The sequence below is a fragment of the Enterobacter cloacae complex sp. I1M genome, from assembly GCF_014982425.1.
Lineage (GTDB): Bacteria > Pseudomonadota > Gammaproteobacteria > Enterobacterales > Enterobacteriaceae > Enterobacter > Enterobacter intestinihominis.
In genome coordinates, this window is record NZ_JADCLG010000009.1 from 1 (window position 1) to 57,671 (window position 57,671).

The 57,671-nt window shown below is 55.1% G+C and carries 52 protein-coding genes and 1 pseudogene (1 of these 53 running past the window's edge); 28 read left to right on the forward strand and 25 right to left on the reverse strand.

Annotation, left to right across the window (positions count from 1 at the left end):
• Positions 1-161 precede the first annotated feature (161 nt).
• From malZ to INF86_RS04230, 3 genes are all read left to right on the forward strand, one after another.
• Complete coding sequence (gene malZ / locus INF86_RS04220; protein ID WP_193543258.1) at positions 162-1,979, forward strand: maltodextrin glucosidase; 1,818 nt, start codon at positions 162-164, stop codon at positions 1,977-1,979.
• 90 nt (positions 1,980-2,069) lie between these two features.
• Entirely contained in the window at positions 2,070-4,679 is a 2,610-nt protein-coding gene (locus INF86_RS04225; protein ID WP_193543259.1) for a DUF2339 domain-containing protein, read from the forward strand.
• Positions 4,676-6,055, forward strand: coding sequence for a DUF3999 domain-containing protein (locus tag INF86_RS04230; protein WP_193543260.1), 1,380 nt, complete (start codon positions 4,676-4,678; stop codon positions 6,053-6,055). The genes INF86_RS04225 and INF86_RS04230 overlap by 4 nt, the downstream gene beginning before the upstream one ends.
• Positions 6,056-6,105: 50 nt before the next feature.
• Here the strand turns inward: INF86_RS04230 and INF86_RS04235 are convergent, their stop codons facing one another.
• The gene (locus INF86_RS04235; RefSeq protein WP_003859113.1) at positions 6,106-6,708 is read right to left on the reverse strand and encodes a peroxiredoxin C; all 603 of its coding nucleotides are present in this window, start codon (positions 6,706-6,708) and stop codon (positions 6,106-6,108) included.
• Between the two features lie 127 nt (positions 6,709-6,835).
• A complete protein-coding gene (gene acpH, locus INF86_RS04240; protein WP_022647220.1) occupies positions 6,836-7,417 on the reverse strand; it encodes an ACP phosphodiesterase in 582 nt (193 codons plus the stop codon).
• Positions 7,418-7,509: 92 nt separating this feature from the next.
• On the opposite strand from acpH, the gene queA reads away from it, so the two are divergent.
• The 6 genes and pseudogenes from queA to INF86_RS04270 all read left to right on the forward strand — a co-directional run.
• A complete protein-coding gene (gene queA, locus INF86_RS04245; protein WP_022647221.1) occupies positions 7,510-8,580 on the forward strand; it encodes a tRNA preQ1(34) S-adenosylmethionine ribosyltransferase-isomerase QueA in 1,071 nt (356 codons plus the stop codon).
• A gap of 53 nt (positions 8,581-8,633) precedes the next feature.
• The gene (gene tgt, locus INF86_RS04250; RefSeq protein ID WP_015571303.1) at positions 8,634-9,761 is read left to right on the forward strand and encodes a tRNA guanosine(34) transglycosylase Tgt; all 1,128 of its coding nucleotides are present in this window, start codon (positions 8,634-8,636) and stop codon (positions 9,759-9,761) included.
• A gap of 22 nt (positions 9,762-9,783) precedes the next feature.
• Complete coding sequence (gene yajC / locus INF86_RS04255) at positions 9,784-10,116, forward strand: preprotein translocase subunit YajC (RefSeq protein WP_003859109.1); 333 nt, start codon at positions 9,784-9,786, stop codon at positions 10,114-10,116.
• 27 nt (positions 10,117-10,143) lie between these two features.
• Entirely contained in the window at positions 10,144-11,991 is a 1,848-nt protein-coding gene (secD, locus tag INF86_RS04260; RefSeq protein ID WP_032621613.1) for a protein translocase subunit SecD, read from the forward strand.
• Between the two features lie 10 nt (positions 11,992-12,001).
• Entirely contained in the window at positions 12,002-12,973 is a 972-nt protein-coding gene (secF, locus tag INF86_RS04265; RefSeq protein WP_003859105.1) for a protein translocase subunit SecF, read from the forward strand.
• A gap of 70 nt (positions 12,974-13,043) precedes the next feature.
• Positions 13,044-13,154 (forward strand): annotated as a pseudogene (locus INF86_RS04270) (DNA-binding transcriptional regulator); the annotation flags it as partial.
• Positions 13,155-13,242: 88 nt separating this feature from the next.
• On the opposite strand, the gene INF86_RS04275 reads toward INF86_RS04270, so the two are convergent.
• Both INF86_RS04275 and INF86_RS04280 read right to left on the reverse strand, forming a co-directional pair.
• Positions 13,243-14,127 carry a nucleoside-specific channel-forming protein Tsx gene (locus INF86_RS04275; RefSeq protein WP_032621817.1) on the reverse strand — a complete coding sequence of 295 codons (885 nt, stop codon included), beginning with the start codon at positions 14,125-14,127 and terminating at the stop codon, positions 13,243-13,245.
• A 268-nt stretch (positions 14,128-14,395) separates the two neighbouring features.
• The gene (locus tag INF86_RS04280) at positions 14,396-14,935 is read right to left on the reverse strand and encodes a DUF3251 domain-containing protein (protein ID WP_022647224.1); all 540 of its coding nucleotides are present in this window, start codon (positions 14,933-14,935) and stop codon (positions 14,396-14,398) included.
• Positions 14,936-15,087: 152 nt separating this feature from the next.
• On the opposite strand from INF86_RS04280, the gene nrdR reads away from it, so the two are divergent.
• The 5 genes from nrdR (at position 15,088) to thiL (ending at position 18,692) form a co-directional block, all read left to right on the forward strand.
• On the forward strand, positions 15,088-15,537 hold the full coding sequence (gene nrdR / locus INF86_RS04285) for a transcriptional regulator NrdR (protein WP_003859099.1): 450 nt from the start codon (positions 15,088-15,090) through the stop codon (positions 15,535-15,537).
• A gap of 4 nt (positions 15,538-15,541) precedes the next feature.
• Positions 15,542-16,645 (forward strand): bifunctional diaminohydroxyphosphoribosylaminopyrimidine deaminase/5-amino-6-(5-phosphoribosylamino)uracil reductase RibD, encoded by a 1,104-nt coding sequence (gene ribD / locus INF86_RS04290; RefSeq protein ID WP_063152347.1) that lies wholly within the window; start codon positions 15,542-15,544, stop codon positions 16,643-16,645.
• Between the two features lie 87 nt (positions 16,646-16,732).
• The gene (gene ribE, locus INF86_RS04295) at positions 16,733-17,203 is read left to right on the forward strand and encodes a 6,7-dimethyl-8-ribityllumazine synthase (protein ID WP_003859098.1); all 471 of its coding nucleotides are present in this window, start codon (positions 16,733-16,735) and stop codon (positions 17,201-17,203) included.
• Positions 17,204-17,224: 21 nt separating this feature from the next.
• Positions 17,225-17,644 carry a transcription antitermination factor NusB gene (gene nusB / locus INF86_RS04300; RefSeq protein ID WP_006809908.1) on the forward strand — a complete coding sequence of 140 codons (420 nt, stop codon included), beginning with the start codon at positions 17,225-17,227 and terminating at the stop codon, positions 17,642-17,644.
• A 76-nt stretch (positions 17,645-17,720) separates the two neighbouring features.
• The gene (gene thiL / locus INF86_RS04305; RefSeq protein WP_048966732.1) at positions 17,721-18,692 is read left to right on the forward strand and encodes a thiamine-phosphate kinase; all 972 of its coding nucleotides are present in this window, start codon (positions 17,721-17,723) and stop codon (positions 18,690-18,692) included.
• Positions 18,693-18,761: 69 nt separating this feature from the next.
• On the opposite strand, the gene INF86_RS04310 is transcribed toward thiL, so the two are convergent.
• The 4 genes from INF86_RS04310 to xseB form a co-directional block, all read right to left on the reverse strand.
• Positions 18,762-19,736: an aldo/keto reductase gene (locus INF86_RS04310; protein ID WP_193543261.1), complete on the reverse strand. Its 975-nt coding sequence runs from the start codon at positions 19,734-19,736 to the stop codon at positions 18,762-18,764.
• Between the two features lie 62 nt (positions 19,737-19,798).
• A complete protein-coding gene (gene dxs / locus INF86_RS04315) occupies positions 19,799-21,661 on the reverse strand; it encodes a 1-deoxy-D-xylulose-5-phosphate synthase (protein ID WP_022647228.1) in 1,863 nt (620 codons plus the stop codon).
• 24 nt (positions 21,662-21,685) lie between these two features.
• Positions 21,686-22,585 (reverse strand): (2E,6E)-farnesyl diphosphate synthase, encoded by a 900-nt coding sequence (ispA, locus tag INF86_RS04320; protein WP_022647229.1) that lies wholly within the window; start codon positions 22,583-22,585, stop codon positions 21,686-21,688.
• Entirely contained in the window at positions 22,586-22,828 is a 243-nt protein-coding gene (xseB, locus tag INF86_RS04325; protein ID WP_003859094.1) for an exodeoxyribonuclease VII small subunit, read from the reverse strand.
• A 178-nt stretch (positions 22,829-23,006) separates the two neighbouring features.
• Between xseB and thiI the strand changes: the two genes are divergently transcribed.
• The gene (gene thiI / locus INF86_RS04330) at positions 23,007-24,455 is read left to right on the forward strand and encodes a tRNA uracil 4-sulfurtransferase ThiI (protein ID WP_022647230.1); all 1,449 of its coding nucleotides are present in this window, start codon (positions 23,007-23,009) and stop codon (positions 24,453-24,455) included.
• Positions 24,456-24,542: 87 nt separating this feature from the next.
• Here the strand turns inward: thiI and yajL are convergent, their stop codons facing one another.
• Complete coding sequence (yajL, locus tag INF86_RS04335) at positions 24,543-25,133, reverse strand: protein deglycase YajL (RefSeq protein WP_023305575.1); 591 nt, start codon at positions 25,131-25,133, stop codon at positions 24,543-24,545.
• Positions 25,096-26,007: a 2-dehydropantoate 2-reductase gene (gene panE, locus INF86_RS04340; protein ID WP_022647232.1), complete on the reverse strand. Its 912-nt coding sequence runs from the start codon at positions 26,005-26,007 to the stop codon at positions 25,096-25,098. The genes yajL and panE overlap by 38 nt, the downstream gene beginning before the upstream one ends.
• Before the next feature lie 125 nt (positions 26,008-26,132).
• Between panE and INF86_RS04345 the strand changes: the two genes are divergently transcribed.
• Positions 26,133-26,624: a YajQ family cyclic di-GMP-binding protein gene (locus tag INF86_RS04345; RefSeq protein ID WP_022647233.1), complete on the forward strand. Its 492-nt coding sequence runs from the start codon at positions 26,133-26,135 to the stop codon at positions 26,622-26,624.
• A gap of 32 nt (positions 26,625-26,656) precedes the next feature.
• Here the strand turns inward: INF86_RS04345 and INF86_RS04350 are convergent, their stop codons facing one another.
• The 7 genes from INF86_RS04350 to INF86_RS04380 all read right to left on the reverse strand — a co-directional run bounded on the left by INF86_RS04350 (position 26,657) and on the right by INF86_RS04380 (position 34,948).
• Positions 26,657-28,018, reverse strand: a complete 1,362-nt coding sequence (locus tag INF86_RS04350) for an MFS transporter (protein WP_032624756.1) — start codon at positions 28,016-28,018, stop codon at positions 26,657-26,659.
• A gap of 114 nt (positions 28,019-28,132) precedes the next feature.
• Positions 28,133-28,780 carry an L-fuculose-phosphate aldolase gene (gene fucA / locus INF86_RS04355; protein ID WP_017383181.1) on the reverse strand — a complete coding sequence of 216 codons (648 nt, stop codon included), beginning with the start codon at positions 28,778-28,780 and terminating at the stop codon, positions 28,133-28,135.
• Positions 28,781-28,808: 28 nt separating this feature from the next.
• A complete protein-coding gene (locus INF86_RS04360; RefSeq protein ID WP_023299444.1) occupies positions 28,809-29,804 on the reverse strand; it encodes a LacI family DNA-binding transcriptional regulator in 996 nt (331 codons plus the stop codon).
• A gap of 60 nt (positions 29,805-29,864) precedes the next feature.
• Positions 29,865-31,454 (reverse strand): FGGY-family carbohydrate kinase, encoded by a 1,590-nt coding sequence (locus tag INF86_RS04365; RefSeq protein WP_045622320.1) that lies wholly within the window; start codon positions 31,452-31,454, stop codon positions 29,865-29,867.
• 11 nt (positions 31,455-31,465) lie between these two features.
• Positions 31,466-32,416 (reverse strand): ABC transporter substrate-binding protein, encoded by a 951-nt coding sequence (locus tag INF86_RS04370; RefSeq protein ID WP_000858088.1) that lies wholly within the window; start codon positions 32,414-32,416, stop codon positions 31,466-31,468.
• A gap of 46 nt (positions 32,417-32,462) precedes the next feature.
• Positions 32,463-33,446, reverse strand: a complete 984-nt coding sequence (locus tag INF86_RS04375; protein ID WP_022647237.1) for an ABC transporter permease — start codon at positions 33,444-33,446, stop codon at positions 32,463-32,465.
• A gap of 2 nt (positions 33,447-33,448) precedes the next feature.
• A complete protein-coding gene (locus tag INF86_RS04380; RefSeq protein WP_022647238.1) occupies positions 33,449-34,948 on the reverse strand; it encodes a sugar ABC transporter ATP-binding protein in 1,500 nt (499 codons plus the stop codon).
• Between the two features lie 407 nt (positions 34,949-35,355).
• Here INF86_RS04380 and fucI point away from each other — a divergent pair, with 407 nt between their 5' ends.
• Genes fucI through fucU form a run of 3 tightly spaced genes read left to right on the forward strand, consistent with a single transcriptional unit; the run spans position 35,356 to position 39,008 of the window.
• A complete protein-coding gene (gene fucI / locus INF86_RS04385; protein WP_069596293.1) occupies positions 35,356-37,134 on the forward strand; it encodes an L-fucose isomerase in 1,779 nt (592 codons plus the stop codon).
• 49 nt (positions 37,135-37,183) lie between these two features.
• Complete coding sequence (gene fucK, locus INF86_RS04390) at positions 37,184-38,587, forward strand: L-fuculokinase (protein WP_038415503.1); 1,404 nt, start codon at positions 37,184-37,186, stop codon at positions 38,585-38,587.
• Entirely contained in the window at positions 38,580-39,008 is a 429-nt protein-coding gene (gene fucU, locus INF86_RS04395; RefSeq protein ID WP_023299449.1) for an L-fucose mutarotase, read from the forward strand. The genes fucK and fucU overlap by 8 nt, the downstream gene beginning before the upstream one ends.
• A 40-nt stretch (positions 39,009-39,048) precedes the next feature.
• Here the strand turns inward: fucU and cyoE are convergent, their stop codons facing one another.
• The 7 genes from cyoE to INF86_RS04430 form a co-directional block, all read right to left on the reverse strand.
• Positions 39,049-39,936 carry a heme o synthase gene (gene cyoE / locus INF86_RS04400; RefSeq protein ID WP_022647242.1) on the reverse strand — a complete coding sequence of 296 codons (888 nt, stop codon included), beginning with the start codon at positions 39,934-39,936 and terminating at the stop codon, positions 39,049-39,051.
• 11 nt (positions 39,937-39,947) lie between these two features.
• Positions 39,948-40,274, reverse strand: a complete 327-nt coding sequence (locus INF86_RS04405; RefSeq protein ID WP_006809888.1) for a cytochrome o ubiquinol oxidase subunit IV — start codon at positions 40,272-40,274, stop codon at positions 39,948-39,950.
• A complete protein-coding gene (locus INF86_RS04410; protein WP_022647243.1) occupies positions 40,274-40,888 on the reverse strand; it encodes a cytochrome o ubiquinol oxidase subunit III in 615 nt (204 codons plus the stop codon). The genes INF86_RS04405 and INF86_RS04410 overlap by 1 nt, the downstream gene beginning before the upstream one ends.
• Positions 40,878-42,869, reverse strand: coding sequence for a cytochrome o ubiquinol oxidase subunit I (gene cyoB / locus INF86_RS04415; protein ID WP_006809887.1), 1,992 nt, complete (start codon positions 42,867-42,869; stop codon positions 40,878-40,880). The genes INF86_RS04410 and cyoB overlap by 11 nt, the downstream gene beginning before the upstream one ends.
• A 16-nt stretch (positions 42,870-42,885) precedes the next feature.
• A complete protein-coding gene (cyoA, locus tag INF86_RS04420; protein WP_006809886.1) occupies positions 42,886-43,833 on the reverse strand; it encodes a cytochrome o ubiquinol oxidase subunit II in 948 nt (315 codons plus the stop codon).
• A gap of 478 nt (positions 43,834-44,311) precedes the next feature.
• On the reverse strand, positions 44,312-45,787 hold the full coding sequence (gene ampG, locus INF86_RS04425; protein ID WP_058676956.1) for a muropeptide MFS transporter AmpG: 1,476 nt from the start codon (positions 45,785-45,787) through the stop codon (positions 44,312-44,314).
• Positions 45,788-45,832: 45 nt separating this feature from the next.
• Positions 45,833-46,411: a lipoprotein gene (locus INF86_RS04430; RefSeq protein ID WP_022647246.1), complete on the reverse strand. Its 579-nt coding sequence runs from the start codon at positions 46,409-46,411 to the stop codon at positions 45,833-45,835.
• Positions 46,412-46,714: 303 nt separating this feature from the next.
• Here INF86_RS04430 and bolA point away from each other — a divergent pair, with 303 nt between their 5' ends.
• From bolA to INF86_RS04475, 9 genes are all read left to right on the forward strand, one after another.
• Positions 46,715-47,032, forward strand: a complete 318-nt coding sequence (gene bolA, locus INF86_RS04435; RefSeq protein WP_003859051.1) for a transcriptional regulator BolA — start codon at positions 46,715-46,717, stop codon at positions 47,030-47,032.
• A gap of 331 nt (positions 47,033-47,363) precedes the next feature.
• On the forward strand, positions 47,364-48,662 hold the full coding sequence (gene tig / locus INF86_RS04440) for a trigger factor (protein WP_006809881.1): 1,299 nt from the start codon (positions 47,364-47,366) through the stop codon (positions 48,660-48,662).
• A gap of 260 nt (positions 48,663-48,922) precedes the next feature.
• A complete protein-coding gene (clpP, locus tag INF86_RS04445) occupies positions 48,923-49,546 on the forward strand; it encodes an ATP-dependent Clp endopeptidase proteolytic subunit ClpP (RefSeq protein WP_006809880.1) in 624 nt (207 codons plus the stop codon).
• Positions 49,547-49,673: 127 nt separating this feature from the next.
• A complete protein-coding gene (gene clpX, locus INF86_RS04450; protein ID WP_006809879.1) occupies positions 49,674-50,948 on the forward strand; it encodes an ATP-dependent protease ATP-binding subunit ClpX in 1,275 nt (424 codons plus the stop codon).
• 184 nt (positions 50,949-51,132) lie between these two features.
• On the forward strand, positions 51,133-53,487 hold the full coding sequence (gene lon / locus INF86_RS04455; protein ID WP_006809878.1) for an endopeptidase La: 2,355 nt from the start codon (positions 51,133-51,135) through the stop codon (positions 53,485-53,487).
• 210 nt (positions 53,488-53,697) lie between these two features.
• Entirely contained in the window at positions 53,698-53,970 is a 273-nt protein-coding gene (gene hupB, locus INF86_RS04460) for a nucleoid-associated protein HU-beta (protein WP_002444653.1), read from the forward strand.
• A gap of 212 nt (positions 53,971-54,182) precedes the next feature.
• Positions 54,183-56,054, forward strand: a complete 1,872-nt coding sequence (gene ppiD, locus INF86_RS04465) for a peptidylprolyl isomerase (protein ID WP_023299452.1) — start codon at positions 54,183-54,185, stop codon at positions 56,052-56,054.
• A 148-nt stretch (positions 56,055-56,202) separates the two neighbouring features.
• Positions 56,203-56,583 (forward strand): helix-hairpin-helix domain-containing protein, encoded by a 381-nt coding sequence (locus tag INF86_RS04470; RefSeq protein ID WP_063152352.1) that lies wholly within the window; start codon positions 56,203-56,205, stop codon positions 56,581-56,583.
• Between the two features lie 97 nt (positions 56,584-56,680).
• Positions 56,681-57,079, forward strand: coding sequence for a YbgC/FadM family acyl-CoA thioesterase (locus tag INF86_RS04475; RefSeq protein ID WP_017694410.1), 399 nt, complete (start codon positions 56,681-56,683; stop codon positions 57,077-57,079).
• A gap of 62 nt (positions 57,080-57,141) precedes the next feature.
• Here the strand turns inward: INF86_RS04475 and queC are convergent, their stop codons facing one another.
• Positions 57,142-57,671: the 3' portion of a 7-cyano-7-deazaguanine synthase QueC gene (queC, locus tag INF86_RS04480; protein WP_045142053.1), read on the reverse strand. It continues 166 nt past the right edge of the window; only the last 530 of its 696 coding nucleotides appear in the window; its start codon lies off the right edge, out of view; its stop codon occupies positions 57,142-57,144.

Below are 57,671 nucleotides of genomic sequence, written 5' to 3' on the forward strand. Positions count from 1 at the left end.
CTGGGGATCCCTCAGCCCCGTGGGAGAGGGTTAGGGTGAGGGCATCAGGCCGCACTGATGCCTCCTCCCCCGTCCTCCTCCCCCAATAAATCCCATCATGGTGAGCTATCCTTAATCACCCTGTGGCAAGGTGACGTCAATTTCATCAAAGGGGATTCGTGATGTTAAACGCCTGGCACCTTCCGGTTGCCCCATTTGTTAAGCAAAACAAAGACAACCTTGTGATTACGCTCTGGCTGGCAGGGGAAAATCAGCCTGAACGTGTGACCCTGCGCGCCGAAGTGGATAACGAAGAGACATCGCTGAAAATGCACAAGGTGCGCAGCCAGCCTCAGCCGGGTATTACGGCGTGGCGGGCGAATATCGATTTGCGCAGCGGACAGCCGCGTCGCCGCTACGGCTTCAAGCTGCTGTGGAACAACCGCCAGTTGTGGTTTACCCCGCAGGGCTTCAGCCGTTTCCCTCCGGCCAGGCTGGAGCAGTTTGCCGTGGATCACCCGGATAACGGCCCGCAGTGGGTTAACGATCAGGTCTTTTACCAGATTTTCCCGGACCGCTTTGCGCGCAGTGAAAAGCGCACCGCCGATCAGGACAAGGTTTATTACCATCATGCGGTCGGTCACGACATCATTCTGAAAAAATGGGACGAGCCGCTGACCGCCCAGGCGGGGGGATCGACCTTTTACGGCGGCGATCTCGACGGTATCAGCGAAAAACTGCCATACCTGAAAAAGCTCGGCGTGACGGCGCTGTACCTGAACCCGGTGTTTAAAGCGCCAAGCGTTCACAAATACGATACGCAGGACTACCGCCACGTTGACGAGCAGTTTGGCGGTGACGAGGCGCTGCTGCGGCTGCGCCACAACACGCAAAAAGAGGGTATGCGCCTGATCCTTGATGGCGTGTTCAATCACAGCGGTGATTCTCACGCGTGGTTTGACCGGCATAATCAGTCGATGGGCGGCGCATGCCATAATCCGGACTCACCGCAGCGTGACTGGTACAGTTTTGACGAGAATGGCCGCGCACTGGACTGGCTGGGCTACCCGAGCCTGCCGAAGCTCGATTTCCAGTCGTCAACGCTTGTGAATGAGATCTACGGCGGCGAAGACAGCATCGTGCGCCACTGGCTGAAAGCGCCGTGGAACATGGACGGCTGGCGACTGGACGTGGTGCATATGCTGGGTGAAGCAGGCGGGGCGCGGAATAACCTTCAGCATGTCGCCGCCATTACCCGGTCGGCAAAAGCGGCCCGCTCGGAAGCATTCGTCTTCGGGGAGCACTTTGGCGACGCGCGGCAGTGGTTGCAGGCTGATGCAGAAGACGCGGCGATGAACTATCGCGGCTTCACCTTCCCGCTGTGGGGTTTCCTCGCTAACACCGATATCTCTTACGATCCGCAGCATATTGACGCCGAAACCTGCATGGCGTGGATGGAAAACTATCGCGCTGGCCTGTCGCATCAGCAGCAGCTGCGGATGTTTAACCAGCTCGACAGCCACGATACCGCGCGCTTTAAATCGCTGCTGGGTAAAGATGTGGCGCGTCTGCCGCTGGCGGTGACCTGGCTCTTTACCTGGCCGGGCGTACCCTGCATCTACTATGGCGATGAAGTGGGGCTGGAGGGGAATAACGATCCGTTCTGCCGAAAAACCTTCCCGTGGGAGAGTGAAAAACAGGATCAGGATCTGTTCAGCCTGTACCAGCGTATGGCGACGCTGCGCAGGCAGAGTCAGGCCCTGCGCTACGGGGGCTGTCAGGTGATGTACGCCCACGATAACGTGGTGGTGTTTGTCCGCGTCTATAACCAGCAGCGCGTGCTGGTGGCGATCAACCGGGGCGAGGCGTGTGAAGTGGTGCTGGAAGATTCACCGCTGCTGGCCGGTAAAACGTGGAAGAGCAAAGAGGGGAAAGCGACGTTACAGGAGAACGTGCTCACGCTGCCGGCGATCTCCGCTACGGTCTGGTTCGGCAGCTAAGCGCAGGCAGCATGGTTTTCACCTTTTAGATGGCGCAAATGCAACTACTTGTGTCAATCTTAACGGATCTTTTACGGTGAAGGTGGAAACATGGACGAGCTTTACATCCTTGGCTGTTTGTTCCTGGTTTTTGCGCTGGTCGTGGCCCCCGTGCTTGCGGTGATAGGCTTTAATCGAAGCACGGCGGCGCGGCAGGAGATCGCCCGGCTTCGCCAGCGCATTGAGGCGCTTGAGCAGCACGGTGTAGCTGAGAAAGCGCCGGAGCCGGTGCAGACCGCCGCGCCAGTGGAGACACCAGCGCCGGTGCCAGAGGCCGTTAACGCACCTGTCGATCCCTGGCGTCCCGAACCGCCCGTCACTGAAGCAGAACCTGCGCCTGTCCCGGCGGCAAAACGGCCTTCCGCCTTTGGCGGCATCCTGTCCTCGCTGACGCGCTGGTTTATGCAGGGCAATCCGCTGGCAAAACTGGGGATTGTACTGCTCTTCCTCGGCCTCTCTTTCCTGCTGCGCTATACCGTTGAACATTCACTGTTTCCGCTTGAGCTGCGTCTTGCCGCCACGGCGCTGTTTGCCATGGTTCTGCTGGCCGTTGGATGGCGGCTGCGGCACAGGCAGCGGATCTACGCGCTGATCCTCCAGGGCGGGGCGACCGGCGTGCTTTACCTGACCGTCTTTGGCGCATTCCGGCTGTGGCAGATGCTGCCGATGACGCTGGCGTTTGCGCTGCTGGTGGTGATTTGCGCGGCGAGCGTCGGGCTGGCCGTGCTGCAAAAGGCGCTGAGCCTTGCCATGCTGGCGAGCCTGGGCGGATATCTTGCGCCGCTGCTCCTGTCTACCGGGGGCGGTAGCTTTGTGGCGCTGTTCTCCTTCTATCTTCTGCTCTCCATCGGCATTCTCGTCATCAGCATCTGGCAGCACTGGCGCGAGCTCAACCTGCTCGGGCTGCTCTTCACGTTTGGCGTTGGCGGAGTGTGGGGGCTGAGCGACTACCAGCCTGAAAACTATGTTATCTGTCAGCTGTTCCTGATTGCCAATACGCTTATTTTTGGCGTGTTTAGCGTAGCGCTGTCGCTGCGGGCGCAGGAAAAAGGTAAACAGATTATTGACGGCGTACTGCTGTTTGCCCCGCCGCTGATTGGTTTTGGGATGCAGTACGGCATGACGTCGCACTGGACGTACGGCCCGGCGCTCAGCGCGCTGGGTTATGGTGCGTTTTATCTCTCACTGGCGTTCCTCGCGCTGCGACGTTACCCCTCCATTGGGCGACCACTGATTATGGCGGCGCTGGCGATTGGCGGCGGGTTTGCCACGCTTGCCATTCCGCTGGCGCTTTCGGCGCGCTGGACGGCGATGGCCTGGGCGCTGGAGGGGCTGGGTATCCTCTGGCTGGGCGTGCAACAGCAGCAGCGGCGTATGAGCTATAGCGGGACGGCGCTGCTGGTGCTGGCGCTCGGCAGCGCGATATGGGCGCAGATGGACGGCGTCACCTCCCTGAGCCTGCTGCTTATTTTCGCAGTGCTCAGTCTTTGCTGGGTGGCTGCGGCCTGGCTGTGGCGAAAAATCTCTCTGCCGGGTAGTTGGGCGCTGGTGGTCGGTGGGCTGCTGTTCTGGTTAGTGGCGCAACTGGGTGCGTCGCAACTGATCCTCAAGACAGAATTATCGGTTCTTGCGGGCGTGCTGGCGCTGACGGCGGTGTCGGCCTGGGGATGGCGGCAGGCTGCCGCTCGTCTGGCATGGCGGGAGCTGGATGCCAGCAAATGGCTGCTGTGGCCGGTGATGCTGCTGATGGTGCTTTATCAGGTCTGGCAACAGCAGATCCTGGCAGCCGGCTGGGCAAATCTGGCCTGGGCTATTGCGCTGCCTGCCGCCCTGATGATGCTGCGGCGCGACGAAGATAAACTTCTTCCGCGCATCGCAATGGGGCTGCATCTGTCGCTGTTGTGGATGATTTTACTCGCCATGGCCGCCGAGCTTTACTGGTTTGCCCGCTCCCTGCCATGGGGCATGGCGGCCTGGGGAAGCGGCATTGCGATGGCTGTCGGCGGTGGGGTAATTATGGCGCTCTCCGCGGCCGTACGGCGTCGCGGGTGGCCGTTCCGGGTATGGCCTGCGCTCTACGCCTGCCTTGCCGTGATCCCTGTGGTTGTGGCGCTGGTGGTATTGCTGGTCGTGACTAATTTCCAGGACGGGGTAGTCTATCGACAGACCTGGCTGCCGCTGGTGAACCCACTTGAGGAAGGGGCGGCGTTCGCGCTGCTGGGGCTGGTGGTGTTTTATCGGGCAGTGGATCGCCACTATCCGGCATCGCTTGCGCAGTCCCGACCGTGGCCCGCCGTTGTGCTGATGGCGCTTGGCTTCTGGTGGCTAAACGGCGCGCTGCTGCGCGCGCTGGCGTGGTACGGCGAGGTGGCCTGGAATATGGAGTCGCTGTGGCATTCGCGGCTTATCCAGACCACCTTTGCCCTGTTCTGGATGTTCTGCGCGCTGGTGGTCATGATCCGCGCCACCCGTCAGGCCTCCCGTCAGCAGTGGCTTGCCGGTGCGGTGCTGCTGGGGGTGGTCATGCTCAAACTGATGCTGGTGGACAGCGCGGGCGGTGGCGGCCTGGCGCGTGCTGTCGCGTTTATTGGCGTGGCGATCCTGGTCCTGATTGTGGGCTATTTCTCGCCGCTACCGCCTAAAGCAGGAGAAGAAAAATGAAATGGATGAATGCGGTTGTTTGTGCGGCACTGCTGGCCGTGGCCGGTCCGGCATTCAGCGAGGGCGCGCCGGTGGAATCCCCGCGGGATTATGCTTATGGCCTGTCCCTTGATACCTCTGCCTCTTCGCCGTGGTATCGGGTCATGCTGCCGCTGGCGGTTTATCAGCAGAGCACATCGCCCGATCTGCGCGACGTGCGCGTGTTTAATCAGTCGGGCGAGCCGGTACCGTTCAGCCTGGTTACCACGACGCGTCCGCAGCCGGCACCGACCACCACGGCGCTGCGCCTCTTTGCGCTTAACGCCTCGACGGGCGGGGAAGAGGGCAGTGGCGATAAAATTATGTTACGTGCCAGAAACGGCGTGGAGATTGTGCTGGAAGGGCAACACGCGGCGGCTGCCGGACAGCATTATCTGCTGACCCTGCCGGAAAACGCGACGGAGGTTCCGCTCTCTCAGCTCCAGCTTTTCTGGGACACGCCGCAGGGCTCGTGGCAGGGGACGGCATCGGTCTATTACAGCGAGGATCTGAAAAACTGGTATACCCTGCGCGAAGAGATGCCCCTGCTGGACGTGATGAGTGGACAGGATCGCCTGAAGCTCGACCGCATCGATACCGATCTGGTGTTATCTCCTGAGGCGAATCGCTATCTGCTGCTGGTGCTGAACACGGGGCGTTCAGCCCTGATGTTAACCGGCGTCAACGCGATTAACGCTCCTGCGCAGCCGGAATCAGAGCACATTAGCCTGGCGGGAGAGGGGGAGCTGCTATCCGATAGCGAAGCCGTGTGGCGCTGGAAACATCCGCAGCCTCTGAGTGCGATCGCCTTCATGCTGAATGGCGACGGCGTTCTCCCGGCAGAAATAGCCTGGCGGGGAGCGGACAAGGATCGGTGGCATACGCTGAAAAAAGAGGTGATCTACCAGCTCGGCGGCAAAACGTCTGAACCTGTTCCGCTCCCGGGCGGGCTGGTCGAGGCGGTAAAAATCAAGACCTACAATGCGCGTTTGCCAGAGAACCTGCCGGGCGTGATCGGGCAACGCGTGCGCTATGATCTGGTGTTCAACGCGCAGGGGAAGGGGCCGTATCTGCTTGCGTGGGGGAACGGGGCTGCGAAACCGGCAAGCGTGGAGACGGATATGCTGATCCCGACCGAACTGCGTAAAACCTACGATCTGGCAGCTCTGCCGATGGCGGATACGCTGGAACCTGTCCCGCTGGGTGGCGAGGCGCGTTTAACCGCGACGTCTGCGGCTGAGCAGGAAAGCAGAATGAAAACGCTGATGGTCTGGGGCGTACTGATCGTCGGGGTGATGGTGCTTGCGGGTATGGCATGGCGCATCTGGCGCGAGGTAAAAAAAGACGGCGCAGCATAAGCCATAAAAAAACCCGCGTAGTCGCGGGTTTTTTTCGTAAACCGTGCCGATTACAGGCTGGATACGTTCTCAGACAGGTATTTAGCTACGCCGTCTGGGGAAGCCGCCATACCTTCTTTACCTTTTTCCCACTGAGCCGGGCACACTTCACCGTGCTCTTCGTGGAACTGGAGCGCGTCAACCATGCGCAGCATTTCGTCAATGTTACGACCCAGCGGCAGATCGTTCACAACCTGGTGACGAACGATGCCGTTCGCGTCGATCAGGAAAGAACCACGCAGCGCAACGCCAGCGTCCGGATGTTCGATACCGTAAGCCTGCTGGATTTCACGTTTGATGTCCGCAACCATCGCGTATTTCACCGCACCGATGCCGCCGTTTTCGACAGGGGTGTTACGCCATGCGTTGTGTACAAATTCAGAGTCGAAGGAGACGCCAACCACTTCCACGCCACGCTTCTGGAATTCTTCGTAACGTTTGTCGAACGCGATCAGCTCAGACGGGCAAACGAAAGTGAAGTCCATTGGCCAGAAGAACAGAACGGTCGCTTTACCGTTGGTGTGCTGTTTGAAGTTGAAGTTTTCAACGATTTCACCGTTGCCCAGAACGGCGGCAGCTGTAAAATCCGGAGCCGGACGAGTTACCAGAACCATATGATTCTCCTGTAGATACTAAGGTTATTTGGAACGCAACGCGGGCCAGTATAGAGGCAGCGCGGGAATAAGACAAAGAGGTGGTAACAATCGTTCCACCAGCTTTTACCTATCAATCGAACCGGCATCACAGTTCTTTATTTTTCGCCTGCGCCATCATGCGCGGGTAGAACTGCCAGAAGCGCGTTTCCAGCGCGTCATAATGTTTGTCCAGGTCGTGCCAGGAGTCGCGCAGCGCGTCCAGACGCGGTCGACGGCTGGCCATGCCGTTGAGCACGTTCTGAATGAAATCCATCTCGCGGTAACGCTCCAGCCAGCGTTCAGACCACAGATAGTTATTCAGATTCACAAAGCGCGGTGGGGAGTCCGGCAAAATGATCGACACCTGCGCGTGGGCGTAGCGCACAAACTCAGGCAGCGACATATCAGGCGACAGCTGGGACCAGTGGCGCGACAGGAAATGATCCCACATGACGTCGAGCGTGATCGGCGCCACGCGTCGCGTTTCGGGGCGGAACCAGGCTTTGGCTTCCGTCACTTCCGGCAGGTTATCGGTCAGCACGTCGATGCGGCGGTGCATAAAAATCCCGTCGATAACCTCGGGGGAATAATCTTCCGCGGGGTTGCCGCGTACGAAATCGGCCAGCAAATTGCCGGAGAGGGAGCTGTCCGCGAGGTGAGCGAGATGCAGGTGAGCGAGAAAATTCATGCGTTTTATTCGTCCGGTGGCGGCTAGTTGTTGCAGCAAAAGGGTGTGAGCACTAGACTATGCCGCCTGTTTTTAAGTCACGAGTATACGTCATGCGCGTCGCCGATTTCTCCTTTGAACTACCTGAATCCCTGATTGCTCACTACCCCATGCCTGAGCGTAGCAGCTGTCGCTTGCTGTCACTGGACGGGCCAACGGGCGCGCTGACGCACGGTACTTTCACCGATCTGCTCGACAAGCTCAACCCTGGCGATCTGCTGGTCTTTAACAATACCCGCGTGATCCCAGCGCGTCTGTTTGGCCGTAAAGCCAGCGGCGGCAAGATTGAGGTGCTGGTCGAACGTATGCTCGATGATAAACGTATTCTGGCACATATTCGCGCATCCAAAGCGCCGAAGCCGGGCGCTGAACTGCTGCTGGGTGATGACGAGAGCATCAAAGCGACCATGACCGCGCGTCACGACGCGCTGTTCGAGGTGGAGTTCAACGACGAGCGCACAGTGCTTGATATCCTCAACGCCATCGGCCACATGCCGCTGCCGCCGTACATTGAACGCCCGGATGAAGAAGCCGACCGCGAGCTGTATCAGACCGTCTACAGCCAGAAGCCTGGCGCAGTGGCGGCGCCAACGGCGGGCCTGCACTTTGATGAACCGCTGCTGGAAAAGTTGCGCGCCAAGGGTATTGAGATGGCCTTCGTGACGCTGCACGTCGGCGCGGGGACGTTCCAGCCGGTGCGCGTGGACAGCATCGAAGACCACATCATGCACTCTGAGTATGCCGAAGTGCCGCAGGAGGTGGTTGATGCGGTGCTGGCGGCGAAAGCGCGCGGTAGCCGCGTCGTGGCCGTCGGTACAACGTCGGTACGTTCCCTTGAGAGCGCTGCGCAGGCCGCGAAAAAAGAGCTGATTGAGCCCTTCTTTGGCGATACGCAGATCTTTATCTACCCGGGCTATCAGTACAAAGTCATTGATGCGCTGGTGACCAACTTCCATCTGCCTGAATCGACGCTGATTATGCTGGTCTCCGCGTTTGCGGGGTATCAGCATACGATGAACGCCTACAAGTCTGCGGTAGAACAAAAATATCGCTTTTTTAGCTACGGTGACGCGATGTTTATCACGTACAATCCGCAGGCTTTGAATGAGCGTGTCGGGGAATAAGTCCGCGGCACCGTGTTACAACGTTGGACTGTTTTTCTGACGTCGGAGAAAAAATGAAATTTGAACTCGATACCACCGATGGCCGCGCGCGTCGCGGTCGCCTAGTGTTTGATCGCGGCGTGGTAGAAACCCCCGCGTTTATGCCTGTGGGCACGTACGGCACCGTAAAAGGAATGACGCCGGAAGAAGTTGAAGCCACTGGCGCACAGATTATTCTCGGCAACACCTTCCACCTGTGGCTGCGTCCAGGCCAGGAGATCATGAAGCTCCACGGCGATCTGCACGACTTCATGCAGTGGAAAGGCCCCATCCTCACCGACTCCGGCGGTTTCCAGGTCTTCAGCCTGGGCGATATCCGTAAGATCACCGAGCAGGGCGTACACTTCCGTAACCCGATCAACGGCGATCCAATCTTCCTCGATCCGGAAAAGTCTATGGAGATTCAGTACGATCTCGGCTCCGATATCGTGATGATCTTCGACGAATGTACGCCATACCCGGCGGACTGGGACTATGCCAAACGTTCCATGGAGATGTCCCTGCGTTGGGCGAAGCGTAGCCGCGACCGTTTTGACGCCCTGCAAAACAAAAATGCGCTGTTCGGCATTATCCAGGGCAGCGTTTACGAAGATTTACGCGATATCTCGGTTAAAGGTCTGGTAGAGATAGGCTTTGATGGCTACGCTGTCGGCGGTTTGGCTGTGGGTGAGCCGAAGGAAGATATGCACCGTATTCTGGAGCATGTCTGCCCGCAAATCCCGGCGGATAAACCACGATACCTGATGGGTGTGGGTAAACCAGAAGATCTGGTGGAAGGCGTACGTCGCGGCATTGATATGTTCGACTGCGTTATGCCAACCCGAAACGCGCGTAACGGTCATCTGTTCGTTACCGATGGCGTGGTGAAAATCCGTAACGCGAAGCATAAGAGTGACACCAGCCCGCTCGATTCCGAGTGCGATTGCTATACCTGTCGCAATTATTCTCGCGCGTATCTGCATCATCTCGATCGTTGCAACGAGATTTTGGGGGCGCGTCTCAATACCATTCATAATCTTCGTTATTATCAGCGCTTAATGGCTGGTTTACGTAAGGCTATCGAAGAGGGTAAATTAGAGAGCTTCGTGACCGATTTCTACCAACGTCAGGGGCGGGATGTTCCACCGTTGAACGTTGATTAATTTTAATAATGAGGGAATTTGAATGAGCTTTTTTATTTCTGATGCGGTAGCAGCAACGGGTGCACCAGCGCAGGGCAGCCCGATGTCTCTGATTCTGATGCTGGTTGTGTTCGGTCTGATCTTCTACTTCATGATCCTGCGTCCACAGCAGAAGCGTACTAAAGAGCACAAAAACCTGATGAACTCCATCGCGAAGGGCGATGAAGTCCTGACCAATGGTGGCCTGGTGGGTCGCGTAACCAAAGTAGCGGAAAACGGCTACATTGCTATCGCCCTGAACGACACCACTGAAGTGGTTATCAAACGTGACTTCGTAGCTGCCGTTCTGCCGAAAGGCACCATGAAGGCGCTGTAATCCCAACTTTTCCCAAAGGGAACTGCCGTGTTAAACCGTTATCCTTTGTGGAAGTACATCATGCTGGTCGTCGTGATTATCGTCGGCCTGCTGTACGCGCTTCCCAACCTGTATGGTGAGGATCCGGCCGTTCAAATCACTGGCGCGCGCGGTGTCGCCGCCAGTGAGCAAACGCTGATCCAGGTCCAGAAAACGTTACAAGAAGAAAAAATTACCGCTAAGTCTGTGGCACTGGAAGAGGGCGCAATTCTTGCTCGCTTCGACACCACCGACACGCAGCTCCGCGCACGTGAAGCGCTGATGGGCGTGCTGGGTGATAAATATGTCGTGGCGCTTAACCTTGCTCCTGCAACCCCACGCTGGCTGGCTGCGCTGAACGCAGAGCCAATGAAACTGGGTCTTGACCTGCGTGGCGGCGTTCACTTCCTGATGGAAGTGGATATGGATACCGCGCTCGGCAAGCTACAGGAACAGAATATCGACAGCCTGCGCAGCGATCTGCGCGATAAAGGCATTCCGTACACCACCGTACGTAAAGAAGATAACTACGGCATGAGCATCACGTTCCGCGACAGCGCGGCACGCGATCAGGCTGTGACCTATCTGTCTCAGCGTCACCGCGATCTGGTGATCACCTCTCAGGGCAGCAACCAGCTGCGTGCGGTAATGACCGACGCGCGTCTGAGTGAAGCACGTGAGTACGCCGTTCAGCAGAACATTAACATTCTGCGTAACCGTGTAAACCAGCTGGGCGTGGCTGAGCCACTGGTACAGCGTCAGGGTGCTGACCGTATCGTGGTCGAACTGCCAGGTATCCAGGATACCGCCCGGGCGAAAGAGATTCTGGGCGCGACGGCGACTCTGGAGTTCCGTCTGGTTAACGCCAACGTTGACCAGGCTGCTGCGGCTTCAGGCCGTGTGCCGGGCGATTCCGAAGTGAAACAGACCCGCGAAGGCCAGCCGGTTGTGCTGTACAAACGCGTGATCCTGACCGGTGACCATATCACCGACTCCACTTCAAGCCAGGATGAGTACAACCAGCCGCAGGTTAACATCTCGCTGGACAGCGCAGGTGGCAACATCATGTCTAACTTCACCAAGGACAACATCGGCAAGCCGATGGCGACCCTGTTCGTGGAGTACAAAGACAGCGGTAAGAAAGACGCCAATGGCCGTGCCGTGTTGGTGAAAGAGGAAGAGGTGATTAACATCGCCAACATCCAGTCTCGTCTGGGTAACAGCTTCCGTATTACCGGTATCAGCAACCCGAACGAAGCGCGTCAGCTCTCTCTGCTGCTGCGTGCCGGTGCGCTGATTGCGCCAATTCAGATTGTTGAAGAGCGTACCATCGGTCCAACCCTGGGTATGCAGAACATCAAGCAGGGTCTGGAAGCATGTCTGGCCGGTCTGGCGGTGTCCATCATCTTCATGATCTTCTTCTATAAGAAGTTCGGCCTGATTGCGACCTCCGCGCTGATTGCCAACCTGGTGCTGATCATCGGTATCATGTCCCTGCTGCCGGGGGCGACGCTAACCATGCCGGGTATCGCGGGTATCGTTCTAACCCTTGCGGTGGCGGTCGACGCCAACGTACTGATAAACGAACGTATTAAAGAAGAGCTGAGCAACGGTCGTTCTGTACAGCAGGCGATTGAAGAAGGCTACAAAGGGGCGTTCAGCTCCATCTTCGATGCGAACGTAACAACACTGATTAAGGTTCTTATCCTGTATGCAGTGGGTACTGGCGCGATCAAAGGCTTTGCGATTACTACCGGTATCGGTGTCGCAACGTCGATGTTTACCGCTATTGTCGGCACCCGTGCCATCGTGAACCTGCTGTACGGCGGCAAGCGCGTCAAAAAGCTGTCTATCTGAGGAGTGCGTTGTGGCACAGGAATATACTGTTGAACAATTGAACCACGGCCGTAAAGTCTGGGACTTTATGCGCTGGGACTACTGGGCCTTCGGCATTTCAGGTTTTCTGCTGATCTTGTCCATCGTCATTATGGGCGTGAAAGGCTTTAACTGGGGTCTGGATTTCACCGGTGGTACGGTGATCGAAATTACCCTGGAAAAACCGGTCGATATGGACCAGATGCGTGAGTCTCTGCAAAAAGCGGGCTTTGAAGAGCCGCTGCTACAGAACTTCGGCAGCAGCCGCGACATCATGGTGCGTATGCCGCCGGTACACGATGCCAACGGCAGCCAGGAGCTGGGCAGCAAGGTCGTTCAGGTTATTAACGAAACGACCAGCCAGGATGCAACGGTTAAGCGTATTGAGTTTGTCGGCCCGAGCGTTGGTGCTGACCTGGCACAGACCGGTGCGATGGCGCTGCTGGTGGCGCTGATCTCGATTCTGATTTACGTCGGTTTCCGCTTTGAGTGGCGACTGGCGGCAGGCGTGGTTATCGCTCTGGCGCACGACGTGGTGATCACCATGGGCATACTGTCTCTTTTCCACATTGAGATTGACCTGACGATTGTGGCATCCCTGATGTCCGTTATCGGTTACTCACTGAACGACAGTATCGTGGTATCTGACCGTATTCGTGAAAACTTCCGTAAGATCCGTCGCGGCACGCCGTACGAAATCTTTAACGTGTCGTTGACCCAGACGCTGCACCGTACGTTGATCACCTCCGGCACCACCCTGATGGTGATCCTGATGCTGTTCCTGTTCGGTGGCCCGGTGCTGGAAGGCTTCTCGCTGACCATGCTGATCGGTGTGTCAATCGGTACGGCCTCGTCTATCTACGTCGCGTCCGCGCTGGCGCTGAAGCTGGGCATGAAGCGCGAGCATCTGATCCAGCAGAAAGTCGAGAAAGAAGGGGCGGATCAGCCGTCCATTCTGCCGTAAGAGTCTTATGCGGTATCGAAATCCCGGCCTGCTGGCCGGGATTTTTTTTGTCTACTCCTGACAGTATGCATACCGCTGCTTCCGGCTCGACAGGTACCTCAATATTGTGCAGACGGAGAGACGCTTTAGCGAAAGTGCGGACAGAGCTCTGGCAGATTTTTTGCGGAAGGTGAAGCAGTAAAAAGCCGGGTGGCGTCTACGCCTTACCCGGCCTACATTCGGATCGTAGGCCCGGCAAGCGCAGCGCCACCGGGCGAAGTCCGCACAGGTTAGAAGTTGTAACCCACGACCAGGTAACCACCCCAACCGGTAGAGCGAACGCTGAAGTCGCCGTTGCCGAAGTTCAGGCTGGCGTCGTCGTTCCACTGGCCACCGTTGTGCCAGTAACGCGCAACAACAGAGTAGTGCCAGTGATCGTAGTTCAGCGCCAGAATGTGGCTGGAGGCGATGGAGTTACTGGTACGAGCATGCTTCCCGTTGTTGTCATAGAAGTTATCGTCGCCCAGGTCTGAACCCCAGTCAAAGTTAGTGAAGCCGATATAGCTCAGGTTACCGCCCCACAGCTGAGTGATTGGCACAAAGTATTTCACTTTGAAACGGTAGCCATCCCACTCGTTCTCATTTGATGCGCCATAGTTCTGCCACTGGTATTTCGCATACACGTTCAGTGACAGGCTCATTGGCAGGCCGGTTTCGATGTCAGTACCCAGACCCATATACCAGGTGCTCTGTTCCTGAGAATCGTTGCGACCCATGTCATAGATGTAGTTGTTCGCGAAGTACCACTCTTTGAACGGACCAAACGCCAGGCTGGTGCCGGTCAGTTTGTCAATAGAGAAACGCGGTTCGATTTCCATGAACAGCGGGGAGCCATTGTTCCAGATACCTTTCGCATCGGAGTTACCGCCGAAGAATACCGGCAGATCGACGTAGCCGTAGAAATCAAACCAGTCTTTCTTGGCAAACGCTTCGTATTCCAGGTAGGTATCGTTGCGGATCTGCGGCCCGAAACGGGTGTGGTAGCTGCCTACCACGTTAACGCTCTGGTGCCACCAGTCGGAGAGATATTGTGGTTTGTCGTTTTCCGCTGCGTTAACAGTGAAAGAGGAGGACAGTGCCAGCACGGCGCCAGCTGCGAGTAATGTTTTTTTCATAATCATGCCACTGATTGAAATTCCCTTCCGGGAGTGAAAAATGCGCGAATTGCGTTTCTAAATATTTCGTGTTTCTGCGGAGCCTATTATAGGAATCCTTGCTCACAAAAATATGTGTTGTTTCACATATCTCTCACATACGTAATCGATTGCGTTCACGTTTGCGTACTTTAAACGGCCGGGATTGTAGCGGCAATCATTTATGTTGCCAATCCATACGAAATGTAAATGTTAGCGGAGTGACATTTCACTCCGCTAAAAGGGCGGGTTATTGCGCGGCAGGTTGAATGTCGTGAATGCGGATAAAGCCCAACTGTTCTGGCGTCAGTCCGCTCAGCTGGAGCGGGATATCAACATCGCTCGGTGCCAGCGTGCTGGCGGGGGCGGTGAAGAGCTGATTCTTCACATTCACCTCCTGATAGCTCTCCGTGGTGCCCTGAATCTGGCCCCACTCTACGGTGCCGCTGAAGGCGGGAAGCGGATCGTTGGATTCACCCTGAATGCGTAATGTTGCGCGCGTACCATCGGCATTCGCTGCAACATTCACCAGAGACATCCTTAGCGTGCCAATCTGGCTGTTCAGACGCGCGGGCGTGTTTGCGCCCGGCAATAAATAAACGCCATTGCTGGATTTGGCATTCAGCGCGTTCTGCTGGGTGATCTTCACGGTTTCTTTATTAAGTTTGTCCATCGCCACATTGAGCGTATTCACGCTTTGTTTCATCTCGCGAACTTCACTTTGCTGTGCGCAGGCGCTGAGCGTGAACAGGCTCCCAACCAGCACTATTTTCAGGTAACGTCTTGTCATTGCGTTTAATTCCTTGAAATCACACATTGCTGCAATGGTAGACAGGATAGTGGCGTCAGGCATAGATCCTTTGTCTCAAAAAGCTCTTCCTTTGTTGTCGGGCCAGTTCAGGGTAAAATAGAAATCAGTTAACCAGATAACAGGGACATCGTATGCATTGCCCATTTTGCTCCGCTGTGGATACCAAAGTCATCGACTCACGTCTTGTAGGCGAAGGGTCTTCCGTGCGTCGTCGTCGGCAGTGTCTGGTGTGCAACGAGCGTTTTACCACCTTCGAGGTGGCAGAGCTGGTAATGCCGCGCGTGGTAAAAAGTAACGATGTGCGCGAACCGTTCAATGAAGAAAAACTGCGTAGCGGGATGCTCAAGGCGCTGGAAAAACGGCCCGTCAGCTCCGATGACGTCGAAATGGCGTTAAATCATATTAAATCTTATCTGCGGGGGCTAGGTGAGCGCGAAGTGCCGAGCAAAATGATCGGTAACCTGGTGATGGAACAGCTGAAAAAGCTCGATAAAGTCGCCTATATTCGCTTCGCCTCCGTTTACCGCAGCTTCGAAGACATTAAAGAGTTTGGCGAAGAGATCGCCCGCTTACAGGATTAAGCCTATGCAGGACGAGATGTACATGGCGAGAGCCATGAAGCTGGCACAGCGCGGTCGGTTTACCACTCACCCTAACCCTAATGTCGGGTGCGTCATTGTTAAAGATGGCGAGATCGTGGGTGAAGGTTTTCACTACCGCGCAGGCGAGCCGCACGCTGAAGTGCATGCCCTGCGCATGGCGGGGGAGAGGGCGCGTGGCGCGACGGCCTACGTAACGCTGGAGCCATGCAGTCATCACGGGCGCACGCCTCCGTGCTGCGAAGCACTGATTGCGGCGGGAGTCTCGCGTGTTGTCGCCGCCATGCAGGATCCTAACCCGCAGGTGGCGGGCCGCGGGCTGTATCGTCTGCAACAGGAAGGGATCGACGTCAGTCACGGCCTGATGATGCAGGATGCCGAAGCCATCAACAAAGGCTTCCTGAAGCGTATGCGCACCGGTTTCCCGTTTATCCAGCTTAAGCTTGGCGCGTCACTGGATGGCCGCACGGCGATGGCGAACGGCGAGAGCCAGTGGATCACCTCGCCACAGGCAAGGCGCGATGTGCAACGTCTGCGTGCGCAAAGCCATGCTATTCTCACCAGCAGTGAAACGGTGCTGGCTGACGATCCGGTCCTGACCGTGCGCTGGGATGAGCTGAATGCCGATATCCAGGCGCTCTATCCGCAGGAGAACCTGCGTCAGCCGCTGCGCATTATTATTGATAGCCAGAACCGCGTGACGCCGGAACACCGCATCGTGCAGCAGCCGGGGGAAACCTGGATTGCCCGCACCAAAGAAGATACGCGCGAATGGCCGCAAGGCGTGCGCAGTATTATGGTGCCGGAACACAACGGGCATCTCGATCTGGTGGTGCTGATGATGCTGCTGGGTAAACAGCAGGTCAACAGCATCTGGGTTGAAGCCGGTCCGACGCTCGCCGGCGCGCTGCTCCAGGCAGGGCTGGTGGATGAGCTTCTGGTCTACGTTGCGCCTAAACTGTTAGGTAACGACGCGCGCGGCCTGTTTGTGCTGCCCGGCCTTGAAAAATTGGCCGATGCGCCGCAACTCTCATTCAGCGAGATTCGTCCGGTAGGCCCGGATGTCTGCCTCCATTTAACGACAGCGTAATTGCTCCTGAAATAGGGAAGCAGTGCGCAAAGTATTATGATAAAATCCGCCCCCCTGCGGGGCCAAATGAACCCGTAAAGGAAGAGTATGAACATTATTGAAGCTGCTGTAGCTACCCCGGACGCTCGCGTCGCCATCACCATTGCGCGTTTCAACAACTTCATCAACGACAGCCTGCTGGAAGGTGCGGTTGACGCCCTGAAACGTATCGGCCAGGTTAAAGATGACAACATTACCGTCGTTTGGGTACCAGGTGCTTACGAACTGCCACTGGCAGCGGGCGCGCTGGCGAAAACCGGTAAATACGACGCGGTGATTGCACTGGGTACTGTTATTCGTGGCGGCACTGCGCACTTCGAATACGTTGCGGGCGGTGCAAGCAATGGTCTGGCGCACGTTGCACAGGATGCTGAAATTCCTGTCGCGTTCGGCGTGCTGACCACCGAAAGTATTGAACAAGCCATCGAACGTGCTGGCACTAAAGCCGGTAACAAAGGTGCAGAAGCTGCACTGACCGCGCTTGAAATGATCAATGTATTGAAAGCCATCAAGGCCTGATTTTTTTGTAAGGGGAATTCCGTGAAACCTGCTGCTCGTCGCCGCGCCCGTGAATGTGCCGTCCAGGCACTTTACTCCTGGCAGTTGTCCCAGAACGACATCGCTGATGTTGAATACCAGTTCCTGTCAGAACAGGACGTGAAAGACGTTGACGTTCTGTACTTCCGTGAACTGCTGTCGGGAGTGGCGACTAATAGCGCGTATCTCGATGGTCTGATGAAGCCATACCTGTCCCGTCTGCTCGAAGAGCTGGGCCAGGTCGAAAAAGCAGTGTTGCGTATCGCGCTGTTTGAGCTGTCTAAACGTGATGATGTGCCGTACAAAGTGGCCATCAACGAAGCGATCGAACTGGCAAAAACCTTCGGCGCTGAAGACAGCCACAAGTTTGTAAACGGCGTGCTGGATAAAGCCGCACCTGCGATCCGTCCCCACAAAAAGTGATCCGCAAACCGGAGTCTTGCATTGCCTTTTGGCAGTGCGGCTCCGGTTTTTTCTTTTATTTGCTGAGGCATAACGTATGGCATGCGGCGAATTCTCCCTGATTGCCCGTTATTTCGACCGTGTCAGAACCTCTCGTCTTGATGTTGAAACCGGCATTGGCGATGACTGCGCACTTCTCAATATTCCCGAAAAACAGACGCTGGCAATCAGCACCGACACCTTAGTATGTGGGCGTCACTTCCTGCCCGATATCGATCCTGCCGACCTGGCGTATAAGGCGCTGGCGGTAAACGTTAGCGATCTGGCGGCAATGGGCGCCGACCCGGCCTGGCTGACGCTGGCTCTGACCCTGCCGGAGGTGGATGAAGCCTGGCTTGAAGCCTTCAGCGATGCCCTGTTTGAACAGCTGAATTATTACGATATGCAGCTGATTGGCGGTGATACCACCGCCGGGCCGCTGTCGATGACCCTGGCAATCCACGGCTATGTGCCAGCGGGGCGCGCGCTGAAGCGTTCGGGCGCAAAACCGGGCGACTGGATCTACGTGACCGGTACGCCGGGGGATAGCGCGGCCGGGCTGGCGATCCTTCAGAACCGTTTAGCAGTTGAAGATGCTGACGATGCGGCGTACCTGGTGAAGCGCCACCTGCGGCCCACACCGCGTATTTTGCACGGTCAGGCGCTGCGCGAGCGGGCCAGTTCTGCTATCGATCTCTCTGACGGGCTGATCTCCGATCTCGGCCATATCCTGAAGGCCAGTGGCGTGGGCGCACGGATCGATCTGGATCTGTTCCCACTGTCAGAGCCGTTGCGTCGCCATGCCGAGCCTGAACAGGCGCTGCGCTGGGCACTATCCGGTGGAGAAGATTATGAGCTGTGCTTTACCGTTCCCGAGCTGAATCGCGGGACGCTGGATGTGGCGTTAGCGCATCTGGGGGCGAAATTTACCTGCATCGGGCAGGTGATGCCGGAAAGTGAAGGGCTGCTGTTTGTCCGCGACGGCGCCCCGGTTACGCTTGACTGGAAAGGGTACGATCACTTCGCGTAATTTTGTGCGCTCTGTATTGCCGGGTGGCGCTGCGCTTACCCGGCCTACGGATTTTGTTCCCTGAATTGTTTATTTAAACCCTACCACCGGATGTTGCTGATACGGCGTCTCCAGCTCGGCAATCTGCTCCGGCGTCAACGATAAGTCCACCGCACTCAACAACTCGTCCAGCTGTTCTTCCCGCGATGTGCCCACAATCGGCGCGGCGACACCGCGCTTGCTCAGCAGCCACGCCAGCGCTACCTGCGCGCGCGTTGCACCGATATCGTCGGCGAGCCCGGCTAATCGTTCGGCAATTAACGCATCGATGGCTTCTGTATCGTCATACAGATTTTTACCTACTTCATCCGATACCAGCCGGGCGGTAGTTTCACCCCACGGACGGGTTAACCTTCCGCGCGCCAGCGGGCTCCACGGGATCACCGCCACGCCTTCCTGGTAGCAGAGCGGCAGCATCTCGCGTTCTTCTTCCCGGTAGATCAGGTTGTAGTGATCCTGCATAGTGACAAAGCGCGCCCAGCCGTTCTGCGCCTGGAGATCGAGCGCCTGAGCAAACTGTGAGGCATGCATGGACGATGCGCCGATGTAGCGCGCTTTACCGGCTTTCACGACGTCGTTCAACGCTTCAAGCGTCTCTTCGATCGGCGTGTTGTAATCCCAGCGGTGAATTTGCAGCAGGTCGACGTAATCCATGTTCAGGCGTCTGAGGCTGTCATCAATGGAGCGCAGGATCTGTGCGCGAGAAAGGCCTTCCGCCAGATCGCCTGACGGGTAATACACCTTGGTGGCGACCACAATCTCATCCCGACGGGCAAAATCTCGCAGGGCGCGGCCCACAATCTCTTCGCTGCTGCCATCGGAGTAGCTGTTGGCGGTATCGAAGAAGTTGATGCCGCCGTCAATGGCGCGCTTAATGATAGGGCGGCTGCTCTCTTCCGGCAGCGTCCAGGCGTGATTTCCCCGGTCAGGCTCGCCAAACGTCATGCAGCCCAGGCAAAGCCGGGACACCTTGAGGTCTGTTTTTCCTAATGTCGTGTATTGCATGGTTCCGCTCCTGCTGTTTAAACAATACGTTTAAGCATAGCAGGAGCAGAAAAGGGGAGGGATCAGGCCAGCCAGGTGCGGATTTTAGCTTCGATACCGACGGCGTCCAGGCCAATGTCGGCGCGCGCCTCGTCCTGAGTGCCTTGCGGGATGAAGTGGTCCGGCAGGCCGAGATTAAGCACCGGAACGACTTTACGGTTCGCCATCAGCACTTCGTTCACGCCGCTACCCGCGCCACCCATGATGGCGTTCTCTTCCAGCGTGACCAGCACCTCATGGCTTTCCGCCATGCTCAGAATCAGAGATTCATCGAGCGGCTTCACAAATCGCATATCGACGAGCGTCGCATTCAGGGTTTCAGCGACTTTTGCCGCTTCCGGCATCAGCGTACCAAAGTTCAGGATCGCCACTTTTTCACCGCGACGTTTCACCAGACCTTTACCGATGTCCAGTTTTTCCAGCGGCCGTAATTCAACGCCAAGGGCATTGCCGCGTGGATAACGTACCGCACAGGGACCGTCCTGATAGTGGTAACCGGTATACAGCATCTGACGACACTCGTTTTCGTCGCTTGGCGTCATGATCACCATGTCCGGGATGCAGCGCAGGAAGGAGAGGTCAAATGCGCCCTGGTGCGTCTGGCCGTCAGCCCCCACGATGCCCGCACGGTCGATAGCAAACAGCACCGGCAGCTTCTGGATGGCAACGTCATGGATCACTTGATCGTAGGCGCGTTGCAGGAAGGTAGAGTAAATCGCTACCACCGGCTTGTAGCCGCCAATCGCCAGGCCCGCTGCGAAGGTCACCGCGTGCTGCTCGGCAATGGCGACGTCGAAATACTGGTCCGGGTATTTTTTGGAAAATTCCACCATGCCGGAGCCTTCACGCATGGCAGGCGTCACCGCCATCAGCGTGTTGTCTTTCGCCGCCGTTTCGCACAGCCAGTCGCCAAAGATTTTTGAGTAGCTCGGCATTCCGCCGCTGCTTTTCGGCAGACAACCGCTGGTATGGTCGAACTTGGGCACCGCGTGGAAGGTGATCGGATCTTTTTCCGCCGGTTCGTAACCACGCCCTTTTTTAGTCATGATATGCAGGAACTGCGGGCCTTTCAGGTCGCGCATGTTTTTAAGCGTCGTCACCAGACCTAACACATCGTGGCCGTCCACCGGGCCAATATAGTTAAAGCCCAGCTCTTCAAACAGCGTACCCGGCACGACCATGCCTTTGATATGTTCTTCGGTACGCTTAAGCAGCTCTTTGATCGGCGGTACGCCGGAGAAGACTTTTTTCCCGCCTTCGCGCAGTGAGGAGTAAAGCTTACCGGACAGCAGCTGCGCCAGATGGTTATTCAGCGCGCCGACGTTCTCGGAGATCGACATTTCGTTATCGTTGAGGATCACCAGCATGTCCGGTTTGATATCGCCCGCGTGGTTCATGGCCTCAAAAGCCATCCCGGCGGTGATCGCCCCGTCACCAATCACGCAGACGGTACGGCGTTGCTTATTCTCTTTTTCGGCGGCAACGGCAATACCAATGCCCGCAGAAATGGAGGTGGAAGAGTGGCCGACGCTTAACACGTCAAACTCGCTCTCGCCGCGCCACGGGAACGGATGCAGGCCGCCTTTCTGGCGAATGGTGCCAATCTTATCGCGACGTCCGGTCAGAATTTTGTGCGGATAGGCCTGGTGGCCAACATCCCAGATCAGCTGATCGAACGGCGTGTTATAGACGTAATGCAACGCCACGGTCAGCTCAACCGTGCCAAGTCCGGAGGCGAAGTGGCCGCTGGAGCGGCTAACGCTGTCGAGCAGGTAGCGACGCAGCTCGTCACACAGCTTCGGCAGACTCTCTTTCGGCAACAGACGTAACTCCTGAGTGGAGTCAACTAACGCCAGTGTCGGGTATTTGGCAATATCAAAACTCATCAAAGGCTCATCGAGATATATAGTTTATTTATTACGCTGGATTATGTAGTCCGCTAGCGCTTCCAGTGCCGAGGTATCCAGCGATTGCGCGGCCAGCTCATTCAGTGACCGGCGGGCATCGTCTATCAGATCCCGGGCTTTACGTTGGGCATGCTCAAGGCCCAACAGGGCGGGGTAGGTACTTTTGCCAAGCTGCTGATCCGCACCCTGACGTTTTCCCAATGTTGCAGTATCGCCCACCACATCCAGAATGTCATCCTGAACCTGGAATGCCAGACCGATACTTTCTGCGTATCTGTCCAGAATCGGCAGGGCTTTACGCCCGCGTTCACCCGCGCTCAGCGCGCCCAGACGAACGGCTGCCCGAATCAGGGCGCCCGTTTTGTGACGGTGGATGCGTTCCAGCTGTTCCAGAGTCACCTGACGACCTTCAGCCTCTAAATCCAGCGCCTGGCCGCCGCACATCCCGGCGACGCCGCTGGCCATTGCCAGTTCGGACACCATTGCCAGACGATCGCGATCGCTCACTTCAACCATTGGCGCATCGCTCAGAATAGAGAACGCCAGGGTTTGCAGCGCATCACCCGCCAGAATGGCATTCGCTTCGCCGAACTTAATGTGGCAGGTCGGCTGACCGCGACGCAGATCGTCGTCGTCCATGGCCGGCAAATCATCATGGATCAGCGAATAGGCGTGGATACACTCCACGGCGGCTGCCGGGGCGTCCAGCGTGTTATCGCTGATACCGAACATATTGCCTGTGGCATACACCAGGAACGGACGCAGGCGTTTACCCCCCAAGAGTGCGCCATAGTGCATGGCTTCAACCAGAGGAGTGTTCTGAAAAGGCTGCGGCTCAATGAAACGGCGCAGCGCGTCGTTGGCGCGGATGACGCGCGCCTGAAGCGCGTTGGAGAAATCCATTTACTCGGCGTCCGGTGTGAATGGCGTGGTTTTAGCGTCTTCGCTGTCGGAAAGCAGGATCTGCACACGCTGCTCGGCCTGCTGGAGTTTTACCTGCCCCTGGCGCGCGAGCTGCACGCCGCGTTCAAATTCGTTGAGCGCGTCTTCCAGCGGAAGATCGCCGCTCTCAAGACGGGTAACGATCTGCTCCAGTTCACTCAGCGCAGTTTCGAAACTGGCCGGTGCGTCGTTTTTCTTCGGCATAGTGAATTGACTCTTAAATTTTTCGCCCTGACATGGTAACGGACTCGGGGCAATTATCAAATAACGCGAGTGGCGCGATGGTGGTATACTTGCGCGCCTGGATGCAGCCACGGGTGTGGGCTGCTGTATCATTTTCCACTACAAGCCTTTATAAGCTTGCCTAAGAAACATTGCCGCCATGAAGTTTATCATTAAATTGTTCCCTGAAATCACCATCAAAAGCCAATCCGTGCGTTTGCGCTTTATTAAAATTCTCACCGGGAACATTCGTAACGTATTAAAACACTACGACGAAACGCTCGCCGTGGTGCGTCACTGGGACCACGTTGAAGTCCGCGCGAAAGACGAAAACAAACGTCTTGATATTCGCGACGCGCTGACCCGTATCCCGGGTATTCACCATATTCTGGAAGTGGAAGACGTTCCCTTCACCGATATGCACGATATCTTCGAAAAGGCGCTGGTACAGTACCGCGATCAGATCGAAGGGAAAACGTTCTGCGTACGCGTGAAGCGCCGTGGTAAGCATGAGTTTAGCTCCATTGACGTTGAGCGCTATGTCGGCGGCGGTCTGAACCAGCACGTTGAGACGGCGCGCGTGCGCCTGACTAATCCGGACGTTACCGTTAATCTTGAGATCGAAAACGATCGCCTGCTGCTGGTTAAGGGCCGTTATGAAGGTATTGGCGGCTTCCCGATCGGCACGCAAGAAGATGTGCTGTCGCTGATCTCCGGCGGGTTCGACTCCGGCGTTTCCAGCTATATGCTGATGCGTCGCGGCTGCCGCGTGCACTACTGCTTCTTTAATCTGGGCGGCGCGGCGCACGAAATCGGCGTACGTCAGGTGGCGCATTACCTGTGGAACCGCTTCGGCAGCTCTCACCGCGTGCGTTTCGTGGCGATCAACTTTGAGCCGGTGGTCGGCGAAATTCTTGAGAAAGTGGATGACGGCCAGATGGGCGTGGTCCTGAAACGTATGATGGTGCGTGCGGCGTCCAAAGTGGCTGAGCGCTACGGCGTGCAGGCGCTGGTCACCGGTGAAGCACTGGGGCAGGTCTCCAGCCAGACGCTGACCAACCTGCGTCTTATCGACAACGTGTCTGATACGCTGATCCTGCGTCCGCTGATCTCTCACGATAAAGAGCACATCATCGATCTGGCGCGTAAAATCGGTACTGAAGATTTTGCCCGCACCATGCCGGAATATTGCGGCGTGATCTCAAAAAGTCCAACCATTAAAGCGGTGAAGGCGAAGATCGAAGCGGAAGAAGAGAACTTCGATTTCAGCATCCTGGAAAAAGTGGTGGCGGAAGCGTCCAACATCGATATCCGTGAAATCGCCCAGCAGACCGAGCAGGACGTGGTTGAGGTGGAGACGGTCAGCGGCTTCGGTGCTAACGATACGATTCTGGATATTCGTTCTGTTGATGAGCAGGATGACAAGCCGTTGCAGGTGGAAGGCGTCGAGGTGGTTTCCCTGCCGTTCTACAAACTGAGCACCCAGTTTGGCGATCTCGACCAGAGCAAAACGTATCTGCTGTGGTGCGAACGTGGGGTCATGAGCCGTTTACAGGCGCTGTACCTGCGCGAGCAGGGCTTCGCGAACGTGAAGGTGTATCGCCCGTAGCCTATTGCCCGGTGGCGCTTCGCTTACCGGGCCTACGGTACCGTACACTTGTAGGCCGGGTAAGGCGTAGCCGCCACCCGGCTTTTTTTACTCGTAGTAGTTATAAATCCCTGCCGCCATCACCAGCGATGACGCCACTTCGTACGCTTTTTCGCGCCCGACCAGCAGGTCAATAATCTTCAGGCCAAAATCAATGGCGGTACCCGGCCCCTGGCTGGTGAGCAGGTTAACGCGCGGATCCCAGACCACGCGTTTATCCACCCACTGGTCTTCCGGAATCGTATCCTTCAGGCCTGGGAAGCCGGTCATATTGCCGATGGGGAAAATGTTGTGCGGAACCAGTACCGTACCTGCGGCCGCACAGATTGCCGCGACGATACGCCCGGAAAGATGAAACTGACGAACGGTTTCAACCAGCAGCGGGCTGTCGCGGAAACACTCCGCGCCCTTCAGACCGCCCGGCAGCACGATAATGTCGTAATCACCGTCCGCCACCTGTACAAGCGGTGCATCTGCCAGGATCTTGACCCCACGCGAGCAGGTAATCGCCAGACTTCCGTCGCTGGCGACGCTGGCGGTGGTAACCTTAATACCACCACGTACCATCAAATCAATGGTGGTGACCGCTTCTGTCTCTTCGCTACCAGGGGCGAGGCATACCAGTGCCGATGCGCTCATACTCACTCTCCTTTCGTTTAACTAACTCAAACAGACGGCTGTTTTCCGCAACGGTAATGCCGTGTGCCCGGGCGCGTTTTAACAGATAACCGGTAATGTAATCAATTTCGGTATGCCGCATAGCCCGGATATCCTGCAGCATTGAGGAGATATTTTCTGCCGTACTCTCAATGACCTGGTCGACATAATAACGTAAATCGGTTTCTGAGGTGTGGTAGCCTTCGCGTTCAATGACGGCGGCAACTTCCCGGCAAATCAGCGCTAACCGATCGGGATGCTGGCGCAGATCACCGTTAGGGCAATCCAGCAGGGCAGTCAGCGGATTGATCGCGCAGTTGACCGCCAGTTTGCGCCACAGTTCTGCGCGAATGTTATTGTGCCAGGCGACGTCAGGCAGCGTGCTTTGCAGGGTATCCGCAAGATAGCTGTAATCGCCGGGCTGTTCACGCGCCGGGCCGATATGGGTGATGCCACTGGCAACATGAATAATGACGTTACCGTCGCGGCGTGCCGCGTGGGTGGTTGTTCCCATCAGCAGCGGTTGCCGGACAGACTTTAGCTCTTCAATGGTACCCATACCGTTGTGAATCAGCAGGACTGGCGTGCTTTCAGGTAATTGGGCGGCCAGGCTTTTCACCGCATCGGAGACCTGCCAGGCCTTCAGCGTGACCAGCAGCAGATCGCTGCTCGCGAGAAATTCCGGATCGTTTGCCGTCAAAGACTCGTTAAAAATTGAACCGTCTGTACCCATCACATTCACACTGCAATAGGGTTGGGGAATTCGCAGCCAGCCCTGAACGTCGTGTCCCTGTTTGCATAGCGCGCTGAGCCAGAGTTGACCAAGGGCGCCGCATCCAAGCACTGTTACTTTCATTGTTCCTCCTCACCTGCAACTGCGCCAGGTGCTAAGACGCTAAGTATAGCGCCATCAGCTAAGCTTCTCGTTATGCCTCGTTGCAGGTATTATGCAACGCAACAAAAATGAAGGGAGAAGAAAAGATGCCATCTTTCGATATTGTTTCTGAAGTTGATCTGCAGGAAGCGCGTAACGGCGTAGATAATGCTATTCGTGAAGTGGAGTCACGTTTCGATTTTCGTGGCGTTGAGGCGACCATTGAACTGAACGACGCGAACAAGACAATCAAAGTCCTGAGTGAGTCTGATTTCCAGGTCAACCAACTGCTGGATATCCTGCGCGCCAAGCTGCTCAAGCGCGGCATTGAAGGGACCTCACTTGATGTACCGGAAGATTTTGTTCACAGCGGAAAAACCTGGTTTGTGGAAGCGAAGCTGAAGCAGGGGATTGAAAGCGCGGTACAGAAAAAAATCGTTAAGCTTATCAAAGACAGTAAGCTGAAAGTGCAGGCGCAGATCCAGGGGGAAGAGATCCGCGTGACCGGAAAATCCCGTGATGACCTGCAATCCGTGATGGCGCTGGTGCGTGGCGGCGATCTCGGTCAGCCATTCCAGTTTAAAAACTTCCGCGATTAAGACAATTATGCCCGGCTAAACCGGGCATTTTTTCACGCCTTCAGCGCCTGCTCTACCTCAAAGCGGTTAGTCACTTTGCTGTCAATTTTGACATACGCACTGCGCTCTTCCGGGACAATCAGCACTTCGCTCACGCCCTCTGTCGCTTCCAGACGCTGTTGTAACGCGTCACCGATTGCCACGTCATCGGGAATTTCTACCCGCAGGCTACTCACATAGCGCGGCTCTTTCATGGTGCTGGCAACAAACAGCCAGAGCATCGCCAGCAGCGCACCGGCGAGGAACACGGTCTGAGAATCAAAAAGACCGTCCACCCAGCCGCCGAGGGACCCGCCGATCGCCACGCCGAGAAACTGGCTGGTGGAGTAAATGCCCATCGCGGTGCCTTTGTATCCTGCCGGAGACTCTTTGCTGATAAGCGACGGCAGCAGGGCTTCCATCAGATTAAACGCCAGGAAGAACAGCTGTACGCCTGCGATCAGCTCCCAGAAATGTGGGCCAGCGCCCCACAGCACAATCTCGGCAATCAACAGTAACGCCACGCAGCCCACGAAGACGCGTTTCATTTTGCGCTTCACTTCGGCGTAAATAATGAAGGGCACAACGGAGACAAACGAGATCAGCATTGTGACCAGATAAATTTTCCAGTGCTCTGCCGCCGGGAAACCTGCTGCGGCAAGTTGACCGGGCAGGGCGACAAAGGTGGACATCAGCAGAATGTGCAGGCACATAATGCCGAAGTTCAGCTTAAGCAGGCGCGGCTCTACGATGACTTTGCTGAAGCAGCCTTTGACCATCCCGGATTCACGGTTCAGGACATGGTTTTTACTGTCCGGCACAACCCACAGCGTGAGTGCGATCCCGATGGTTGCCAGCACGGCTATCATCCAGAACAGGGCGTGCAGGCCGAGTGAATGGGTAATAATCGGCCCCAGCACCATGGCAATGGCAAACGTAACGCCGAAGCTGACGCCAATAAACGCCATGGCTTTGGTGCGGTTTTGCTCGCGGGTTAAATCTGACAGCAGCGCCATCACGGCGGCGGCAATCGCCCCGGAACCTTGCAGGGCGCGGCCAAGAATAATTCCCCAGATGGAGTGGGAGAGGGCGGCGATGATGCTGCCAAGTACAAACACCAGCAGCCCGCCGACAATCAGCGGTTTGCGACCCACGCGGTCGGAGAGCAGGCCAAAGGGGATCTGGAATATCGCCTGCGCCAGGCCGTAGATACCGATCGCCAGACCAATCAGCGCTTCGCTGGCACCCTGTAACGCCATGCCATATGTGGTCAGAACGGGCAGGACCATAAACATGCCAAGCATCCGCAGCGAGAAAACAGTCCCTAAACCCCAGGTCGCACGCAGTTCACCTGGCGTCATTTTATAATCGTTCATTACCACCTCTACCAAAAAGCAGGCCATAGTTTAGGCGGGGTGATAAGTGCGGTAAATAGGTGTTTGTTTAAGAGATATTACGAGGGTGTGATAAAAGCACCCCCGGATAAAAAATTACGCCTCGACGCGCAACCCGTAGCTTTTAAATTTCTCAAGAACAATGGCAATTTCATCGTCACTGAGTACCGGAACGGGATCCACGATCGCCAGCGTGGCCAGGTAGAGTTTTGCCAGCACCTCTACCTCCTGCGCCAGCCACAGTGCCTTCTCAAGATTTTCTTCGCAGGTGATCAGACCGTGGTGCTGTAATAGCGTCGCTTTGCGATCGCGTAACGCGACCGCGACATGCTCTGACAGCGCGCGCGTCCCGAAGGTCGCGTAAGGCGCGCAGGGAATGGAGTTTCCCCCGGCGGCGGCAATCATATAGTGAATAGCAGGAATGGGGCGGTTGAGTATCGAGACGGCGGTACAGTTAACCGCATGGTTATGGACGACGGCGTTAGCATCCGGGCGGGTCTGATACACAACCTGATGAAAACGCCATTCGCTGGAGGGCAGTTTATCCTCTTCGTGTCGCCCCTGTGCATCGACATAGACGATACTCTCTTCGGTCAGATGCTCGTAGGGAATTCCGGTCGGCGTAATCAGCATACCGTCGCGATAGCGAACGCTGATATTCCCGGCGGTGCCCTGATTTAATCCCATGCGGGTCATCTCAAGGCAGGTGTCGATAATGTCTCTGGCTAATCGGGCTCGTTCCATTTTTTATTCTCCGGGTACAGTTTTATTTTTACTGGCGGGAACGTTTGACCAGCTTCATATCGACTTTCGCCGTCTCGTTGACCGCTTCGCCGTCGATGGCTCGCTGCATCAGTTCAAACGCTTTTTCCGCCCAGGTATCTTCATCCTGCTGCATGGACCAGACGCTGTTAGGCAGGAACCCCAGCATGGGGTGCTCATCGAAGGTGCCAATATTGATGTGTTGAGGCACGGTACCGGTACGCGTCCGCAGGGCTTCGATTGCCCCTTCCAGGACGGGTAACGATGAGGCGATAAACGCCTGCGGAACACCCTGGCTGTCGATAAGCGAATCCATCAGGGCATATCCCCCCTCCGGCGTATTGTCCGGCCCTTCGATGACCCACTCGCGATGGTGTATACCGGCTGTTTTCAGGGCCTGCAAATAGCCGTTCAGACGGTCCGTAATGCTGGGCAGTGCGGTATCGCCCACAAGGAACCAGAGCGGCGTTTTGCACTCTTCCAGCATATTGCGGGCCAGTTCATCCCCCCCAGCCTCGTTATGACTCTCTACCAGCGCGTTGTCAGTAAAGCCAAAATCCCGGTCGAGGAGCACCAGTGGCTTTTGGATCTGCCGCAAATGATGCTGCTGATTTTCCAGCGTTGAGGGAACGATAAATAAGCCGTCCACGTTGCGCGCCATCAGAGCTTTTACCAGCTTGTTTTCGTAATCCACATCGTTGTAAGTACAGCTGATCATCAGTTGGTAACCCGAACGGCGACAGCGCAGTTCGAGTTTCTCGGCGAGCGTTGCAAAGAACACGTTTGAGATGTTGGGCACGATGAGCCCCAGCGTCTCGGTTTTGTTTAACTTCAGACTGCGCGCCGAATGGTTGAGGGTATAGCCGAAGCGCTCGACGTGTTCATTAATTCGGGACTGTGTTTTCACACTGATCCGATACTGTTCGGCTTTCCCGCTCAGTACCAGCCGCACGGTGGTGACGGATAAATTCAGATCCTTCGCTATCTGTTCAACTGTTTTGGCCATCGCTACGCCTCAATCCTTAACGTACGTAAAAACTGCTGATAAAGCATACGCATCCTGCCATTACATTTCCTGCTGCATCAGGAGATTAAGCGCCTGTTGCTGGGTCCACAGCATCAGGTACGCCTCATATTTTTGCCGGTGGAAGGCCGCGGTTTCCGGCCGACAGGTGATGATATCGCCGGCTTTGACCATTTCCCGGGTGGCGTCGGTAAGCGTTGCCCATGCACCGCTCGCCACAGCGCCGCAAATGGCCGCGCCGAGAGTGACCGCATCTTCTTCGGCTAAAAGGTGAATATCGCAGCCTGTGGCATCGGCATACTCCCGCAGCCAGAGCCGGTTATGAGTAGCCCCACCACAAATGACAATGCGCGACAAGGTGTGCCCATGATGTTTCAGAGTATCCATAATGTGTCGTGTGCCGTAGGCAATGGCCTGTAGCGTGGCCAGATAGAGCCTCGCCAGCGCGCGCTCACCGGTCTCTAATGTCAGACCGACAACGCTGCCCCGGGCATCAGGACGCGAACGCGGCGAGCGGTTGCCGTGGTGATCGGCCAGAATGTGCAGGTTGCGGGTGGGATATTTTTCTTCCTGTTCAAGCGCGGCTACCCAGTCGTTGAGTAATGCCACCGGATGGCATTGCGCCGCTTCTGCTTTTGCAAACAGCTCTGCGCTGACTCCGTGCTCGCGCAACGTCCAGTCGACCAGCGCCCCGGCAGCACTTTGCCCGCCTTCCGTCAGCCAGTAGCCCGGCAGCATGGCGCTCCAGTAAGGTCCCCAGACGCCGGGCGTATGGATCTCCGTCTGACTGGCAAGCATATGGCAGTTCGAGGTTCCGCTGATGAGCGCCAGCGTGCCTTCCGGGTGTGAGCCCGTCAGCGCCACGCCACCCGCGTGGGCATCGATCATGCCGCTTGCCACAATCACCTCTTCGGGCAACCCCAGAGCTTGCGCTGCCTGTGGGCTGAGTTTCCCGACGCATTCAGCGACGTCCAGAATAGTATCGGGAATTTTTGTCAGTAAGGTCTCCAGCCCCACCTCCCTGAGCAGCGATTCGCTGAACTGCGCCTCATGCGCAAGGTAGTTCCATTTGCAGGTGAGGGTGCACAGGCTGGCGGCGTCCTGGCCCGTCGCTTTCCAGACCAGAAAATCGGCAAGGTCGAAAAAGCGCCAGGCCTGATTCCATGTTTCAGGATGATGCCGCTGCAACCACAGCAGTTTTGGCAGTTCCATTTCAATACTCACCTCGCCGCCCACGTAGCACAAGGCCGGATCGCGTGTGGCATTGATGTGAACGGTTTCTTCGTGAGCACGATGATCCATCCACATAATGATGTCCTGCGATGCCGGACTGTCCGGGGAGACGCTCAGGCCGTTACCGTCAGCATCCAGCGCGACCAGCGAGCACGTGGCGTCGAAGCCAATCGAACGAATGGCGTCAGGTGAAATCCCAGAGGAGTCGACGGCTTCCCGCACCACCGCACAAACCTGCTGCCAGATTTCCACAGAGGATTGTTCCACGCGCGCATTGCTGGCGTGAAACTGCGAAATCGGACGGGTCGCGAAGCTCAAACGCTCGCCTTGCGCAGAGTAAAGCCCTGCACGAACGCTGGCTGAACCTACATCTACCCCGAGGAAATAGCCGTCACTCATCATGAACTTCCTTATTTTTTACCAAACGGATGCAGCAGTTTATCAATTTCAGGCGTGTTGATATTCTGCGCATTGACATATTTCACTGGAATATCAATTTCTTTGGCCACCGTCTGTCCGGAAATCACCGCGTTCAGCGCTTTTATGCCCTGATAACCAATCTGATAGGCGTCCTGCACCACGAAGCCCTGAATCACACCGTTTTTAAGGAAGTTAATGATGGCTTCGGTGCTGTCAAAACCGATGACTTTTACTTTGCCCTTCAGATTCTGGCTGTCGATAGCGTTCGCAACGCCCAGGGTTGAGCCTTCGTTGGTGGCATAAATACCGGCGATATCCGGGTTGGCCTGAACCATATCAATGGTTTTATCCATCGCTTTTTGCGGGTCGCCATCGCTGTATTGCACCGGCAGTACCTGAATATTCGGGTACTTCTCTTTCATCCGCTCGCTGAACCCTTCAGAGCGCTCAATGGCGGACGTCGTCCCGGCTACGTGGGCGATAATACCCACTTTCCCCTTCTGGCCTACCTGCTCCGCCAGCGCATCCGCAGCCTGTGCGCCCGCCTTACGGTTATTGGTGGCGACAAAGCTGGCCGGGATATCCGAGTTCACGCCCGAGTCGAAGGTCACCACTTTGATCCCCCGGCTGTTGGCGGTTTCGACCAGCGGGGCAAGGGCGTTTGCATCAAGTGCGGCCAGCAACAGGCCGTTTGGCTTTTGTGCCATGGTGTTTTCGACTAACTGGATCTGTTCGGCGATTTGCGTTTCATCGGCAGGGCCAACGTAGCTGGTTTTGTCACCCAACTCTTTTGCGGCAGCTTCCGTTCCCATTTTGACCGTCTGCCAGAATTCGTGCTGGTAACCTTTACTGACCACCGGCAGGTTTAAATCTTTTGCCAGCGCGCTGCTGGACAGGATGGCAACGAGCGACAGGGCGCTCAGGATATGGCTGGTTTTCATTATTTTGCTCCGTTGTAGGGTTGGCAGGGCTTGTTGTATCGAGAACCTAACGCATTCTTTTACGTAACGTGTCCAGGTAGACGGCGGCAACGACGACCACGCCCATCGCCACCATCTGCCAGAACTGGGACACGCCCATGAGATTGAGGCCGTTTTTCAGCACGCTCATAATGAACGCGCCTATGATGGTGCCGCCAATCGTGCCCACGCCGCCCATCAGACTGGTACCGCCGATCACTACCGCCGCAATGGCTTCCAGCTCATAACCCACGCCCACGGTTGGCTGGCCTGAGTTGAGACGAGAGGCGAGGATCACCCCGGCCACGCCGGTTAACAGGCCGCAGAAGGCGTAAACGAAAATTTTCACTCGCTGGACTTTGATCCCGGAAAGGTGTGCCGCCGTTTCATTGCTGCCGACAGCGTAGATATAGCGGCCCATCACCGTTTTCTTCAGGATCCACATGGCGATCAGTGCCACGATGACCAGGTAGAACACCGGATAAGGCAGAACGTCGAACAGGCGACCCTGTGCTAGCAGCTTGAACTGCGGGTAGTCAGAAAAATAAATCGCGCGGCCATCGGTCATCACCATATTGATGCCGCGTACCGACATCATTAAGCCGAGGGTGGCAATAAACGGTGGTATGGTCATTTTGGTGACCAGAAACGCGTTCACATAGCCGCAAAGTCCGCCTGCGAGCACGCCTGCCAGAATACAGACCGGCAACGGCATACCAAACCCGGCGGCGATGCCCACCGCAACCCCTGAGAACGCCACCACCGATCCAAGCGACAGGTCGATCCCGGCGGTAATAATCACAAAGGTCACGCCAATGGCCATGATGCCAATCACCGCCGTTTGCAGGGCGATAGTCATGATATTTTCAGTATTAAAGAAGAACGGAGAGCTGAAGCTGAAAAACAGAACCAGCAATACCAGGCTAAAAAGAGGCGCCAGACGCATCAGGAGCGCTTTATTTATTTTCATCGTATGACTTCCGCTTTGCGGCGATGGAACGGTAACGGACATGATTAATCCTCCAGCGTGGCGTATTGCATGATTTTTTCCTGGGTGGCGTGCTCAGCCGCTATTTCGCCGGCAATGCGGCCGCTGCGCATCACGAGTATGCGGTCGCACATTCCTAATACTTCCGGCAGTTCGGATGAAATCATGATGATCGATTTACCTTTAGCGACAAGGCGATTCATTAATTCGTAGATTTCCAGCTTGGCGCCAACGTCAATTCCCCGGGTTGGCTCATCAAAAATTAAAATATCGGTGTCTTTGCAGACCCAGCGGGCAATAATAATCTTCTGTTGATTACCGCCGCTTAAATTCAGTGCCGCCTGTTCCAGATGTGGCGTTTTTATTCGCAGCGTATCTACCAGTTTCTGGCTGGACTCCCGGCAGCGTTTTTCATCAACATTACCCGCGGCGCCAGCGTAGTCCGGGTAATTGCCGAGCATAATGTTCATCTCAACAGAAAGGCCGAGGGCGAGTCCCTCTTTTTTGCGGTCTTCTGTTAAATAGCTGATGCCTTTCTCAATGGCGTCAGCCACGTCTTTAATACGTGTGGGGGTGCCGTTCAGCGTCAGGGTGCCAGCGTCGATCGCATCGGCGCCAAACAGGGCCCGGCCCAGTTCAGTTCGGCCTGCGCCCATTAAGCCAGCGAGACCGAGGATCTCACCGCGCCAGAGGGTAAAGTTGATGTCATGAAGTACACCATTACGCGTCAGGCCGTTCACCTCCAGCACTTTTTCTCTGCGCTGATGCGGCGGGCGTTTTGGGTAGATGTTATCGAGATTGCGGCCAACCATCATGGCGATAAGCTCGCCGATCTGAACCGTTTCATAATCTACGGTGGCGATGTATTGTCCGTCGCGCATGACGGTCGCGCGATCGGCGATCAGCGCCAGCTCTTCCAGACGGTGCGAGATGTAGACAATCCCCGTGCCCTGAGCCTTGAGCATCCGCGTGACGTCAAACAAACTCTCGATTTCACTTTCGGTCAGCGCGGCGGTGGGTTCATCCATGATTAGCACTTTGGCATTGACCGAAATCGCTTTGGCAATTTCCACCATCTGCTGCTGGGCTACGGTTAATTCACTGACGCGGGCGTCCGGGGCGATTTTTAAATTCAGCGTGTGCAGTATTTTCTCAACCGCCTGTCGCTGGGCGCGTTTATCTAACTGCCAGCGACTATTTTTGCAGAATTCACGGCCAATAAAGATATTCTCTTCCACGGTTAAATCGGGGAAGAGATTAAATTCCTGATGGATAATCGTAATACCTGCATGCTGAGCACTTAGCGGATCGCTGAATGATACGGATTGCCCTTCAAAGCGAATTTCACCGGCATCAGGTTGGTAAACACCGGATAAAATTTTCATCAGCGTCGATTTGCCGGCACCGTTTTCACCTAAGAGGGCATGAACTTCGCCGCAGCGTAAATCGAAATCAACCTGATTCAGCGCCAGCACGCCGGGAAAGCGTTTGGTAATGCGCGTCATCTGAATAAGAGTCTCTGACATTGCAAAATTCCTGTGTTGGAAAGGCAATGAATCACAAGCCACAGTGATTTAGTTAATAAGCTAACTCGACTTAGCTTCCGTCCTTAAAAGCTATTTTAGGGTTATAATTTAGCCAAATCATTTGTATTCAAATTGTGACGTCGTGCAAAGGTATTTTGTTATTTAACTGAATTCAAACGATATGTTTAGATTTTGCTGAATCGTAATACCTGACGCTGATCGAATTTTGACCTCTCATCGTGAAACTGCTCACAGATCCTGCACATTTATCTTGTCTCATTTTTAGTGATAACCCTAAGCTAATTCGAGTTAGCAAATTTCACCGCTTTCCGTTCACGGTGCTGCCCGGGCGCTTTTTCACGGCTATGCCCCTGAGACGGATAGGTTAACCAACGTGAGGAAGGGCTATGAAAACGATAAAAGCGTTACCCCGGATTGGCATTCGACCTGTTATTGATGGCCGCCGAATGGGCGTACGCGAGTCTCTGGAAGAGCAGACCATGAACATGGCGAAAGCCACGGCGGCGCTACTCAGTGAAAAATTACGCCACCCCTGCGGTACGCCCGTAGAGTGCGTAATTGCCGACAGCTGCATTGCCGGAATGGCGGAATCCGCCGCTTGCGAAGAGAAGTTCAGCACGTGCCACGTTGGTCTGACGATCACCGTCACCCCCTGCTGGTGTTACGGGAGTGAAACCATTGATATGGATCCGCTGCGCCCGAAAGCGATCTGGGGCTTTAATGGCACCGAGCGTCCGGGGGCGGTATACCTCGCAGCGGCGCTGGCAGCGCATAACCAGAAAGGGATCCCGGCGTTTTCCATTTACGGCCACGATGTACAGGATGCGGGCGACGAGACCATCCCGGCAGACGTTGAGGAAAAATTGTTGCGCTTCGCCCGGGCGGGCCTGGCGGTCGCCAGCATGAAGGGGAAAAGTTATCTGTCGGTGGGCGGGGTCTCAATGGGGATCGCGGGCTCGATTGTCGATCACAACTTCTTTGAATCCTGGCTGGGGATGAAGGTGCAGGCGGTGGATATGACCGAACTGCGTCGCCGCATCGATCATAAGATTTACGACGAGCAAGAACTTGAGCTGGCCCTGGACTGGGCGCAAGCACATTTCCGTTTCGGCGAGGATAAAAACGCGGAGCAGTATCGTCGCAATGAACAGGAGAATGCCGCGATCCTGCGGGAGAGTCTGCTGATGGCGATGTGCATCCGCGACATGATGCAGGGTAACCCAAAACTCGCTGCGATGGGCCGCGTGGAGGAATCTCTGGGCTATAACGCCATCGCGTCCGGGTTCCAGGGACAGCGCCACTGGACGGATCAGTATCCAAATGGCGATACCGCAGAGGCGCTGCTGAACAGCTCCTTTGACTGGAACGGTATTCGCCAGCCGTTGGTGGTGGCGACGGAAAATGACAGCCTGAACGGGGTAGCAATGCTGTTTGGACATCTGATGACCGGTACAGCGCAAATCTTTGCCGACGTGCGCACCTACTGGTCGCCAGAGTCGGTTGAGCGTGTTACCGGCCAGAAACTCACTGGACGGGCTGAGCAGGGCATTATTCATCTGATCAACTCCGGCTCGGCGGCACTGGACGGTACAGCGGAGCAGAAAGATGCCGAGGGGAAACCGACCCTGAAACCACACTGGGACATTACTGAGCAGGAAGCCAACGCGTGCCTGGCCGCAACCCACTGGTGTCCGGCGGTGCATGAATACTTTCGCGGGGGCGGTTTCTCATCAAACTTCCTCACCCGAGGTGGCGTGCCATTTACCATGACCCGCGTAAACCTCATCAAGGGGGTGGGCCCGGTATTACAGATAGCGGAAGGCTGGAGTGTTGAGCTGCCGGAACAAGTACATGACATTCTGAATAAGCGCACCGATTCAACCTGGCCCACCACCTGGTTTGCCCCACGTCTGACCGGTAAAGGCCCGTTCAGCGACGTCTATTCAGTGATGGCGAACTGGGGCGCTAACCACGGAGTATTAACCGTCGGGCACGTCGGTGCTGATTTCATCACCCTGGCGTCCATGCTGCGCATTCCCGTGTGCATGCATAACGTACCGGAGGCGCTGATTTATCGGCCGACGGCCTGGGGCGCTCACGGTATGGATCCGGAAGGGCAGGATTACCGCGCCTGTGAAAATTACGGACCGTTATACAAACAATAAGCCGGTTTGCCAGCCTGCTCCGGCGGACTGGCAGCCTGTGGGGACCGCAATGAAAAAATGTTTTCTGGTTCTCGATTGTGGCGCGACGAACGTGCGCGCCATTGCGCTGGATCCTGAAGGGAATATTGTGGCGCGAGCCTCGGTGGCGAACGAAAGCGAAAGTGCCGCTGAAAATCCGGCCTGGCACCAGTGGTCGCTCGACGCCATCATGCAACGTTTTGCCGTCTGTTGTCAGAAAATCAGCGCAGTGCTGAGCAAGCATCAACTGTGCGGAATGAGTGTGACGACCTTTGGCGTGGATGGCGCGCTGGTAGATGAGCGCGGAGAACTGCTTTACCCGATCATCAGCTGGAAATGTCCACGGACCGTGCCGGTGATGGAAGCGGTTGCCCGTTTGTGCTCCCCGGCTGAACTACAGCAGATCACCGGCGTTGGGCAGTTTAGTTTCAACACGTTGTATAAGCTAGGCTGGCTTCAGGACAACCATCCCAATCTGTTACAGCGTGCTCACGCCTGGCTTTTTATCTCCTCGCTAATCAACCATCGCCTGACCGGAAAAATGACGACCGATCTCACGATGGCCGGTACCAGTCAGATGTTCGATCTGCATCAGCGGTGCTTCAGCGAAACGATCTTAAGCAAGATCGGCGTGCCTCATTCCCTTTTCCCGCCGCTGGTTTCCCCCGGAGAGATGATGGGTGAACTGCAGCCCGACGCTGCATCCAGACTCGGATTGCCTTGCGGTGTGCCGGTGATCTCCGCCGGGCACGATACGCAGTTTGCCCTTTTTGGCGCCGGTGCGGGAATTAATGAGCCGGTTCTCTCTTCGGGAACCTGGGAGATTTTAATGGCGCGCACATCGCAGGTTGATACCGCTTTACTGGGGCAATACCCGGGCGCGACCTGCGAACTGGATAGCCGGACAGGGCTCTATAATCCGGGAATGCAATATCTGGCGTCTGGCGTACTGGAGTGGATCCGCGCGCTGTTCTGGTCGCCTGATGTCAACTGGGACACTATTCTGGCTCAGGCGGCGGCAATTCCGTACGGGGCGGATGGCGTCACGATGAATACCCAGTTGCTCGATTCTCCGCTCGCTGGCTGGCAGGGCGTTACGCTCACCACCACGCCAGCCCATTTTTACCGCGCAGCCCTGGAAGGACTTACGGTGCATCTGCAAGAAAAACTCCAGGCGCTGGAGGCGATCGCGCAATTTAAGGCGCGTGAACTCCTGCTGGTGGGGGGAGGTAGCCGCAATATGCTGTGGAATCAGCTCAAGTCCAATGCGCTTGGGATCCCGGTGAAGGTGCTTGAAGATGCAGATACGACCGTGCTGGGGGCGTCTTTGTACGGATGGTGGGGCGTCGGAGAAACGGCCAGCGCTGAGGCTGCTCGCGATCGGGTCCACTATCGTTACCGTTATTTCTATCCTGAGGAGCAAAGCCGTGCTTAAAACGATATCCCCACTGATTTCACCCGAGCTGCTGAAAACGCTGGCAGAGATGGGCCATGGTGACGAGATTATTTTTGCAGACGCTCACTTTCCCGCGCACAGCCTGGGGCCAAAGACGATCCGCGCAGATGGCCTGCTCATCAGCGATTTGCTGGCCGCGGTGATACCGCTGTTTGAACTCGACAGCTATGCGCCACCGCTGGTGATGATGGCCCCTGTCGACGGGGATACGCTCGATATACAGGTAGAAGCACGCTATCGCAACGCACTCTTTGGTGAGGCGGAAGGGGAGGGGATTATGCGTATTGACCGTTATGCGTTTTATGCGCGGGCACAGAAAGCGTACGCCATTGTGGTGACAGGCGAGACAGCGAAATACGGCAATATACTGTTAAAGAAAGGGGTTACGCCGTACCAATAAAAAACGCCGGGTTAAACCCGGCGTTTTCACTTCAGTCTTCTTACCAGACGTACGTCAGCAGGCTTTGTGAATCTGGCACCATGAAGTCTACGGACATCATCACGGACAGGGAGGTGATGGCGACAATCGAGAACACAAACAGCTTGCGTGCCCAGACCTTGTCATCTTCCACTTTGTAACCGCGCAGAGCCATGCCGAGCCACCAGACGCTCACCGCAGCGGCCACCACCAGATATTTATATCCGGCGTAACCGCCCAGAGAGAGCATCAGCGTTGCCACGGCAAAAGCGATGATGTACAGCGTGATGTGGTTTTTGGCAACTGAGATGCCTTTCACGACCGGCAGAACCGGAATGTTCGCTGCCTGATAATCCTTAAAGCGGAAAATCGCGATGGCGTAGGAGTGCGGCATCTGCCACAGGCTAAAGATAGCCAGCAGGATCAGCGCACCGCTGTCGAACTCGTTCGTGACGGCGCAGTAGCCAATCACCGGCGGCGCAGCGCCGGAGAGAGAACCAATCAGCGTGCCGTAGACGGAGTGGCGTTTCATATACAGGCTGTAGACGCCTACATACACCACGAACCCCATCACCCCCAGCCAGCAGGCCAGCGGGTTAGCACCAAACCACAGCAGCATAAAGCCAGCAATACCCAGCAAGGTGGCGTACACCAGCGAGACGGAAGGAGCAATCAGGCCTTTAACCAGCACCCGATTTTTGGTCCTTTCCATCTTCTTGTCGATATCCATGTCGATGTAGTTGTTAAATACACAACCGGACGCAACCACCAGTGACACACCGACCAGCGTGTAAATAAAGAGGGTGTAATCAATGCTGCCTTTAGAGGCCAGCAGGAACCCTCCGATTACGGAGATCAGGTTGCCAAAGATGATGCCTGGTTTCGTGACTTGCAGGTATTGCTTAAACATACTCGCCGCTCTTAGTGAACCATCATGTTGTAGTTAAGGTTCCACATAATCCAGATGGAACCGACTACCAGGATAGCGATGATAATCACGGTAAAGATAAAGGCCGTCATGTTCCAGCCTTCATCGGACTTGGTATTCATGTGCAGGAAGCAAACCAGATGCACCAGAATCTGAATCACCGCGGTCACCAGGATTGCGCCCAGGATAACCGGCTTAGATGCAGAACCGTTCATCACCATCCAGAACGGGATCACCGTCAGGATGATCGACAGGATGAAACCTGTCATGTAGGTTTTTACGCTGCCGTGGGAAGCGCCATGATCGTTAGAATGACTCATTACATCGCCCCCATCAGATAGACAACAGAGAACACACAGATCCATACCACGTCCAGGAAGTGCCAGAACAGGCTCAGGCACATGATACGGGTACGGTTAGTACTGGTCAGGCCGCGACGGGAGATCTGGAACATCAGCACTGCCATCCAGATCAGACCCGAGGTCACGTGCAGACCGTGGGTGCCGACCAGCGCGAAGAACGCTGACAGGAAGCCACTGCGATCCGGACCAAAGCCTTCCGCAATCAGGTGATGGAATTCATAGATTTCCATCCCGATAAAGCCAGCACCAAACAACCAGGTCAACGCCAGCCAGGAAACAACCTGGCTTTTGTTGTTTTTGTACATGGCGATAGCCGCCATGCCGTAGGTGATGGAGCTGAATAACAGCAGTGCGGTTTCAACCAGAACGAACGGCAGCTCAAAGATGTCCTTACCGGTCGGGCCGCCCGCTGTGCCGTTCACCAGAACGGCATAGGTTGCGAACAGACAGCAGAACAGGATGCAGTCGCTCATCAGGTAGATCCAGAAACCGAAGACTTTCGTCGGTCCTGTATCATGGTGCGCATGTTCATGCGCGTGGGCAGTCGAGTGCGCCAGAGTATCAGTTGCCATTTTTCAGCCCCGCTTTAGAAATCTCGTCAAAATGCTGGTTTTCCAGCTTTTCAACTTCACGGACTGGTACGTAGTAGTCCACGTCCTCGTCAAAGCTCTTCACAATCCAGCTGATTACGATGCCAGCGAAGCCAACAATCGCCATCCACCAGATGTGCCAGATCATTGCGAAACCAAATACCGTTGCGAAGGCGGCAATCACGATGCCCGCACCGCTGTTTTTCGGCATATGGATCTCTTCGTAATGTTCAGGTTGCTTGTACGCTTCACCTTTTTCTTTCATTTCCCAGAATGCGTCACGCTCATGAATGTGCGGCACTACGGCAAAGTTATAGAACGGAGGTGGAGAAGAGGTAGACCACTCCAGCGTACGGCCACCCCACGGGTCACCGGTCAGGTCGCGGTTCAGGTTACGGTCACGGATAGACACGTAGTACTGAATCAGCTGGCACAGGATACCGCAGGCAATCAGCGCGGCGCCGCCCGCTGCAATCATCAGCATCGGATGGAACTGCGGATCGATCTGCTGGCTCAGACGACGGGTCATCCCCATGAAGCCCAGCACGTACAGCGGCATAAACGCCACGAAGAAGCCGATGATCCAGAACCAGAAGGCGCGTTTGCCCCATTTTTCGTTCAGGGTGAAACCGAACGCTTTTGGCCACCAGTAGGTCACACCTGCGAAGCAGCCGAAGACGACGCCGCCGATGATAACGTTATGGAAGTGCGCAATCAGGAACAGACTGTTGTGCAGGACAAAGTCAGCGCCTGGAACCGCCAGCAGCACGCCGGTCATCCCACCTACGGAGAAGGTCACGATGAAGCCGATGGTCCACAGCATCGCTGAGTGGAACTGGATACGGCCCTGGTACATGGTGAACAGCCAGTTGAAGATCTTAACCCCGGTCGGGATCGCGATAATCATAGTGGTAATACCGAAGAAGGCGTTTACGTTGGCGCCCGCACCCATGGTGAAGAAGTGGTGCAGCCAGACGATGAACGACAGGACGGTAATACACACGGTTGCCCACACCAGAGAGGTGTAACCAAACAGACGTTTACGCGAGAAGGTTGCCGCGATTTCGGAGAACACACCGAACACCGGCAGAACCAGGATGTACACTTCCGGGTGACCCCAGGCCCAAATCAGGTTGATGTACATCATCATGTTGCCACCCATATCATTCGTGAAGAAATGGGTACCCAGATAGCGATCCAGGGTCAGCAGCGCGATGGTGACGGTCAGAATTGGGAACGACGCGATAATCAGGACGTTGGCGCACAGAGATGCCCAGGTAAATACTGGCATCTTGAACATCGTCATACCTGGTGCACGCATCTTCAGGATGGTCACGAAGAAGTTAATACCGGTCAGGGTGGTACCGACACCGGAGAGCTGAAGCGCCCAAATCCAGTAGTCAACGCCCACGCCCGGACTGTACTCAATTCCCGAAAGTGGCGGGTAGGCCAGCCAGCCGGTCTGAGCAAATTCGCCCACACCCAGTGACAGGTTAACCAGGATAACGCCGACAACGGTGAACCAGAAGCTCAGGTTGTTCAGGAACGGGAACGCAACGTCGCGCGCGCCGATTTGCAGCGGAACGACAACGTTCATCAGACCGATTACCAGCGGCATCGCCACGAAGAAGATCATGATAACGCCGTGAGCGGTAAAGATCTGATCGTAGTGGTGCGGTGGCAGGAATCCGGCTTCGCCCGCAGACGCAAGCGCCTGCTGGCTACGCATCATGATTGCATCCGCAAAGCCACGAATTAACATGACGATACCGACGATGCAGTACATGATGCCGAGTTTTTTGTGGTCAACCGAAGTCAGCCACTCGTTCCACAGGTAGCTCCACTTACCGAAGTAAGTGATCAGGCCAACTAAGGCCGCGCCACCAATGATAATTGCAGCAATCGTAACCATGATAATGGGTTCATGGTACGGCACCGCATCCAATGTCAATTTTCCGAACATTTTCTTCCTCGGCCCCTTAGTGAGCGGTTTCCGCGTGGCTCATGTCCATGCCTTCCATACCCTGGTGCGTGTTGTGCTCGCCTTCAGGCTGGGTCATGTCCATGCTCATGCCGTGATCCATAAATTTGCCAATAACATCTTTGAACAGATTCGGTTTCACGTTAGAGAAGTACTCCACCTTGTTGTATTCGCTAGGTGCAGCCACTTTTTCGAACGCCGCCATGTCAGACATGGTGTTTGGAGACTGCTTCGCTTTTGCAACCCACTGGTCAAAAGTCGCGCGGTCTGGCGTAGCGATAGCTTTGAACTTCATACCCGAGAAGCCCGGGCCACTATAGCTGGCGGAGATACCGTCGTAGGTGCCTGCTTCATTCGCAATCAGATGCAGGTTAGTCTGCATACCGGCCATCGCGTAAATCTGGCTGCCCAGACGTGGGATGAAGAAGGAGTTCATTACGGAGTTGGAGGTCACTTTGAACTGAACCGGAGTGTTCGCCGGGAAGGCGATTTCATTCACGGTAGCAATGCCCTGTTCTGGATAGATGAAGAACCATTTCCAGTCCATGGAGACCACTTCAATGGTAATGGGTTTTTCATCGTGAACCAGCGGTTTGCTCGGCTCAAGTGCGTGAGTGGTTTTCCAGGTCAGTACAGCAAGGAACAGGATGATCAGAATAGGTACCGTCCAGACCACAGCTTCCACTTTATTGGAGTGTGACCAGTTAGGGCTATACTTCGCATCTTTATTGCTCGCACGATACTTCCAGGCGAAACCAACAGCCATCAAGATGGCAGGAATAACCACAATCAACATCAGGCCAAAAGCCGTCAGTATCAATGAACGTTGTTCCAGTCCAATCTGTCCTTTGGGGTCTAGTAGTGCAGAATCGCAGCCACTGAGTAATACAGTGCCTGCGAATAATGACAACCATCCCAAACTTTTATTGTATTTCCTGAGTCTCATTTAACGACCTCAATTCCACGGGAGTCTGGTGGCGTTTAAAGTGTGGGGGCATTTTACGGGAAGGTTACATTACTGTAAACATCATTAGCCCTGTGTCAGGAAGGTGTTACCGGGTTCTGCCGCACATGTCACAAGTGTTGCAAATTATGTCGCGTTTCCAGACGGAAGCCGCACGGAGTGGGCGTTATAACGAAAGGGTGTCCCAGCATACCGCAAAAGGGACAATTGGTATAACCATTGCGAAAAACACACAATTAGTTAACAATTAATTATCAATAAAAAGACAACTAAAAAACGAAAATTCAATGTTTCGAATGCTGAATCGTTTAATGAAAAATAGCGTAGCGAAATAAGCTCCAATAATTTCCGAATGCTATCCCGCACAAAACAACAAATATTTTTTTTGTCGATGGCGGTTATTTCACCGTTATAATTTCGGGCTGTTATTACAACGGGAAATAACCTTTCGCTTTTTACTTCATGTCATCTGCGTCTTTCGTAATGACATGAAATCCAGCATCCCACCCGTCAGGATCCCCGCCAGAGCGAGAAACACACCTGCATCAAGCAGAAGGGTTTCAAAAGGAACTGACAAGTCGGTAGTCGCATTCATGATGAGCACCGTGAGCCACCCTACCAGGGCAAAACAACCTGCCATTAGTAGACGCAGGGCAAACCGATAGGCAGCGTGATATTCCGTGCGCGGCATGAAGTGTTCCGTCCGCTGGGTATATTCCAGCGTCTGGCGACAGACCAGCAGCAATAAAATCCCCGGCACGGCCGCCACCACCGAGAAGAGATAAAAGGTCGGCCAACCGTAGGCTTCAACAAACCAGCCCGCGACGGGGCCAACGTATACGCGCCCGACGGCGGAAAGGGCAGAGAGCAGCGCAAACTGGGTAGCGGAAAATGACTTATTGCACAGCGTCATCAGCAGGGCGACAAATGCCGCAGTGCCCATACCGCCGCACAGGTTCTCAAAGAATACCGCCGTCCCCATACTGATCATATTCTTGTCGGTGATCGACAGCAGCCAGTAACCGGCATTCGATGCGCCCTGAAGTATGCCAAATATCAGCAGAGCGCGGAACAGCGTCAGGCGCTGCATCAATACGCCGCCGTACAGCGCGCCGACAATCGTGGCAAACAGACCCAGGGTTTTGTTCACCACGCCGACCTCGCCCGCATCAAACCCGACGCCGCGGATCAGGAAGGTAGTGGTCAGACTCATGGCGAAAGCGTCGCCAAGCTTATAAAGGACAATAAGCAGCAGGATCAGCCAGGCATTATTGCGACCAAAGAAGTCGCGCAGCGGTGCGGCGACGGCCTGCTCCAGCGAGCGTGGAACCGGGATCACATCGCTCGGTTCAGGCGCGAACAGAGTGGCAATAATGCAGGGGATCAGCAGTGCGGCCATCAGCCAGTACATGCCCTGCCAGCCGAGATAGCGGTCAGCAAGCCACAGTGCGAGTCCGCCGGAAACCAGCATACCCAGGCGGTAGCCGAGCACGCTGATTGCCGCACCGGCGCCACGCTCTTCCGCTGGCAGGACGTCCGTTTTCCAGGCGTCAAAAACAATGTCCTGCGAGGCGGAGCAGAAGGCGATGACCACCGCAAGCGCGGCCATCCAGCGCAGCTGCGTTGACGGTTCAAGGAAACCCATTGCGGCAATGGCGAGCAACAGCAGCACCTGCGTCATCACTAACCAGCCGCGACGGCGCCCGAGGAACGGTGGGGTATAGCGATCCATCACTGGCGACCACAGGAACTTAAAGACGTAAGCCTGGCCGACGAGCGAGAAGAAACCAATGGTTTTAAGATCGATGTTCTCAACCGTCATCCACGCCTGTAACGTGCCGGAGGTGAGCGCAAGGGGTAAACCGGAGGCGAAACCCAGGATCAGCAGAATAGCTGATTTCGGTTGCTGGAAAATGCGTAAGTAGTGACTGGACATGTTCTTATGAACAGACCCGGTGAAGCACCGGGTCAGTCAGCAGGATTAACGTGCGTTCTGCTTGATGAAGTCGTGAATGCTGGTGTCCTGTGCCATGTCGGCAATGGTGTCAGTCAGCACGCTGTTAACCGCGTTAGCGATATTTTTGTTGGAGGCCTGGAATGCGCCTTCAACGGAATAGCTTGCACGGTAGTTTTTGTTCATCTTGTTGCCGTTCTTCGCGGTAGCGATGATGGAGATATCGGCTTTGGTCGCAATGTTGTAGCGAACGTTACCCTGGGAGACGTCAGCGTACAGGTTGTTCACGATGATTTGCAGATCAACCGCGCCGCTTGGGCCAATCATGTAGCCACGGGAGGTCATCTGTTTTTCCAGTACTTCCTGCAACAGGAAGCGCAGGTCGCGGGAAGCGGTCAGCGTAACCTGCTGGTTGTCGCGAGTCACTTTCGCCAGCGCCTGGTCCTGACGCTGATCGGCGCCATTAATGCTGACCGTCACGCCCATCAGGCTTGGATCCTGCTGAGGCAGGGTAATTTTTGGTGAAACGTCAATGGTCGTCGGCGGGGTTGCGCAACCGGCGAGCATAAAGAGTGCTACCAACGGAAAGAAGATTTTTTTTAACATTTTCGGGTTCTCAACGAATCGTAAGCAAAGAGAGAAAAATTGCCGCCATCATAACATCGCCAACGGCCAGGGGAAGTGGTCAACGCATGTAAATTCATCGCCTTGTCCGAAAACTGACCACCTTTCCGCTTTTCTCTACCTGTAAGTGACAAAACGTATGAACCTCATAGTGAACTTCATCTGTTTGGATGAGAAAATCAGACGAAAGCTAAATATTTGTTGTCACGGTGTAATGGAACCGGTAAAAGCGGCTAATATTTAAAGGGATGGGTGACATCTTAGCGTTGTCGGAGGAGTGATTTCATGATGATACGTGAACAGATAGAAGAAAAATTAAGGGCAGCGTTCAACCCTGTGTTTCTCGAAGTTGTCGACGAAAGCTATCGTCATAACGTGCCGGCAGGTTCTGAAAGCCACTTCAAAGTGGTTCTGGTCAGCGATCGCTTCACGGGAGAACGTTTCCTGAACCGACACCGCTTGATCTACAGCACCTTGACGGAAGAACTCTCCACAACCGTACATGCGCTGGCGCTGCATACCTACACCATTAAGGAATGGGAAGGGCTGCAGGATACGGTATTCGCATCACCGCCTTGTCGGGGTGCAGGCACCATCGCCTGATAAATCGGATTTGCAACCGCCGGAGTTTTTCCAGTATGTTGCTTACAGATTTCGTCAAAACGGCCTTCGGGCCGTTTTGTTTTGTCTGAGTTTTGAGCGGATGGCGCGTTTTTAAGGCTAAAAATAGCCTTAAAGTGTGAAAAAAGCCGCAGCAACATGCTCCAACCGTTCTCGACTCACCTAAGTGATGCCGCTATAATGCCGCGTCTTATTGAATGTCTTCGGGATGATTCTGGCGACAGGGAATGTGAATCTGCACATAAGAGAGCATCCCGGTATAACAGACAGATTCAGAGTTGACCGAGCACTGTGATTTTTTTGAGGTAACAAGATGCAAGTTTCAGTTGAAACCACTCAAGGCCTTGGCCGCCGTGTAACGATTACTATCGCTGCTGACAGCATCGAAACTGCTGTGAAAAGCGAGCTGGTCAACGTAGCAAAAAAAGTACGTATTGACGGCTTCCGCAAGGGCAAAGTACCAATGAATGTTGTTGCTCAGCGTTATGGCGCTTCCGTGCGTCAGGATGTGCTGGGTGAACTGATGAGCCGCAACTTTATCGACGCGATCATCAAAGAAAAAATCAATCCAGCCGGCGCGCCAAACTACGTTCCAGGTGAATACAAGCAGGGCGAAGACTTCACCTATTCCGTAGAGTTCGAAGTGTACCCGGAAGTTGAGCTGAAAGGTCTGGAATCAATCGAAGTTGAAAAACCGATCGTTTCCGTGACTGACGAAGACGTTGACGGCATGCTGGATACCCTGCGTAAGCAGCAGGCGAACTGGAAAGAGAAAGAAGGCGCTGTTGACGCGGAAGACCGCGTAACCATCGACTTCACCGGTTCAGTAGACGGCGAAGAGTTCGAAGGCGGTAAAGCGTCTGATTTCGTACTGGCGATGGGTCAGGGTCGTATGATCCCAGGCTTCGAAGACGGTATCAAAGGCCACAAAGCAGGCGAAGAGTTCACCATCGACGTGACCTTCCCTGAAGAATACCACGCTGAAAACCTGAAAGGTAAAGCAGCGAAGTTCGTCATCAACCTGAAGAAAGTTGAAGAGCGCGAACTGCCAGAACTGACTGAAGAATTCATCAAGCGTTTCGGCGTGGAAGATGGTTCTGTTGCGGGTCTGCGTGCTGAAGTGCGTAAAAACATGGAGCGCGAGCTGAACGGCGCTGTACGTAACCGTGTGAAGTCTCAGGCGATTGAAGGTCTGGTGAAAGCGAACGACATCGACGTTCCTGCTGCCCTGATCGACAGCGAAATCGACGTTCTGCGCCGTCAGGCTGCACAGCGCTTCGGTGGCAACCAGCAGCAAGCGATGGAACTGCCACGCGAGCTGTTCGAAGAGCAAGCGAAACGTCGCGTTGTTGTTGGCCTGCTGCTGGGTGAAGTGATTCGTACCCACGAGCTGAAAGCTGACGAAGAGCGTGTGAAAGGCCTGATCGAAGAGATGGCTTCTGCATACGAAGATCCATCAGAAGTGATCGAGTTCTACGGTAAGAACAAAGAGCTGATGGACAACATGCGCAACGTTGCACTGGAAGAGCAGGCTGTTGAAGCGGTACTGGCGAAAGCGAAAGTAACCGAAAAAGAGACCTCTTTCACCGAACTGATGAACCAGCAGGCGTAATTTCGCCCCAACGGTTTAAAGTTTGAACAAAAAACCCGTTGCCCTCCGGCGACGGGTTTTTTTTATCACAGCTTTAGTCCTGGAAGGGTGCTAAAACGCCCTTTCAGTGTTAGCGTTACAACAAAACGTTGTTATGCTTGAAATAGGGCATGGCGACCCCCATTAGTATGTAATCACGATGATTGAGACTGGCTGATAATCCGTCCATAAGGTTACAATCAGTACAGCAGGTGTTTTCAATTTTGAACCAGGAGACGGAAATGTCATACAGTGGCGAACGAGATAACTTTGCACCCCATATGGCGCTGGTGCCAATGGTTATTGAACAGACCTCACGCGGTGAGCGATCTTTCGATATCTATTCCCGTCTGCTCAAGGAACGCGTTATCTTTCTGACCGGCCAGGTGGAAGACCATATGGCTAACCTGATCGTGGCGCAGATGCTGTTCCTGGAAGCGGAAAACCCGGAAAAAGACATTTACCTGTACATCAACTCGCCGGGCGGTGTGATTACGGCGGGCATGTCTATTTATGACACCATGCAATTCATCAAGCCGGATGTCAGCACCATCTGTATGGGACAGGCGGCGTCCATGGGGGCTTTCCTGTTAACCGCAGGGGCGAAAGGTAAGCGTTTCTGCCTGCCTAACTCCCGCGTGATGATTCACCAGCCGCTGGGTGGTTACCAGGGCCAGGCGACGGATATTGAAATCCACGCCCGAGAAATTCTGAAAGTAAAAGCGCGCATGAATGAACTTATGGCGCAGCATACGGGTCAACCACTCGAGCAGATCGAGCGCGATACCGAGCGCGATCGCTTCCTGTCTGCACCTGAGGCAGTTGAGTACGGCTTAGTCGACTCCATTTTGACCCATCGTAATTGATGCCCGCGACGCGAGTGTGCCGCTATACTAATTTAGGGCGGCACGTTGCCTGTAAGCAGCTTGCGTCTGAGTATGGCATTTGCGTCGTCATGTGCGGCACATAGAACTTAAAAAGAGGTTTGGACTCATGACAGATAAACGCAAAGATGGTTCGGGCAAACTGCTGTACTGCTCTTTTTGCGGCAAAAGCCAGCATGAAGTGCGTAAACTGATTGCCGGGCCGTCCGTGTATATCTGCGACGAATGCGTCGATTTATGTAACGACATCATTCGCGAAGAGATTAAAGAAGTCGCGCCGCACCGTGAGCGCAGCGCGTTACCAACGCCACACGAGATTCGCCACCACCTGGACGACTATGTCATTGGTCAGGAGCAGGCGAAAAAAGTGCTGGCGGTGGCGGTATACAACCACTACAAGCGTCTGCGTAACGGCGATACCAGCAATGGCGTGGAACTGGGCAAAAGTAACATTCTGCTGATCGGGCCTACGGGTTCCGGTAAAACGTTGCTGGCGGAAACGCTGGCGCGCCTGCTGGATGTTCCGTTCACCATGGCGGATGCCACCACCCTGACCGAAGCCGGTTATGTGGGCGAAGACGTTGAAAATATTATCCAGAAGCTGCTCCAGAAGTGCGATTACGACGTACAGAAAGCCCAGCGCGGGATCGTCTATATCGATGAGATTGACAAAATCTCCCGTAAATCAGACAACCCATCCATCACCCGTGACGTCTCGGGCGAAGGCGTGCAGCAGGCGCTCCTGAAGCTGATTGAAGGTACGGTTGCGGCTGTTCCACCGCAGGGTGGGCGTAAACATCCGCAGCAGGAATTCTTGCAGGTTGATACCTCCAAGATCCTGTTTATCTGTGGTGGTGCGTTTGCAGGCCTGGATAAAGTGATCTCACACCGTGTGGAAACCGGCTCCGGCATTGGTTTTGGCGCAACGGTGAAAGCTACGTCTGAAAAACCAAACGAAGGCCAGCTGCTGGCGCAGGTTGAACCGGAAGATCTGATCAAATTTGGTTTGATTCCGGAATTTATCGGCCGTCTGCCGGTTGTGGCGACCCTGAACGAACTGAGCGAAGACGCGCTGATTCAGATCCTGAAAGAGCCGAAAAACGCGCTGACCAAGCAGTATCAGGCGCTGTTTAATCTGGAAGGCGTTGAGCTGGAATTCCGTGACGAAGCACTGGACGCGATTGCCAAGAAAGCGATGGCGCGTAAAACCGGTGCCCGTGGCCTGCGTTCTATCGTGGAAGCAGCATTGCTCGACACGATGTACGATCTCCCTTCTATGGAAGATGTCGAAAAAGTCGTGATCGACGAGTCCGTCATTGGTGGCCAGACCAAGCCGTTACTGATTTACGGTAAACCGGAAGCGCAGCAGGCATCTGGCGAATAATTCACCATTTCATACAATCAGTTAATCAAAAAGGGGGGATTTTATCTCCCCTTTACTTTTTCCGTATTCATGGCGTTGAATGTATGGGAAACATCCCCATATACTGGATTACATGTTAATGGTTGTGTGAAGCACAGTTACATGACCAGTTTACCTGGCGGACACTAAACTAAGAGAGAGCTCTATGAATCCTGAGCGTTCTGAACGCATTGAAATCCCCGTATTGCCGTTGCGCGATGTGGTGGTTTATCCGCACATGGTCATACCCTTATTTGTAGGGCGGGAAAAATCTATCCGTTGCCTCGAAGCCGCCATGGATCATGATAAAAAAATCATGTTGGTTGCGCAGAAGGAAGCATCAACGGATGAGCCGGGTGTAAACGATCTTTTCACCGTCGGGACCGTGGCCTCTATTTTGCAGATGCTGAAGCTGCCAGACGGCACCGTGAAGGTGCTGGTGGAAGGCTTACAGCGCGCGCGTATTACCACTCTGTCAGACGATGGCGAGCACTTCTCTGCGAAGGCAGAGTACCTTGATTCACCGGAACTTGATGAGCGCGAGCAGGAAGTGCTGGTACGCACCGCGATCAGCCAGTTTGAAGGCTACATCAAGCTGAACAAGAAAATCCCACCTGAAGTGCTGACGTCGCTGAACAGCATCGACGATCCTGCACGTCTGGCGGATACCATCGCTGCGCACATGCCGCTGAAGCTGGCTGACAAACAGTCCGTGCTGGAAATGTCCGACGTTAACGAACGTCTGGAATACCTGATGGCGATGATGGAGTCTGAGATCGATCTGCTCCAGGTTGAGAAGCGCATTCGCAACCGCGTCAAAAAGCAGATGGAAAAATCGCAGCGTGAGTACTATCTGAACGAGCAAATGAAAGCCATTCAGAAAGAGCTCGGCGAGATGGACGATGCGCCGGATGAAAACGAAGCGCTGAAGCGTAAGATCGACGCGGCGAAGATGCCGAAAGAGGCGAAAGAGAAAGCCGAAGCTGAGTTGCAGAAGCTGAAAATGATGTCTCCGATGTCGGCGGAAGCGACCGTTGTACGCGGCTACATTGAGTGGATGGTTCAGGTTCCATGGAATGCCCGCAGCAAGGTCAAAAAAGACCTGCGTCAGGCACAGGAAATCCTCGATACCGACCACTATGGCCTGGAACGTGTGAAAGACCGCATTCTTGAGTACCTCGCGGTACAGAGCCGGGTGAACAAAATCAAAGGTCCAATCTTGTGCCTGGTAGGGCCTCCAGGGGTGGGTAAAACCTCTCTGGGCCAGTCCATCGCCAAAGCGACCGGACGTAAGTACATCCGTATGGCGCTGGGCGGCGTGCGTGATGAAGCGGAAATCCGCGGTCACCGCCGTACCTATATCGGTTCTATGCCGGGCAAGCTGATCCAGAAGATGGCGAAAGTGGGCGTCAAAAACCCGCTGTTCCTCCTCGACGAGATCGACAAAATGTCTTCGGACATGCGTGGCGATCCGGCGTCGGCGCTGCTGGAAGTGCTTGATCCAGAGCAGAACGTGGCGTTCAGCGATCACTACCTGGAAGTCGATTACGACCTGAGCGATGTGATGTTCGTGGCGACGTCGAATTCCATGAACATTCCGGCACCGCTGCTGGACCGTATGGAAGTGATCCGTCTGTCCGGTTATACCGAAGACGAGAAGCTGAACATTGCTAAGCAGCACCTGCTGCCGAAGCAGATTGAGCGTAACGCGCTGAAAGCTAACGAGCTGACCGTTGAGGACAGCGCTATTGTCGGCATTATTCGTTACTACACCCGTGAAGCGGGCGTGCGTAGCCTTGAGCGTGAGATCTCTAAACTGTGCCGTAAGGCAGTTAAGCAGCTGCTGCTGGATAAGAGCCTGAAGCACATCGTGATTAACGGCGACAATCTGCATGCTTACCTCGGCGTTCAGCGCTTCGACTATGGCCGTGCGGACAACGAAAACCGCGTTGGTCAGGTGACTGGACTGGCGTGGACGGAAGTGGGTGGCGATCTCCTGACCATTGAAACCGCCTGTGTACCGGGTAAAGGCAAGCTGACCTACACTGGCTCGCTCGGTGAAGTGATGCAGGAGTCCATCCAGGCAGCGTTGACCGTGGTGCGTGCGCGCGCGGAAAAACTGGGTATCAACCCGGATTTCTACGAAAAACGCGACATTCACGTTCACGTTCCGGAAGGGGCGACGCCGAAAGATGGCCCAAGCGCGGGTATTGCTATGTGTACGGCGCTGGTTTCCTGCCTGACGGGGAACCCGGTCCGTGCTGATGTGGCCATGACTGGTGAAATTACGCTGCGTGGTCAGGTACTGCCCATCGGCGGGTTAAAAGAAAAACTGCTGGCGGCACACCGTGGTGGGATCAAAACCGTATTGATTCCTTACGAGAATAAACGCGATCTGGAAGAGATTCCGGACAACGTTATTGCCGATTTGCAGATCCATCCGGTGAAACGCATTGAGGAAGTTCTGACTCTCGCACTGCAAAATGAACCGTCCGGAATGCAGGTTGTAACCGCAAAATAGTGACCTCGCGCAAAGAGCGCTAATAAAAACAAGGCTGGTAAGTCATTTCGTACTTGCCAGCCTTTTTTTGTATAGCTAATTTAGATTGCTGATTGGGTTAGCCATCAACAACGGGTGTTGTAAGGTCATAGCAGGACTGATATAACTGCTGCGCGGTCGCGCTGTGAAGGATTCAGGTGCGATATAAATTATAAAGAGAGGAAGAGAACAGTGAATAAATCTCAACTGATTGACAAAATTGCTGCGGGTGCTGATATTTCTAAAGCTGCAGCTGGACGTGCTTTAGATGCTTTAATTGCTTCTGTTACTGAATCTCTGCAAGCTGGGGACGACGTTGCACTGGTAGGCTTCGGTACTTTTGCGGTTAAAGAGCGTGCTGCCCGTACTGGCCGCAACCCGCAGACCGGTAAAGAGATCACCATTGCTGCCGCTAAAGTGCCGGGTTTCCGTGCAGGTAAGGCGCTGAAAGACGCAGTAAATTGATTGCTTTCCCGCTCCAGGGAAGCTGAAAAGTACAAGGGCGCATCGTTTGATGTGCCTTTTTTGTTTGTCCAGACCTGATTTGTGCGAGTTTATGCGAGTTGTGGGCTGACAATTGCCCTGTTTTCTTGTCACAATACGCCTTTACGCGCGACGGTCAGGATTTTCCGTCAGCGTCAGGTAACCAGTCACCTACAGCGGAGTGTTGTTACACCATGATGGACAGCTTACGCACGGCTGCTAACAGTCTCGTGCTCAAGATTATTTTCGGTATCATTATCGTGTCGTTCATATTGACCGGTGTGAGTAGTTACCTCATCGGCGGTGGCGCGAACTACGCCGCAAAAGTGAATGGCCAGGAAATTAGCCGTGGGCAGTTCGAGAACGCTTTTGCTGGTGAACGTAACCGCATGCAGCAACAGCTGGGCGACCAATACTCTGAACTTGCAGCCAACGAAGGCTATATGAAAAACCTGCGTCAGCAGACGTTGAACCGCCTTATCGACGAAGCGCTGCTGGACCAGTACGCGAAAAGCCTCGGTCTGGGCATCAGCGATGAGCAGGTTAAAAAAGCCATCTTCTCGACGCAGGCTTTCCAGTCTAATGGGAAGTTCGACAACGCGCGTTACAACAGCATTGTTAACCAGATGGGGATGACGGCTGACCAGTACGCACAGGCGCTGCGTAACCAGTTGACCACGCAACAGCTGATCAACGCGGTGGTGGGCACCGATTTCATGCTGAAAGGCGAAACTGAAGCGCTGGCGGCACTGGTAGCGCAGCAACGCGTGGTGCGTGAAGCGACGATTGATGTCAATGCACTGGCGGCGAAACAGCAGGTTAGCGACGCTGAAGTTAATGCTTACTACGAGCAAAACAAGAACAACTTCATCTCTCCGGAACAGTTCCGCGTAAGCTATATCAAGCTGGATGCTGCCGCGATGCAGAAAAACGCGACTGACGCCGAGATCCAGTCTTATTACGACCAGCATCAGGATCAGTTCACTCAGCCGCAGCGTAACCGTTACAGCGTGATCCAGACCAAAACGGAAGCAGAAGCAAAAGCCGTGCTGGACGAGCTGAACAAAGGCGCTGATTTCGCGACCGTGGCGAAAGCAAAATCCACCGACATTATTTCTGCCAAAAACGGTGGTGATATGGGCTGGCTGGAAGATTCCACTACCCCGGACGAGCTGAAAAATGCGGGTCTTAAAGAGAAAGGCCAACTGTCTGGTGTAATCAAATCCTCCGTTGGCTTCCTGGTGGCGCGTCTGGACGATGTCGTGGCGGCGAAAACCAAGCCGCTGGCTGACGTTCGTGATGATATCGCTGCGAAAGTGAAGCAGGAGAAAGCGCTGGACGCCTTCTATGCTCTGCAACAGAAAGTGAGCGATGCCGCAAGCAACGACAACGAATCACTGGCGGGCGCTGAGCAGGCTGCTGGCGTGAAAGCGGTTGAGACGGGCTGGTTCAGCCATGAAAATCTGCCGGAAGAACTGAACTTCAAACCGGTTTCAGATGCCATTTTCAATGGTGGTCTGGTAGGTGAGAACGGTACGCCGGGCAGCAACTCAGACATCATTACCGTTGACGGTGACCGTGCGTTCGTACTGCGCGTCAGCGAGCACAAAGCCGAGGCAGTGAAGCCCCTGGCGGAAGTGAAAGATCAGGTGGTGGCGCTGGTCAAACACAACAAAGCGGCACAGCAGGCAAAACTGGATGCAGAGAAAATTCTGGCCGATCTGAAAGCCGGTAAGAACGATGCACTGAAAGCGGCTGGCCTGAACTTTGGCGAAGCCAAAACGCTGAGCCGTACCGGTCAGGATCCTGTCAGCCAGGCGGCGTTTGGTCTGAGCCTGCCGGCGAAAGACAAACCTGTCTTTGGCACCACGACCGATATGCAGGGTAACGTGGTGATTCTGGCGCTGGATGAAGTCAAAGCCGGCACGCTGCCAGACGCGCAGAAGAAGGCTATGGTTCAGGGAATTACCCAGAATAATGCCCAGATTGCTTTCGAAGCGATGATGAGCAACCTGCGTAAAGAAGCCAAAATCAAGCTGGGTGATGTGGTGACCCAGGAGCAATAATTACGTACCTGCTCGCAGATTTTCGTAACGCTCTGCAAAAACTAAAGGCCGCTTTCGCGGCCTTTTCCATTTCTGCAATCTGCTGTTTGTCCCTGTTTTCTCGTACGGCTATCGTGGCGTGGCTGTCAACAAACAAGGAGAAAACAGCATGAAATGTGGAATCAAAGCACTGTTAATTACACTGGCTATTGCCACTTCCGGGATGAGTGCGGGCGCGCTGGCGGCGTCGCCCTCGGCTAAAGCGCAGGCTGCACAGAACAAAACAGACTCAGCTGCGCAGGCTTATACGCAATCAAAAGCGACTGATGCCGGTAAAAGTGCAGAGGATGACGGTACGCGAGTCAGCATCAATTCGGCATCGGCAGAAGAGCTCGCGCGCGTGATGAACGGTGTGGGACTTAAAAAAGCCCAGGCCATTGTTAGCTACCGCGAGGAGTACGGTCCTTTCAAAACCCTTGACGATCTCAAGCAGGTGCCGGGTATGGGCAGCGCGCTGGTTGAGCGCAATCTCGCACACCTGACGCTGTAATCGCGTAATCACTTGCACTGCGGCAAAAATTTGCCAGGATAAAGAGGTCATACCAGTTATGACCTCTGAACCTATAACAACGAAAGGCTATTGCGCTATGCAGACACAAATCAAAGTCCGTGGTTATCACCTCGATGTTTACCAGCACGTCAATAACGCCCGCTACCTTGAATTTCTTGAAGAGGCGCGCTGGGATGGCCTGGAGAACAGCGAAAGCTTCCAGTGGCTGACCGCACACAACATCGCGTTTGTGGTCGTCAACATCAACATTAACTACCGCCGCCCGGCTGTGCTTGGGGATGTGCTCACCGTGACCAGTGAGGTCCAACAACTGAATGGCAAAAGTGGTGTATTGAGCCAGGTCGTCACGCTTGAGCCAGAAGGGCAGGTGGTGGCCGATGCGCTGATCACCTTTGTCTGTATCGATCTCAAAACCCAGAAAGCGTTGCCGCTGGAAGGGGAGTTGCGCGAAAAGCTGGAGCTGATGATCGCATAAGTAATATTCAGGAATGCCCGCGCTGTCGACTCCTGTTGTACGACAGCGCGGACAGTTAGCCCTTATTTCAGACCGGTCTTTTTCTGCATCGCGGCCATCACGCCCGCTTTATCCGCAAGATAATGATTCAGACCGTTCGCGCGCAGGTTACAGGCGGCACACTGCCCGCAGCCGTCCCCTTTAATGCCGTTGTAGCAGGTCAGGGTCTCGTTGCGAACGACATCCAGCTTGCCCCAGTAGTCGGCCAGCGCCCAGGTTTCGGCTTTATCCAGCCACATCAGCGGCGTTTCGAAGCGGGTCTCTTTTGCCATTCCCAGATCCACGGCGTGATTGAGCGCTTTCACGAATTCATCCCGGCAGTCCGGGTAGCCAGAGAAGTCGGTCTCACACACGCCCGTGATCACCGCTTCGGCTTTCACCTGGTAGGCATAGATTGCCGTCAGGGTCAGGAAGAGAATATTACGCCCAGGTACGAAGGTATTCGGAATGCCGCTGGCATCCGGTTCGTAATCAGGCACCGGAATGCTGTCGCGGGTGAGGCTGCTGACGGCCAGTTCATTTAACAGCGTCACGTCCAGCACTTTATGAGCGC

Excerpts from the sequence above, each read along its gene's own strand:
- ribE (WP_003859098.1), top strand. The coding sequence starts at position 16,733 with ATGAACATTATTGAAGCTGCTGTAGCTACCCCGGACGCTCGCGTCGCC.
- INF86_RS04310 (WP_193543261.1), bottom strand. The coding sequence starts at position 19,736 with ATGCAATACACGACATTAGGAAAAACAGACCTCAAGGTGTCCCGGCTT.
- tgt (WP_015571303.1), top strand. The coding sequence starts at position 8,634 with ATGAAATTTGAACTCGATACCACCGATGGCCGCGCGCGTCGCGGTCGC.
- ppiD (WP_023299452.1), top strand. The coding sequence starts at position 54,183 with ATGATGGACAGCTTACGCACGGCTGCTAACAGTCTCGTGCTCAAGATT.
- acpH (WP_022647220.1), bottom strand. The coding sequence starts at position 7,417 with ATGAATTTTCTCGCTCACCTGCATCTCGCTCACCTCGCGGACAGCTCC.
- lon (WP_006809878.1), top strand. The coding sequence starts at position 51,133 with ATGAATCCTGAGCGTTCTGAACGCATTGAAATCCCCGTATTGCCGTTG.
- cyoB (WP_006809887.1), bottom strand. The coding sequence starts at position 42,869 with ATGTTCGGAAAATTGACATTGGATGCGGTGCCGTACCATGAACCCATT.
- INF86_RS04275 (WP_032621817.1), bottom strand. The coding sequence starts at position 14,127 with ATGAAAAAAACATTACTCGCAGCTGGCGCCGTGCTGGCACTGTCCTCC.
- cyoE (WP_022647242.1), bottom strand. The coding sequence starts at position 39,936 with ATGTTTAAGCAATACCTGCAAGTCACGAAACCAGGCATCATCTTTGGC.
- yajL (WP_023305575.1), bottom strand. The coding sequence starts at position 25,133 with ATGAGCGCATCGGCACTGGTATGCCTCGCCCCTGGTAGCGAAGAGACA.
- clpP (WP_006809880.1), top strand. The coding sequence starts at position 48,923 with ATGTCATACAGTGGCGAACGAGATAACTTTGCACCCCATATGGCGCTG.
- ampG (WP_058676956.1), bottom strand. The coding sequence starts at position 45,787 with ATGTCCAGTCACTACTTACGCATTTTCCAGCAACCGAAATCAGCTATT.
- panE (WP_022647232.1), bottom strand. The coding sequence starts at position 26,007 with ATGAAAGTAACAGTGCTTGGATGCGGCGCCCTTGGTCAACTCTGGCTC.
- fucI (WP_069596293.1), top strand. The coding sequence starts at position 35,356 with ATGAAAACGATAAAAGCGTTACCCCGGATTGGCATTCGACCTGTTATT.
- INF86_RS04380 (WP_022647238.1), bottom strand. The coding sequence starts at position 34,948 with ATGTCAGAGACTCTTATTCAGATGACGCGCATTACCAAACGCTTTCCC.
- INF86_RS04430 (WP_022647246.1), bottom strand. The coding sequence starts at position 46,411 with ATGTTAAAAAAAATCTTCTTTCCGTTGGTAGCACTCTTTATGCTCGCC.
- clpX (WP_006809879.1), top strand. The coding sequence starts at position 49,674 with ATGACAGATAAACGCAAAGATGGTTCGGGCAAACTGCTGTACTGCTCT.
- INF86_RS04230 (WP_193543260.1), top strand. The coding sequence starts at position 4,676 with ATGAAATGGATGAATGCGGTTGTTTGTGCGGCACTGCTGGCCGTGGCC.
- INF86_RS04280 (WP_022647224.1), bottom strand. The coding sequence starts at position 14,935 with ATGACAAGACGTTACCTGAAAATAGTGCTGGTTGGGAGCCTGTTCACG.
- thiI (WP_022647230.1), top strand. The coding sequence starts at position 23,007 with ATGAAGTTTATCATTAAATTGTTCCCTGAAATCACCATCAAAAGCCAA.
- nrdR (WP_003859099.1), top strand. The coding sequence starts at position 15,088 with ATGCATTGCCCATTTTGCTCCGCTGTGGATACCAAAGTCATCGACTCA.
- xseB (WP_003859094.1), bottom strand. The coding sequence starts at position 22,828 with ATGCCGAAGAAAAACGACGCACCGGCCAGTTTCGAAACTGCGCTGAGT.
- queA (WP_022647221.1), top strand. The coding sequence starts at position 7,510 with ATGCGCGTCGCCGATTTCTCCTTTGAACTACCTGAATCCCTGATTGCT.
- INF86_RS04470 (WP_063152352.1), top strand. The coding sequence starts at position 56,203 with ATGAAATGTGGAATCAAAGCACTGTTAATTACACTGGCTATTGCCACT.
- INF86_RS04365 (WP_045622320.1), bottom strand. The coding sequence starts at position 31,454 with ATGAGTGACGGCTATTTCCTCGGGGTAGATGTAGGTTCAGCCAGCGTT.
- INF86_RS04405 (WP_006809888.1), bottom strand. The coding sequence starts at position 40,274 with ATGAGTCATTCTAACGATCATGGCGCTTCCCACGGCAGCGTAAAAACC.
- yajC (WP_003859109.1), top strand. The coding sequence starts at position 9,784 with ATGAGCTTTTTTATTTCTGATGCGGTAGCAGCAACGGGTGCACCAGCG.
- INF86_RS04350 (WP_032624756.1), bottom strand. The coding sequence starts at position 28,018 with ATGAACGATTATAAAATGACGCCAGGTGAACTGCGTGCGACCTGGGGT.
- thiL (WP_048966732.1), top strand. The coding sequence starts at position 17,721 with ATGGCATGCGGCGAATTCTCCCTGATTGCCCGTTATTTCGACCGTGTC.
- INF86_RS04375 (WP_022647237.1), bottom strand. The coding sequence starts at position 33,446 with ATGTCCGTTACCGTTCCATCGCCGCAAAGCGGAAGTCATACGATGAAA.
- malZ (WP_193543258.1), top strand. The coding sequence starts at position 162 with ATGTTAAACGCCTGGCACCTTCCGGTTGCCCCATTTGTTAAGCAAAAC.
- INF86_RS04360 (WP_023299444.1), bottom strand. The coding sequence starts at position 29,804 with ATGGCCAAAACAGTTGAACAGATAGCGAAGGATCTGAATTTATCCGTC.
- bolA (WP_003859051.1), top strand. The coding sequence starts at position 46,715 with ATGATGATACGTGAACAGATAGAAGAAAAATTAAGGGCAGCGTTCAAC.
- INF86_RS04225 (WP_193543259.1), top strand. The coding sequence starts at position 2,070 with ATGGACGAGCTTTACATCCTTGGCTGTTTGTTCCTGGTTTTTGCGCTG.
- INF86_RS04410 (WP_022647243.1), bottom strand. The coding sequence starts at position 40,888 with ATGGCAACTGATACTCTGGCGCACTCGACTGCCCACGCGCATGAACAT.
- cyoA (WP_006809886.1), bottom strand. The coding sequence starts at position 43,833 with ATGAGACTCAGGAAATACAATAAAAGTTTGGGATGGTTGTCATTATTC.
- fucK (WP_038415503.1), top strand. The coding sequence starts at position 37,184 with ATGAAAAAATGTTTTCTGGTTCTCGATTGTGGCGCGACGAACGTGCGC.
- ribD (WP_063152347.1), top strand. The coding sequence starts at position 15,542 with ATGCAGGACGAGATGTACATGGCGAGAGCCATGAAGCTGGCACAGCGC.
- INF86_RS04235 (WP_003859113.1), bottom strand. The coding sequence starts at position 6,708 with ATGGTTCTGGTAACTCGTCCGGCTCCGGATTTTACAGCTGCCGCCGTT.
- fucA (WP_017383181.1), bottom strand. The coding sequence starts at position 28,780 with ATGGAACGAGCCCGATTAGCCAGAGACATTATCGACACCTGCCTTGAG.
- INF86_RS04345 (WP_022647233.1), top strand. The coding sequence starts at position 26,133 with ATGCCATCTTTCGATATTGTTTCTGAAGTTGATCTGCAGGAAGCGCGT.
- tig (WP_006809881.1), top strand. The coding sequence starts at position 47,364 with ATGCAAGTTTCAGTTGAAACCACTCAAGGCCTTGGCCGCCGTGTAACG.
- ispA (WP_022647229.1), bottom strand. The coding sequence starts at position 22,585 with ATGGATTTCTCCAACGCGCTTCAGGCGCGCGTCATCCGCGCCAACGAC.
- INF86_RS04475 (WP_017694410.1), top strand. The coding sequence starts at position 56,681 with ATGCAGACACAAATCAAAGTCCGTGGTTATCACCTCGATGTTTACCAG.
- INF86_RS04370 (WP_000858088.1), bottom strand. The coding sequence starts at position 32,416 with ATGAAAACCAGCCATATCCTGAGCGCCCTGTCGCTCGTTGCCATCCTG.
- dxs (WP_022647228.1), bottom strand. The coding sequence starts at position 21,661 with ATGAGTTTTGATATTGCCAAATACCCGACACTGGCGTTAGTTGACTCC.